The organism is Amycolatopsis sp. NPDC089917, assembly GCF_040684635.1.
Classification (GTDB): Bacteria; Actinomycetota; Actinomycetes; order Mycobacteriales; family Pseudonocardiaceae; genus Amycolatopsis.
Genome location: NZ_JBFBGL010000014.1, coordinates 1 through 57,671, shown reverse-complemented (window position 1 = coordinate 57,671; position 57,671 = coordinate 1). Strand labels below are relative to the sequence as shown.

The 57,671-nt window shown below is 70.7% G+C and carries 47 protein-coding genes (1 of these 47 running past the window's edge); 24 read left to right on the top strand and 23 right to left on the bottom strand.

Annotated elements, in window-relative coordinates:
• Positions 1-848, top strand: the 3' portion of a protein-coding gene (locus tag AB0N89_RS13005; protein ID WP_364203998.1) for a methyltransferase. The gene continues 166 nt to the left of window position 1, outside the view; the window shows 848 of its 1,014 coding nt (coding positions 167-1,014); the start codon falls outside the window, past its left edge; it ends in the stop codon at positions 846-848.
• A 200-nt stretch (positions 849-1,048) separates the two neighbouring features.
• Here AB0N89_RS13005 and AB0N89_RS13000 read toward each other — a convergent pair whose 3' ends face one another.
• Both AB0N89_RS13000 and AB0N89_RS12995 read right to left on the bottom strand, forming a co-directional pair.
• The gene (locus AB0N89_RS13000; RefSeq protein WP_364203996.1) at positions 1,049-1,846 is read right to left on the bottom strand and encodes an SDR family oxidoreductase; all 798 of its coding nucleotides are present in this window, start codon (positions 1,844-1,846) and stop codon (positions 1,049-1,051) included.
• Between the two features lie 14 nt (positions 1,847-1,860).
• Positions 1,861-2,580: an SDR family oxidoreductase gene (locus AB0N89_RS12995; protein WP_364203995.1), complete on the bottom strand. Its 720-nt coding sequence runs from the start codon at positions 2,578-2,580 to the stop codon at positions 1,861-1,863.
• Positions 2,581-2,702: 122 nt separating this feature from the next.
• On the opposite strand from AB0N89_RS12995, the gene AB0N89_RS12990 reads away from it, so the two are divergent.
• From AB0N89_RS12990 to AB0N89_RS12975, 4 genes are all read left to right on the top strand, one after another.
• A complete protein-coding gene (locus AB0N89_RS12990) occupies positions 2,703-4,568 on the top strand; it encodes a primary-amine oxidase (RefSeq protein ID WP_364203993.1) in 1,866 nt (621 codons plus the stop codon).
• Between the two features lie 185 nt (positions 4,569-4,753).
• Positions 4,754-5,545 carry a molybdenum cofactor biosynthesis F family protein gene (locus AB0N89_RS12985; RefSeq protein ID WP_364203991.1) on the top strand — a complete coding sequence of 264 codons (792 nt, stop codon included), beginning with the start codon at positions 4,754-4,756 and terminating at the stop codon, positions 5,543-5,545.
• Positions 5,546-5,548: 3 nt separating this feature from the next.
• A complete protein-coding gene (locus AB0N89_RS12980; RefSeq protein ID WP_364203989.1) occupies positions 5,549-7,183 on the top strand; it encodes an amidohydrolase in 1,635 nt (544 codons plus the stop codon).
• A gap of 41 nt (positions 7,184-7,224) precedes the next feature.
• The gene (locus AB0N89_RS12975) at positions 7,225-7,812 is read left to right on the top strand and encodes a TetR/AcrR family transcriptional regulator (RefSeq protein WP_364203987.1); all 588 of its coding nucleotides are present in this window, start codon (positions 7,225-7,227) and stop codon (positions 7,810-7,812) included.
• Between the two features lie 292 nt (positions 7,813-8,104).
• On the opposite strand, the gene AB0N89_RS12970 is transcribed toward AB0N89_RS12975, so the two are convergent.
• Both AB0N89_RS12970 and AB0N89_RS12965 read right to left on the bottom strand, forming a co-directional pair.
• Positions 8,105-9,034 (bottom strand): alpha/beta hydrolase, encoded by a 930-nt coding sequence (locus AB0N89_RS12970; protein WP_364203986.1) that lies wholly within the window; start codon positions 9,032-9,034, stop codon positions 8,105-8,107.
• A 2-nt stretch (positions 9,035-9,036) separates the two neighbouring features.
• The gene (locus AB0N89_RS12965; protein WP_364203984.1) at positions 9,037-10,023 is read right to left on the bottom strand and encodes a methyltransferase dimerization domain-containing protein; all 987 of its coding nucleotides are present in this window, start codon (positions 10,021-10,023) and stop codon (positions 9,037-9,039) included.
• A 234-nt stretch (positions 10,024-10,257) separates the two neighbouring features.
• Between AB0N89_RS12965 and AB0N89_RS12960 the strand changes: the two genes are divergently transcribed.
• Genes AB0N89_RS12960 through AB0N89_RS12940 form a run of 5 tightly spaced genes read left to right on the top strand, consistent with a single transcriptional unit; the run spans position 10,258 to position 16,185 of the window.
• Positions 10,258-12,018 carry an ABC transporter ATP-binding protein gene (locus AB0N89_RS12960; protein WP_364203983.1) on the top strand — a complete coding sequence of 587 codons (1,761 nt, stop codon included), beginning with the start codon at positions 10,258-10,260 and terminating at the stop codon, positions 12,016-12,018.
• A complete protein-coding gene (locus AB0N89_RS12955) occupies positions 12,015-13,598 on the top strand; it encodes an ABC transporter substrate-binding protein (RefSeq protein WP_364203982.1) in 1,584 nt (527 codons plus the stop codon). The genes AB0N89_RS12960 and AB0N89_RS12955 overlap by 4 nt, the downstream gene beginning before the upstream one ends.
• Positions 13,595-14,539, top strand: coding sequence for an ABC transporter permease (locus AB0N89_RS12950; RefSeq protein WP_020636398.1), 945 nt, complete (start codon positions 13,595-13,597; stop codon positions 14,537-14,539). The genes AB0N89_RS12955 and AB0N89_RS12950 overlap by 4 nt, the downstream gene beginning before the upstream one ends.
• Positions 14,536-15,456 carry an ABC transporter permease gene (locus AB0N89_RS12945; RefSeq protein WP_364203980.1) on the top strand — a complete coding sequence of 307 codons (921 nt, stop codon included), beginning with the start codon at positions 14,536-14,538 and terminating at the stop codon, positions 15,454-15,456. Before AB0N89_RS12950 ends, AB0N89_RS12945 begins: the two co-directional genes overlap by 4 nt.
• A gap of 30 nt (positions 15,457-15,486) precedes the next feature.
• Positions 15,487-16,185 (top strand): alpha/beta fold hydrolase, encoded by a 699-nt coding sequence (locus tag AB0N89_RS12940; RefSeq protein ID WP_364204137.1) that lies wholly within the window; start codon positions 15,487-15,489, stop codon positions 16,183-16,185.
• 338 nt (positions 16,186-16,523) lie between these two features.
• Here the strand turns inward: AB0N89_RS12940 and AB0N89_RS12935 are convergent, their stop codons facing one another.
• Complete coding sequence (locus AB0N89_RS12935; RefSeq protein WP_364203978.1) at positions 16,524-17,465, bottom strand: aldo/keto reductase; 942 nt, start codon at positions 17,463-17,465, stop codon at positions 16,524-16,526.
• Between the two features lie 69 nt (positions 17,466-17,534).
• Between AB0N89_RS12935 and AB0N89_RS12930 the strand changes: the two genes are divergently transcribed.
• Positions 17,535-18,251: an SDR family oxidoreductase gene (locus AB0N89_RS12930; RefSeq protein ID WP_364204135.1), complete on the top strand. Its 717-nt coding sequence runs from the start codon at positions 17,535-17,537 to the stop codon at positions 18,249-18,251.
• On the opposite strand, the gene AB0N89_RS12925 is transcribed toward AB0N89_RS12930, so the two are convergent.
• Positions 18,168-19,547, bottom strand: coding sequence for an amidohydrolase family protein (locus AB0N89_RS12925; RefSeq protein WP_364203976.1), 1,380 nt, complete (start codon positions 19,545-19,547; stop codon positions 18,168-18,170). The genes AB0N89_RS12930 and AB0N89_RS12925 overlap by 84 nt on opposite strands.
• Before the next feature lie 49 nt (positions 19,548-19,596).
• On the opposite strand from AB0N89_RS12925, the gene AB0N89_RS12920 reads away from it, so the two are divergent.
• Genes AB0N89_RS12920 through AB0N89_RS12910 form a run of 3 tightly spaced genes read left to right on the top strand, consistent with a single transcriptional unit; the run spans position 19,597 to position 22,590 of the window.
• Complete coding sequence (locus AB0N89_RS12920; protein WP_364203975.1) at positions 19,597-20,700, top strand: zinc-binding dehydrogenase; 1,104 nt, start codon at positions 19,597-19,599, stop codon at positions 20,698-20,700.
• 10 nt (positions 20,701-20,710) lie between these two features.
• The gene (locus AB0N89_RS12915) at positions 20,711-21,670 is read left to right on the top strand and encodes an aldo/keto reductase (protein ID WP_364203973.1); all 960 of its coding nucleotides are present in this window, start codon (positions 20,711-20,713) and stop codon (positions 21,668-21,670) included.
• The gene (locus tag AB0N89_RS12910) at positions 21,667-22,590 is read left to right on the top strand and encodes an alpha/beta hydrolase (protein WP_364203971.1); all 924 of its coding nucleotides are present in this window, start codon (positions 21,667-21,669) and stop codon (positions 22,588-22,590) included. The genes AB0N89_RS12915 and AB0N89_RS12910 overlap by 4 nt, the downstream gene beginning before the upstream one ends.
• On the opposite strand, the gene AB0N89_RS12905 is transcribed toward AB0N89_RS12910, so the two are convergent.
• Complete coding sequence (locus AB0N89_RS12905) at positions 22,574-24,019, bottom strand: GMC family oxidoreductase (protein WP_364203970.1); 1,446 nt, start codon at positions 24,017-24,019, stop codon at positions 22,574-22,576. The two genes, AB0N89_RS12910 and AB0N89_RS12905, sit on opposite strands and share 17 nt — an antisense overlap.
• A 138-nt stretch (positions 24,020-24,157) precedes the next feature.
• Here AB0N89_RS12905 and AB0N89_RS12900 point away from each other — a divergent pair, with 138 nt between their 5' ends.
• Positions 24,158-25,591, top strand: coding sequence for an aldehyde dehydrogenase family protein (locus tag AB0N89_RS12900; protein ID WP_364203968.1), 1,434 nt, complete (start codon positions 24,158-24,160; stop codon positions 25,589-25,591).
• Positions 25,588-26,259, top strand: a complete 672-nt coding sequence (locus AB0N89_RS12895; protein ID WP_364203966.1) for a GntR family transcriptional regulator — start codon at positions 25,588-25,590, stop codon at positions 26,257-26,259. The genes AB0N89_RS12900 and AB0N89_RS12895 overlap by 4 nt, the downstream gene beginning before the upstream one ends.
• On the opposite strand, the gene AB0N89_RS12890 is transcribed toward AB0N89_RS12895, so the two are convergent.
• The gene (locus AB0N89_RS12890; protein WP_364203965.1) at positions 26,256-27,149 is read right to left on the bottom strand and encodes a helix-turn-helix domain-containing protein; all 894 of its coding nucleotides are present in this window, start codon (positions 27,147-27,149) and stop codon (positions 26,256-26,258) included. The genes AB0N89_RS12895 and AB0N89_RS12890 overlap by 4 nt on opposite strands.
• Positions 27,150-27,342: 193 nt before the next feature.
• Here AB0N89_RS12890 and AB0N89_RS12885 point away from each other — a divergent pair, with 193 nt between their 5' ends.
• Positions 27,343-28,230, top strand: coding sequence for a DUF2268 domain-containing putative Zn-dependent protease (locus AB0N89_RS12885; protein WP_364203963.1), 888 nt, complete (start codon positions 27,343-27,345; stop codon positions 28,228-28,230).
• On the opposite strand, the gene AB0N89_RS12880 is transcribed toward AB0N89_RS12885, so the two are convergent.
• The gene (locus tag AB0N89_RS12880; RefSeq protein WP_364203961.1) at positions 28,227-29,792 is read right to left on the bottom strand and encodes a choice-of-anchor A family protein; all 1,566 of its coding nucleotides are present in this window, start codon (positions 29,790-29,792) and stop codon (positions 28,227-28,229) included. The two genes, AB0N89_RS12885 and AB0N89_RS12880, sit on opposite strands and share 4 nt — an antisense overlap.
• 71 nt (positions 29,793-29,863) lie before the next feature.
• Positions 29,864-30,280 (bottom strand): hypothetical protein, encoded by a 417-nt coding sequence (locus AB0N89_RS12875; RefSeq protein ID WP_364203959.1) that lies wholly within the window; start codon positions 30,278-30,280, stop codon positions 29,864-29,866.
• A gap of 306 nt (positions 30,281-30,586) precedes the next feature.
• Here AB0N89_RS12875 and AB0N89_RS12870 point away from each other — a divergent pair, with 306 nt between their 5' ends.
• The 7 genes from AB0N89_RS12870 to AB0N89_RS12840 all read left to right on the top strand — a co-directional run bounded on the left by AB0N89_RS12870 (position 30,587) and on the right by AB0N89_RS12840 (position 35,688).
• Positions 30,587-30,979: a hypothetical protein gene (locus AB0N89_RS12870; protein ID WP_364203957.1), complete on the top strand. Its 393-nt coding sequence runs from the start codon at positions 30,587-30,589 to the stop codon at positions 30,977-30,979.
• 24 nt (positions 30,980-31,003) lie between these two features.
• Positions 31,004-32,107 carry an ATP-binding protein gene (locus AB0N89_RS12865; RefSeq protein WP_364203956.1) on the top strand — a complete coding sequence of 368 codons (1,104 nt, stop codon included), beginning with the start codon at positions 31,004-31,006 and terminating at the stop codon, positions 32,105-32,107.
• Complete coding sequence (locus AB0N89_RS12860) at positions 32,100-33,170, top strand: histidine kinase (protein WP_364203954.1); 1,071 nt, start codon at positions 32,100-32,102, stop codon at positions 33,168-33,170. The genes AB0N89_RS12865 and AB0N89_RS12860 overlap by 8 nt, the downstream gene beginning before the upstream one ends.
• Entirely contained in the window at positions 33,149-33,805 is a 657-nt protein-coding gene (locus tag AB0N89_RS12855) for a response regulator transcription factor (protein WP_364203952.1), read from the top strand. The genes AB0N89_RS12860 and AB0N89_RS12855 overlap by 22 nt, the downstream gene beginning before the upstream one ends.
• Positions 33,806-33,905: 100 nt before the next feature.
• Positions 33,906-34,436: a hypothetical protein gene (locus AB0N89_RS12850; RefSeq protein ID WP_364203950.1), complete on the top strand. Its 531-nt coding sequence runs from the start codon at positions 33,906-33,908 to the stop codon at positions 34,434-34,436.
• A 136-nt stretch (positions 34,437-34,572) separates the two neighbouring features.
• Positions 34,573-35,193: a hypothetical protein gene (locus AB0N89_RS12845; protein WP_364203948.1), complete on the top strand. Its 621-nt coding sequence runs from the start codon at positions 34,573-34,575 to the stop codon at positions 35,191-35,193.
• Between the two features lie 63 nt (positions 35,194-35,256).
• Positions 35,257-35,688: an SRPBCC family protein gene (locus AB0N89_RS12840; protein WP_364203947.1), complete on the top strand. Its 432-nt coding sequence runs from the start codon at positions 35,257-35,259 to the stop codon at positions 35,686-35,688.
• Between the two features lie 35 nt (positions 35,689-35,723).
• Here AB0N89_RS12840 and AB0N89_RS12835 read toward each other — a convergent pair whose 3' ends face one another.
• The 13 genes from AB0N89_RS12835 to dhbA all read right to left on the bottom strand — a co-directional run bounded on the left by AB0N89_RS12835 (position 35,724) and on the right by dhbA (position 57,442).
• Positions 35,724-36,767 carry a 3-deoxy-7-phosphoheptulonate synthase gene (locus tag AB0N89_RS12835; RefSeq protein ID WP_364203945.1) on the bottom strand — a complete coding sequence of 348 codons (1,044 nt, stop codon included), beginning with the start codon at positions 36,765-36,767 and terminating at the stop codon, positions 35,724-35,726.
• On the bottom strand, positions 36,760-38,166 hold the full coding sequence (locus tag AB0N89_RS12830; protein WP_364203943.1) for a DHA2 family efflux MFS transporter permease subunit: 1,407 nt from the start codon (positions 38,164-38,166) through the stop codon (positions 36,760-36,762). Before AB0N89_RS12830 ends, AB0N89_RS12835 begins: the two co-directional genes overlap by 8 nt.
• Positions 38,163-48,158, bottom strand: a complete 9,996-nt coding sequence (locus tag AB0N89_RS12825) for an amino acid adenylation domain-containing protein (RefSeq protein WP_364203941.1) — start codon at positions 48,156-48,158, stop codon at positions 38,163-38,165. Before AB0N89_RS12825 ends, AB0N89_RS12830 begins: the two co-directional genes overlap by 4 nt.
• Positions 48,152-48,928, bottom strand: coding sequence for an ABC transporter ATP-binding protein (locus AB0N89_RS12820; protein WP_364203939.1), 777 nt, complete (start codon positions 48,926-48,928; stop codon positions 48,152-48,154). The genes AB0N89_RS12825 and AB0N89_RS12820 overlap by 7 nt, the downstream gene beginning before the upstream one ends.
• Positions 48,925-49,947: an iron chelate uptake ABC transporter family permease subunit gene (locus AB0N89_RS12815; protein WP_364203937.1), complete on the bottom strand. Its 1,023-nt coding sequence runs from the start codon at positions 49,945-49,947 to the stop codon at positions 48,925-48,927. Before AB0N89_RS12815 ends, AB0N89_RS12820 begins: the two co-directional genes overlap by 4 nt.
• Entirely contained in the window at positions 49,944-50,927 is a 984-nt protein-coding gene (locus AB0N89_RS12810) for an iron ABC transporter permease (protein WP_364203935.1), read from the bottom strand. Before AB0N89_RS12810 ends, AB0N89_RS12815 begins: the two co-directional genes overlap by 4 nt.
• Complete coding sequence (locus AB0N89_RS12805) at positions 50,924-51,928, bottom strand: ABC transporter substrate-binding protein (RefSeq protein ID WP_364203933.1); 1,005 nt, start codon at positions 51,926-51,928, stop codon at positions 50,924-50,926. The genes AB0N89_RS12810 and AB0N89_RS12805 overlap by 4 nt, the downstream gene beginning before the upstream one ends.
• A 31-nt stretch (positions 51,929-51,959) precedes the next feature.
• A complete protein-coding gene (locus AB0N89_RS12800) occupies positions 51,960-52,814 on the bottom strand; it encodes a siderophore-interacting protein (RefSeq protein ID WP_364203931.1) in 855 nt (284 codons plus the stop codon).
• Positions 52,811-53,044, bottom strand: coding sequence for a phosphopantetheine-binding protein (locus AB0N89_RS12795; protein ID WP_364203929.1), 234 nt, complete (start codon positions 53,042-53,044; stop codon positions 52,811-52,813). Before AB0N89_RS12795 ends, AB0N89_RS12800 begins: the two co-directional genes overlap by 4 nt.
• Positions 53,045-53,713 carry an isochorismatase family protein gene (locus AB0N89_RS12790; protein WP_364203927.1) on the bottom strand — a complete coding sequence of 223 codons (669 nt, stop codon included), beginning with the start codon at positions 53,711-53,713 and terminating at the stop codon, positions 53,045-53,047. It lies immediately after the preceding gene.
• A complete protein-coding gene (locus AB0N89_RS12785) occupies positions 53,710-55,332 on the bottom strand; it encodes an AMP-binding protein (protein WP_364203925.1) in 1,623 nt (540 codons plus the stop codon). Before AB0N89_RS12785 ends, AB0N89_RS12790 begins: the two co-directional genes overlap by 4 nt.
• Positions 55,329-56,525: an isochorismate synthase gene (locus AB0N89_RS12780; protein WP_364203923.1), complete on the bottom strand. Its 1,197-nt coding sequence runs from the start codon at positions 56,523-56,525 to the stop codon at positions 55,329-55,331. The genes AB0N89_RS12785 and AB0N89_RS12780 overlap by 4 nt, the downstream gene beginning before the upstream one ends.
• 167 nt (positions 56,526-56,692) lie before the next feature.
• Complete coding sequence (dhbA, locus tag AB0N89_RS12775) at positions 56,693-57,442, bottom strand: 2,3-dihydro-2,3-dihydroxybenzoate dehydrogenase (RefSeq protein ID WP_364203921.1); 750 nt, start codon at positions 57,440-57,442, stop codon at positions 56,693-56,695.
• Positions 57,443-57,671: the final 229 nt, after the last annotated feature.

Sequence of the window (57,671 nt, the reverse complement as noted above, 5' to 3'; positions counted from 1 at the left end):
TGGACCGCCTGCTGCTGCACCTGGTCACCGTCGGTCTGTTCACCAGGGACCACACGGGCGCCTACGCGGTGACCGAATTCGGCGAGCAGCTCCGTGACGGTCACCCGCGCAGCAAGCGGAAGTGGCTGGACATGAACGGCGCCATCGGCAAGGGGGACTTGAGTTTCGTCGACCTCGCCCACGCGGTGACGACCGGCGAGGAGTCCTATTCGGTACGCCACGGCGTCCCGTTCTGGGACGACCTCAGCGGCGACGCGGAACTCTCGGCGTCCTTCGACGCGCTGATGGGCCACCACATCGCGCTGGACAACGCGGGCATCGTCGACGCCTACGACTGGGCGGACCTCGGACACGTGGTCGACGTCGCGGGCGGCAGCGGCGCGCTCCTGGAAGCGTTGCTCACCAAGCATTCCGGCTTGCGGGGCACGCTCGTCGACCTGCCGGGACCGGCGGCGAACGCGCGTGACCGGTTCGCCGGGAAAGGACTGGCCGAACGGGTCGACGTCGTTCCGGGGAGCTTCTTCGACCCGCTGCCCGCCGGCGCGGACGCGTACGTGCTGTCGGCGATCATCCACGACTGGGACGACGGGCCGTCCGTCCAGATCCTGAAGCGCTGCGCGGAGGCGGCCGGGGACGACGGCGTCGTGCTGCTCGTCGAGGCGATCGGGTCCGACGGCGAGACCCCGAACACCGGCATGGACCTGCGCATGCTCATCTACAACGGCGGCAAGGAACGCGGTCTCTCCGAACTGGCCGAGCTCGCGCGCATGGCCGGGCTCAAGGTGCGCGGGACGCACCGGGTGGGCCGGAAGTCTTATATGTCCATTGTGGAATTGGTCAAGGCTTAGCGCGTTCCGTGAAGGCCTCCTTGAGGGACCCAGAGTCCCTCAAGGAGGCCTTCACGGACTGTCGCTGTTCCCGAACACGTCGCGAAAGTGGCTTTCGCGACGTGTGGCCCCCGGTACCGGGCTGGGTCACTTCCGAAGTACATGATGGCCCCCTTCCTTGCGGTAGGCGCAAGGAAGGGGGCCATCATGTACTCGACTCGCTAAGAACCCATGCCCGCGCGTTCGAAGGCGAGGGTCGGCAGGTCGACGGCGTGCGCGCCACCATCGGCCACGATCACCGCGCCGGTGATGTACGACGACTCCGAAGAACCCAGGAACCGCACGATCGACGCGATCTCCTCGGGTTCCGCGGGACGGCGTAGCGGAACCTCGGCGGTGACGCGGCGGTAGCCCTCGTCGTGACCGCCGTCGAAGCCCGCGGCCTCGGCGAACTGGTCCATCTCACCGTCCGCCATCGGGGTGCGCACCCAGCCGGGGCAAACGGCGTTCGCGCGGACACCCTTCGGACCGTAGTCGCGGGCGATCGAGCGGGTGAGCCCGATCAGCGCGTGCTTCGCGACGGTGTAACCGGCGACGTTCGGCCCGGCGAAAAGCCCGGCCAGCGACGACACGATGACGACCTGACCACCGGTTTCGACCAGCGTGGGCAGCGTGGCCCGGCAGAACACGAAGGCGCTGGACAGGTTCGACCGCAGCGCCAGTTCCCATTCCTCGTCACCGGTGTCGACCACCGAGGACAGCCCGTGCCCGCCGGCGTTGGCCACGACGACGTCGATCCTGCCGAACTTGCCGACGATCTCCGCGGCCGCGCCCTCGGCGGCTGCGCGATCGCTGGCGTCGCACGCGATGACGTGCGCGCCGGTTTCGGCGGCCACCTTCTCCAGCGGTTCGACCCGTCGTCCGAGCACCACCACCTGGGCGCCCTCGTCGGCGTACCGGCGGGCGACCGCGGCACCGATACCGGTACCGCCACCCGTGATCGCGACAACCTTCTTCACTAGCGGAGTCCTTTCTAAGCGGGAAAACCGGAGCGGGCCGAGACGCCGAAGTCGGCGAGCACGGCCTGGCCGTTGACCGCACGCGAACGCGCGGACGCGAGATGGAGCACCTGCCAGGCGACTTCTTCGGGAGCCTGCACCGGGAACGCGGGATCGTCGAGCGCCTCGCCGAGATCGCCGCGCGCCATCGGGGTGTCGACCACCGACGGGCAGACGCAGTTCACCCGGATGCCGGGGAGATCGACCGCGAGCGCCCTGGTCATCGCGACCACGGCGCCTTTCGAGGCGCAGTAGGGCACCATGCCGGGCGCGCTGGTGAACGCGGAGTCGCTGGCCAGCAGCACGACCGAGCCGTTCGACGCGGTGAGCCACGGCGCGGCGTGTTTGACCAGCAGGAACTGACCGGTGACGTTGACCGCCATCAGCGCGGCGAAGTCCTCCGCCGCGGTTTCGGTGACCGGCGTCCCGACCGGACCGGAGATCCCGGCACAGCCGACCACGACGTCGAGCCCGCCGAACCGGCCGGCCACGGCGTCGACGGCGGCGGCCATGGACGGCTCGTCGGTCACGTCGGCGTGGACCGCCAGGAGACCGTCCGCGAGGGTGGGCACCGGTACCCGGTCGAGGGCGCCGACCCGCGCGCCTTCGGCCAGGAACGCCTGGACGCAGGCAAGGCCGATCCCGGATGCCGCGCCGGTCACCAGCACGGCCTTGCCCGCGAGCTCCAGTCCCATGGCGACATCCTGCGGTCAGGACCTTTCACGGGGGTTGGCCGTCAGTGCATCCTTCTTGTCGGCAGCCGCATGACGGCGGCGCGGTCTTTTCACCCGGGGGCGGACCGGCAAGACTGCGAAGCATGACCAGGCCGCATCCGCTCGACCCGTTGACCGCCGACGAACTCACCGCCGGCCGTGCGATCCTGGCCGACGAGGGCCAGCTGACCCCGACCACGCGATTCCCGGCGGTGCTGCCGGTGGAGCCGGACAAGGGCGACGCCGCCCCCGACCGCCGCGTCCGGTACACGCTGCTGGACACGGCTACCGGGCACGCCCGCGACGTGGTCGTTTCGCTGGCGAAACGCGAAGTGGTCTCCACCGAGGACTGCGGTGAAGGCCAGCCCGCGTACCTGTTCGAGGAGTACGACCTCGCCGCGTCGATCACCAAGGCGTCTCCGGAATGGCGGGCCGCGATGGAGCGGCGCGGGCTGTCGGACCGGATCGAGCACGCCTTCTGCGCTCCCCTGGCTCCCGGGTTCTTCGGCAGGCCCGACGAAACCGGCCGCGTCATCCGCTCGCTGACGTTCCTGCGCGACGACGAGTCCGACAGCCCGTGGGCGCATCCGGTCGAGGGACTGATCGTGCACATCGACCTGACCGAGCAGCGGGTGCTGCGCGTCCAGGACGAGGGCGACGTACCCGTCCCGCCGGAACACGGCCGCTACGGCGACGTGCCGGCCCGGACCACTCTCAAGCCGATCGAGATCACTCAGCCCGAGGGGCCGAGTTTCACCGTCGACGGCAACGAGGTCACCTGGGAAGGCTGGAACCTCCGCGTCGGCTTCAACGCCCGCGAAGGTCTGACGCTGCACCAGATCAGCTTCCAGAACCGGTCGGTGCTGCACCGTGCGTCGGTACCGGAGATGGTGGTGCCGTACGGGGACACCGCGCCCGGCCGGTTCTGGATCAGCTATTTCGACGCGGGTGAGTACCTGCTCGGCAAGAACGGCAACGACCTGCGGCTGGGCTGCGACTGTCTCGGCGTCATCCACTACTTCCCCGCGTACGTCGCCGACGACCACGGTCATCCGGTCGAGATCCCGCGCGCGATCTGCATGCACGAGGAGGACTACGGGATCCTGTGGAAGCACACGGATCTCGACGGCCGCGCCGAGGTGCGCCGGTCGCGGCGGCTGGTGATCTCGTCGATCTCCACCATCGGCAACTACGACTACGGGTTCTTCTGGTACCTCTACCTCGACGGCACCGTGGAGCTGGAGGCGAAGGCCACCGGCATCGTGTTCGCCGGAGCCGCGCATCCGGGCACGAAACACCCGCACGCCAACGAGATCGCGCCCGGTCTGTTCGCCCCGGTGCACCAGCACCTGTTCTGCGCGCGCCTGGACGTCGCGATCGACGGCGAACGCAACTCGCTCGTCGAGGTCGACGTCGAACGCGTGCCGATGGGCGAGCGGAACCCGTACGGGAACGCTTTCACCTGGAAGGAAACCCCGCTGCGGACCGAACTGGAGGCCCGGCGGCACGCCGATCCGGCCAAGGCACGGGTGTGGGAGATCCGCAGCTCGGAGCGGACCAACCGGCTCGGCACGCCCACGGCGTACCAGCTCGTCCCCCGGCCGTCCGCGACCCTGATGGCGCAGCCCGAATCGACCGTCCACCAGCGGGCGACGTTCGCCACCCGGCACCTGTGGGCGACGCCGTACCGCGCCGACGAGCGCTACCCGGCGGGCGAACGGCCGAACGCCCATCCGGGTGGCGCGGGACTGCCCGCGTGGACCGCCGCCGACCGGGACCTCACCGACACCGACCTCGTGCTGTGGCACGTGTTCGGCCCGACCCACATCCCGCGCCCGGAGGACTGGCCGGTCATGCCGGTCGACTACTCCGGTTTCTCCCTGCGCCCCTATGGCTTCCTGGACCGAAACCCGGCCCTCGACCTGCCCTCCGGCGCTGCCGACGATCACTGTTCCGCCCACGATCACTAGGAGCACGTAGGCGGAGCTGAAGTTGTAGACCGAAAGCAACCAACGCGTGAACCCGCCCGGCCGAAGGCCCCGCTATCGCGGTGGCAGGGCGCCCGACCCGTCAACTCGAGATGAACGTCAGACCCGCGCCCTGCCGACGCCGATCGCGGACGTGGGTTCACCACCCAGACACTAGGACTCCTGCGATGCCCGAACTGACCCTGTCCGACACGTCCACCTGGCTGCCGTTGGACGGCCTCGCCCCCGGTTTCGACGCGAACAAGGCCCCCACGGTCGGCGACCTGCACGGCCGCACCTTCGAACTCGCCTGCGAAGACGGCACCACGTTCACCGCGGGCTTCTCCGGTACCCGGATCGAATGGACCTACCACGGCACCGGCACCGACCGCTGCGAGACGTTCCTGGTCGACGACGACCTGTACTACGTCCAGTTCCACCCGGAGGCACGGCAGGAAGAGGCGTTCACCCTCCTGCTCGATCTGCGCCGCGGGCGCGCGCTGCTCGTGCTGAGCAAGATCGGCGACACCTCGCCCCGGGTCACACAGACCTTCCTGGCCGCCACCATCGGCGGCATCGAGCCCAGCGGGGAGTCGCTCGCCCCGACGACGTCGCTGGTCGGACGCCGGGTGCTGTGGGTGTACAGCACCGAGCACGCCTACGAGCACGTGTACCTCAGCCCGCACTGGTACACGTGGCAGTGCCTGGCCGGACCGGAGAGGGGGCTCGCCGACACCGACGAGAACTCGGTCTACGAGCTGCGGCCGGGGATCTACGTCTTCGCCTGGCGGGAGAAGGTGATCCCGTGCGCCTCGGTGACCGTGGCCGATCACCGTGACGCGAAACGGCTGCGCTCGCACGGTGTCCTTTTCGGACTGGACGCCGCCGGGAGCACTCCGACCCACTTCACCTTCGGCGCGCACGGCAAGCTGCTGAGCACCACCGTGCACCCCGAGGCTTACGACCCCGCCGGGAGCTGAGCCTTGACCGCCGATCTCATTCTCACCAACGCCACGGTGTACACAGTGGACGGTGCCCGGCCCTGGGCGTCGTCGCTGGCGGTCAAGGACGGCCGGGTGCTGTCCCTGGAGGACATCGAACGCGGGCCGAACACCGAGGTCGTCGACCTCGACGGCGCGTTCGTGATGCCCGGCCTGGTCGACGTGCACAACCACCACGCCCTCGCCGGTCGCGCCGCCTTGTTCGAACTCACCTTCGGCCTCGACGCGGGCCTGGACGACATCCTCGCGGCGGTCCGCTCGCGGGCCGCGAACCTCGGACCGGACGAATGGGTGGTCGGGGGCGCCTGGGCGTCCACGCTGGTCAGCACCCTTTCGCGGACCTCGGCCCGGCACGCGCTGGACGAGGCCGCCGGCGGACGTCCGGTCATGCTCTCGGACGACAGCAGGCACAACCGCTGGGTGAGCAGCCGGGCCCTGGAGCTGGCGGGCGTCACCGCCTCGACGCCGGATCCGGCGGGCGGGGAGATCGTCCGTGACCCGTCGACCGGCGAGCCCGTCGGCGTCCTGCTCGAGGCGGCGGGTGTCGCCGTCGAGCGGGCGCTCAGCGAGACCCGGACGCTCACCGCCGATCAGCACGTGGCGGCGTCGCGGCACGGTATCGGCACGCTGCATTCGTACGGGGTCACCGCGTTCCAGGACGCGGGTGTCTCCGCGGACATCCTGGGCGCGCTCAAGGCGCTCGACGACGCGGGCGAGCTGCACGCGTGGGTCGTGACGTCGCTGCTGATCAACGACCCGATCTTCGGCTTCGACCCGATCGGCGCGCCGTTGCTGGAGGTCGCCGGGCAGTACCGCTGCGAGCACCACCGGCCCGACTTCGTGAAGATCTTCCTCGACGGCGTCCCGCCGACCCGCACCGCCGCCTTCCTGGAGCCGTACCTGCCGGACGCCGCGCACGGCGCCTGTCACCACGGCGCCACCACGATGCCGGGCGACGAGCTCACGGGCTGGCTGCGCACCGCGGCCGCGGCGGGGCTCTCGGCCAAGGTGCACTGCACCGGGGACGCGTCGGTGCGCGCGACGCTGGACGCGGTCGAGAAGATCCGCTCCGAGGGGTTCACCGAGGCGCGGTTCCAGGTCGCGCACGGCCAGTTCGTCCACCCCGACGATCTCCCGCGCTTCGCCTCGCTGGGGGTCGCCGCGGACATCTCGCCGTTCCTGTGGGTCCCCGGCGTCATCCCGGCGGCCATCGCCGAGGTCCTTCCCGACGAGCGAGCGGGGCGGATGCAGCCGAACCGAGCGCTGCTGGACGAGGGCGCGCTGGTCGCGGGCGGTTCCGACTGGCCGGTCAGCGAGTCCCCGAACGCGTGGGAAGGCATCCACGGCCTGGTCACCCGGCAGGACCCGACGGGCACGTTCCCAGGGGCGCTCTGGCCGGAGCAGGCGATCACCCTGGCCGAGGCCGTCGAGGTGTTCACCCTCGCCGCCGCGCGCGCGATGGGACTGGGCGACGTCACCGGTTCACTGGTCCCCGGGAAGTCGGCCGATTTCGTCGTCCTGGACCGCGATCCGTTCAAAACCGATCCGTCCGCGCTCGTCAAGACAAAGGTGACGCAAACGTGGTTCGCCGGGCACCGCGTGTATCAGCGCGACTGATCTCCTACACTGGTAGAAGAACCAGTGCGGGAGGTCTGCCGATGCCGAAGATCATCGACCACGACGAGCGGCGCAGCCACATCGTCGACGTCACCTGGGATTTGATCACCCAGGGCGGGATCGAGGCCGCCACCATGCGCGAGATCGCGGCGGCCGCCGGCTTCGCGAACGGCGCGCTCAAGCTGTACTTCCCGAGCAAGGAAGACATCATCCAGGCCACCTACGAACGCGCCCTCGGCATGATGCGCGAGTACGTGGAACTGGACGAGTTACGCGGGCTGACCGCGCTCCGCGAGCTGTGCGTCTCGTCGATGCCGATCGACGAGGACCGCATCGCCGCGGGGCGCGTCCTGCTCACCTTCTGGCAGCTTTCGCTGACCAACCCGAAGCTGCAGGACAAGTACCTCGAACACATCCGTTCATGGCGGGGCCTGCTGCACCGGTTCCTCACCGAGGGCCGGGAGGACGGCGACATCGTCACCGAGACCCCGGACGAGCAGCTGGTCGACGAGGTCGTGCTGATCAACGCCGGGGCGAACGTGATGAGCCTGGTCGCCGGGGAGTTCTCGACGATCGCCCTGCAGCAGCAGCACTTGGAGTCGTTCTTCGCGCGCCTCACCCGCCCCTGAGACTGGGGACTCAAGGCGTCACTCGCGTGATCACAGACCGCACACGTGTGTTCAGAGGCGGATCTCTCGTGCTTGGAGCCGCATACGCGAGATCCGCCTCTGGTCACGCGAGCGCGGTCTGTGATCACGCGTGATCGGCGTGCGTGCGCCGCCGTGGTGCCGCGGAAGTCGTGACACACCACCACGCACCCCGGCTGAGGGCGTCGTGAAAGCCACTTTCGCAACCTTGAGTGTTGCGAAAGTGGCTTTCACAACGTGACGACGCCGGCCAACTGCGAGCGCGTTCAGAGGACTAAACGCTCCGGCCGAAGACCCGCGCCAGGAAGCTCGCGACGTGCTTGTGCGAGCGCGGCGAGGCGGGCAGGTCCGTGTACAGACCGTAGAACCCGTGGATCTGCCCCGAGTACCGCGTCATCTCGACGCGCGCCCCCGCGTCGGTCAGGCGCCGCGCGAACTCCTCCCCCTCGTCCCGCAGGACGTCGTACTCGGCCGTCAGCACCAGCGCCGGCGGGAGGCCGGTCAGGTCGTCGGCACGCAAGGGCAGCAGGTACGGATCGTTCAGCTGCGCCGGGTCCGACACGTACTGCTCGAAGAAGAACCGCATCGCCCCGGCCGTCATGCCGTAGCCCTCGGCGTAGTCCACATAGGACCGGAAGCCGTCGTCCGGGTGGCCGTAGACCGGGCAGATCAGCACCTGTGCGGCCAGCGGCGGGCCGTTCCGGTCGCGGGACATCATCGAGACCACCGTCGACAGGTTGCCGCCGGCGCTCTCCCCGCCGATCGCGATCCGGCCCGCGTCGACGGCTTCCCCGGCACCGCCCGCGGCGAGCCATTCGACGACGGTGTAGCAGTCGACCGGGGCCGCCGGGTACGGATGTTCGGGCGCGAGCCGGTAGTCCACCGCGACGACGGCGACCTGAGCCGCGTTGCACACCGCCCGCGACGCGACCTCGTTCTCGTCGATCGAGCCGATCGTCCAGCCGCCACCGTGGATCCACACGAACGCCGGCACCGGAGCGGTGACCTCGGGCAGGTAGATCCGCACGCGCACGCCGGAGGGCAGCACGTGGTCGGTGACCGAGGCGACCTCTTCGACCGAATCGGGACGTCGCCACGACGCGGCGAAAGCGGCACGCAGCTCAGGAGCCGTCAGAGGCCCGGCAGGGGCCTCCGACGGAGCGCTGCGGGCCAGGAGTTCCTTGACCGCGGGATCGAGGGTCACGGTCACACCGCTTCCGCGACGAGCACCCGCGGGCTGCCCGGCAGCGCGAGCCGGTCGGTGACCCGCCAGCCCGCCTCGGTCAGCCATTCGCGGGCCTCGGCCTCCGGATACACGACCGTCCCGTCGATCACCAGGTACTCCCCCGCGTGCAGCGCGTCGATCGGCCGCTGGACCGCGTCGTCGTCGAGGAAGAAGTCGAGCAGCAGCAGGGTCGCCCCGGGCGCCGCGGCCGCGCGGGCGTTGCGCAGGATCTCCGCGTTCTGCTTCGCGTCGAAGCGATGGACGACGTGGTTGACCATCACCAGGTCGAACTCGCCTTCCGGACGCGCGGTGGGCGTCTCCGCCCCGACGACGGTCGCCCGGTCGGCGAGACCCGCCAGGGCGGCCGCGGTGGTGACCGACTCGGTGAAGCCCGGATCGAAGACGAACGTCGTGTTCAGTTCTTCGTTGGCCTTCATGGCTTCGACCGCGAACGCGCTCGAAAGCCCGCCGAGGTCGAGAAGCTTTCGATGGGAGCCGAAATCGAACGCGCCGGCCAGCATCTTGGCGTGCAGGGCGTTGTAGGTCATCACGCCGGACATGAAAGTGCCCCAGCGCGCGTCGTCCATCTCCAGTTTGCCGGGTTCGCCGGTGTCGGCCGTGTGACCGAACTGCAACCAATGCGGGTAGCTGATCGAGTCCAGGAAGGTCAAGAACGGCGCCAGGTCCAGCTCCCCGCCGCCGAGGTACTCCGCCGCGTCCGCGGCCAGCTCGTACCGTCCGTCCACACGGGACAGCAGGCCGAGCGATGACATGGCGTCACCGAGGATCCTGGTGATCTTCTCCGGTTTCCCGGTCTTCCCCGCCAGCTCACCGGCCGTCAGCGGCCCGTCGGCGAGGGCGGTGAACAGGCCGATCCGGCTCGCCGCGAACAGTTGCTTGGCCGCCATGTAGCCCACGGCGATGTCCACGATCCGCTCGGGACCGGCAGTCTTGGTCGACCCGCTCAAGGGTGTCCTCCTTAGCTCGTTTCGGCCGAGAGTCTACAGACGTAGACAAAAGAATCCAGTGCAAGTTTTCGCCCACCACCAGGAAAAACCTGCCGGATATCAACTTCCTACATTCGTAGAATATACCCATTGACAGCACCCCCGCCCAGTGTCAACATGCGTAGAACTACCCCCGCCGGAGGCCCGTTCCCCGGCAGTGCGGTCCGCTTCGGGCGGGCACGGGAAAGGGGATTCATGACCCTGCTCGAATTACGAGAACTGACCGTCGGCGTCATCGCCGACGAAACCGAACGCGAACTGGTGCGCGAACTTTCGTTCGACCTCGAACAAGGCCGGACACTCTGCGTGGTCGGCGAATCCGGCAGCGGTAAAACGGTGACGGCTTTGTCGATCATCCGGTTACTGGAGTTCGTCGCGCCGGTGTTCACCCGCGGTGAGATCACCGTCGACGACGTCGATCTCACGCGCCTCTCCGCCGACGAGATGCGCGCGTACCGCGGCCCGCGGATCGGGATGATCTTCCAGGAGGCACTGGATTCGCTCAATCCGAGTCAGCGCGTCGGCAAGCAGCTGATCGAGGCCTATCGCAAGCCCGGTTCCCTGCCGCGCCAGGCGGCGCGCAAGGGCACGCCGTTGCACCGCGAGGCCGAGGCGAAGGCCCGCGGCCTGCTGAAGGAGGTCGGCCTCACCGACACCGACCGGGTGCTTTCCCTGTACCCGCACCAGATGTCGGGCGGGATGCAGCAGCGCGTGATGATCGCGCTGGCGCTGATGGCCGATCCGAGCCTGCTGATCGCCGACGAGCCGACCACGGCGCTGGACGTGACCACGCAGGCGGAGATCCTCACCCTGTTCGACCGCGTCCGCCGCGACCACGGCACCGCTTGCGTCTTCATCACGCACGACATGGGCGTGGCCGCGCAGGTGGCCGACCGGATCGCGGTGATGTACCGGGGCGAGCTGGTCGAACTCGGGTCCAAAGAGGACATTCTGCACAAGCCGAAGCATCCCTACACCAAGGCGTTGCTCGACTGTGTCCCGAAACTCGGGGTGAGCAGACGCGACGGGTTCCCCACCATCTCCGAAGCGCTGCTCGAAGCCGCGATGAAGGGCGACTCGGCGATCGCGACCGAGACGAGGACCCTCGACCGCGCCACGACGGAGAACGCCGGCGAGGGCACCGCGCTCGTCATCGATTCGGTGTCCAAAGTGTACGGACGCCGGGGCCGGTTCTCGCTGAACCGCGAACCCGAGGTGCACGCGGTCAAGGACGTCTCGCTGGAGATCGCACCGGGCGAGTTCTTCGGCCTGGTCGGGGAATCCGGCTCGGGCAAGACCACGCTCGGCCGTCTGGTGAGCGCGCTGGAGCCGCCGACTTCGGGCACCATCGCCTTCGGTGAGCACCGCTGCACGTCCACCGGGCTCGACGGGGACGAGCGCGCCTTCCGCCGCCGCGCGCAGCTCATCTTTCAGGATCCGCAGAGTTCGCTCGATCCCCGGCACAGCGCCGCCCGGATCATCGCCGAACCGCTGCGGGAGCTCACCGGCCTCCGCGGCGCCGAGCTGGACCGCCGGGTCACCGAGCTGATCGACGAGGTCGGTCTCCCCTCGGACACGGCGAAGAAGCTGCCGTCGCAGCTGTCCGGCGGGCAGCGCCAGCGCGTCTCGATCGCCCGCGCGATCGCCGCGGAACCCGACCTCATCGTCGCCGACGAGCCCACCTCGGCGCTCGACGTCTCGGTGCAGGGCCAGGTGATGAACCTGCTGCTCGAACTGCGGCGCACCCGCGCGCTCAGTTTCCTGTTCATCACGCACAACCTCAGCCTCGTGCTCTCGGTCGCCGACCGCGTCGGCGTGATGTACCGGGGCGAACTGATCGAAATCGGCGAGCCGGACGAGATCCGGCTCCGCGCCCGGCACGACTACACCCGCCGCCTCCTCGCGGCGAACCCCGAACTGCCCGCCCACCCCCACACTGGAGTGCGGAACCCATGAGACGAACCCTGACCTCGGCCGCCCTCGGCCTGGCGACCGTCCTGCTGCTCAGCTCGTGCATGGGAGGGCAGGCAGGCGGCGGCGCGGCCGCGGACGGGCCGCCGAAGCCCGGCGGCAACCTCAACGTCGCCGTCCCCACCGACCCGCAGTCGCTCGACATGGTCGCGAACCCCGGCCAGGTGACCGCGCACATCGGCAACATGATGTACGAGAAGCTGTTCGAGGTGGACCGGAGCTTCACCTCCCGGCCCATGCTGGTCGACGACTACACCACCAGCCCGGACAGGCTCACCTACACCTTCAAGCTGCGCCAGGGCGTCACCTTCCACGACGGCAACCCGCTGACGTCCGAGGACGTCGTGGCGAGCCTGAAGCGCTGGCAGCAGGTCCACCGCACCGGCCAGCTGGTCACCCCGGACATCGAGGCGATCACGCCGACCGACCCGGCGACGGTGACCATCAAGCTCAAGCAGCCGCGGTACCCGCTGATCAACGAGCTCGCCGGCGCGGGCACCGAGATCTACGAGGCGAAGAACCTCGCCGGGGCCGCGCCGACCGGGTTCGCCCAGGACAAGGCGATCGGCACCGGGCCGTACAAGCTGAAGAGCTGGGACATCGGCCGTGAGCTGGTGCTGGAGAAGTATTCCGGTTACAAGTCCCGCTCCGAGGAGGACTGGGGCGGTCAGGCGGGCGCCAAGCACGCGTACCTGGACACCGTGACCTACAAGGTGGTCTCCGACCAGGACGCGCTGATCAACGGCCTGCAGACAGGGCAGTGGGACCACATCATGCCCACCAACGACCAGTACGAGACGCTGCGCAACAACCCGGCCGTGGTCGTGCACAACCTGCCCGGCGGCAACGACAACGTCGTGATCCCGAACTTCAACACCGGTTCGAAGTTCGCCGACCCCCGGGCCCGCGAAGCGCTGAACCTGCTGCTCGACAAGCCCGCGATCAACGCGGCCACCGGCGGCAGCAAGGACCTCACCCTCGAGACCGGTGCCTTCGCCTCGCCGGACAACAAGCAGTTCTATTCCACCGCGGGCGAAGACGTCTACAAGAAGCACGACCCGGAGAAGGCGAAGCAGCTGCTGGCCGAGGCCGGGATCACCGCCGGCGCGACGATCCGCATCGTCACCACGAACTCGTACCCGGAGTTCGGCAAGTGGGCCGTGCTGATCCAGGACAGCCTGTCGAAGATCGGCATCAACACCAAGATCGACACCTTCGACTTCGCCACCATGCTCGGCACGCTGACCAAGGAACCGGGCGGCTGGGACATCACCACGCTGTTCTTCGACTCGGCGCTGACCTCGCCCGCACAGATGCCCGCGCTCACCCTGGGCACGCTGAACGGTTCGGCCTCGCCCGAGCTCGACGGGCTGATGGCGGAGTACAACGCCTCGACGACGCCTGAGCAGGCGAAGGCGGTCGTGGACAAGCTGCAGGCGTTCACCTGGAAGCAGCTGTCGGTGATCACCCTGAGCCAGTCCAGGCTGTACGCGGCCTACTCCCCCAAGCTCAAGGGCTACGGCGACTTCTACCGCGTCCTCTGGAACACCTGGCTGGCGTCATGACCGGTCTGCTGCTGCGCAGGCTGCGCGATCTGGTGATCATCCTGGTGATCGTCGGGACGATGATGTTCTTCGTCATCCGGCTGATCCCCGGCGATCCGGCGCAGGCGATCCTCGGCCCGACCGCGCGACCGTCCGATGTGGACGCACTGCGGGAGAGCATGGGGCTGAACGGCCCGTTGTGGGAGCAGTACCTCAGCTGGGCCGGGAACGTGCTGCACGGCGACTTCGGCACGTCGATCACCTATCACGCGCCGGTGCTGGGTGTGGTCGCCGACCACATCCTGCCGACGCTGACCCTGGCCGTGCTGTCCACGGTGATCAGCTTCTTCCTCTCGGTCGCGATCACCTCCTGGCAGGCCGTGTCGCCGCGCAACCCCGTGGCCCGGGCGCTGGACCGGCTTTCCGCGCTCGGCATGGCGATGCCGGACTTCTGGATCTCACTGATGCTCGTGCTGGTGTTCTCGGTGACGCTGCGCTGGTTCCCGTCCAGCGGCTACGAAAACCTGTTCACCGATCCGGCGACGGCGGTGCCCGCGCTGGTGCTGCCGCTGACCGTGCTGGTCATCGGGCAGACCGCGTTGTTCGTGCTCACCCTGCGCGAAAGCCTGCTCGGTGAGCTGCCGCTGGCGTATCTGCGCACCGCGCGGGTCAAGGGGCTGTCCGAGCGGCAGGTCATGACCAAGCACGTGCTGCCGAACGCGCTCATGCCGCTGATCACCCAGCTGGGCAGCAACTTCGCCATGCTGGTCGGCGGGATCGTGATCATCGAATCCATCTTCGTGGTGCCCGGGCTGGGCCATCTGCTGATGGGCGCGGTGTCCACTCGCGACTTCCCGCTGATCCAGGGTGTGACGCTGTTCGTCGCGGTGCTGTTCGTGCTGGTCAACCTGCTGGTCGACCTGTCGTACGCGCTGCTCGACCCGAAGGTGCGTGTCTCGTGAGCGTGGCACTGATCGAAAAGACGTCGCCGGTGCGGGAGAAGCCCCCGGCCGGTCGCGCGGCCAAGGTGTTCCGGCGCAACCGGATGCTGGTGATCACCAGCGCGGTGCTGGCGCTGATCGTCCTGACCGTGATCGTCCTGCCGTTCTTCCTGCCCAGCGTCAGCGCGACCGATCCGGTGAACCGGCTGCTGCCGCCGTCCGGCGAGCATCTCCTCGGCACGGACTCGTTCGGCCGTGACGTGCTGGCCCGGCTGGTCTCGGGCGGACGGGCGTCGCTCGGGCTGTCCGCCCTGATCACCCTGTGCGCGGCCTTCACCGGCCTGGTGATCGGGCTGATCAGCGGGTTCTTCCGCGCGGCCGACGCGGTGCTGATGCGGGTGATGGACGCCTGGATGTCGTTCCCGGCGATCATCCTCGCGATGGCGCTGGCGATCTCGCTCGGCGCGAGCATCTGGACCGAGCTGATCGCGCTGACGGTGATCTTCACCCCGTTCACCGCCCGCGTCATCCGCAGCCGCGTGCTCGGCATCGCCGGCCGGGCCTACATCGGCGCGGCCCGGGTGTCGGGGATGAGCAAGTGGAAGATCCTCGTCGTGCACGTGTTCCCGAACGTGCTGCCGCTGGCGCTGGTGCAGGTCGTGATCCTGTCCGCGGCGGCGATGCTGGTCGACGGTGCGATGAGCTTCCTCGGTCTCGGCATCGCTCCCCCGACCCCGACCTGGGGCAACATGATCGCCGAAGGCCGGTCGTACCTGGTGCAGGCGCCCTGGCTGGTGATCGCGCCCGGCGTGACGATCATGGTCTGCGTGTTCCTGCTGAACCTCATCGGATCGTCGCTGCGGATCGCCGTCGACGCCCGCGCGCGGACGCTGAGCGAGATGCAGCGCCTGCGCACCCGCCGTCCCTCCGCCAGCTGAGAAAGGATTCCGTTGTCTGCCACTACTTCCTTGGCCGTGCGCCGATTCGCCCCCGAAACCGTTTCGGGACCGCCTGTCCTTCTGGTGCACGGATTCGCCTCCGACGGGCACACCGACTGGATCACCACAGGGTGGCCCGCCGCGCTCACCGCCGCGGGTCGTGAGGTGCTCGTACCCGATCTGCCGGCGCACGGCTCCAGCCCGGCACCGTCGGGTTCGCTGGGAGCCGCCGCGATCACGGCCGAGCTGTCGCGGCTCGTCATCGGTCTGTCCGAAGTGGACGTCGTCGGATATTCGCTCGGCGCCCGGCTGTCCTGGGAACTGCCCGCGCAGGCCCCGGTCCGGCGGCTCGTGCTCGCGGGGCTGAGCCCGTTCGAGCCGTTCGGCGCCGTCGACGTCGCGGCGGCGCTGGCGTTCGCCGAAGGCGGCAAGGCGCCCTCGGATCCGCTGACGGGGATGATCGCGCACATGATCACCACGCCGGGGCGGAATCCCGCCGCGCTCGCCCGGTGCGTCGAGGATCTGCGCGAGGAGCCTTTCGCGCCTGTCGCCGGTGCCGTCTCCGTTCCGACCCGGTTCGTGGCGGGCGTGGACGACCCGGTGAGCCAGGGCATCGAGACCCTCGTCGAACTGGTGCCGGAGGCTTCGCTGGTGCGAGTGCCCGGGGACCACGGCGGGGCGCTGCGGAGTGCGGAATTCAAGGCGGCCGTGCTGGAGTTCCTGGCCTGAGACTTGCCCCGACGCGCGCTATGAACGGTCCTTTCCTTGCGAATTTTGCAAGGAAAGGACCGTTCATAGCGTTACCGCTGGTTCGGCGCGCGTCCGGCTGTCATACCTGCGCCGGATGTCATGAAAGGGTCGTTCAGGACGGAAAACGTCCTGAACGACCCTTTCATGACATTTCCCTGGTTCAAGGCGGGGTCACCACCAGGTGCTCACGAACGTTCAAGGGCACTGTCGCTCCCCAGGCCGCGCGACCATTGCCCGGCGCACGTCCGCCGACCCGCCCTGCGGGCCTCGGCACGGCGGCCACCGACGGCCCGGCCGATACCCCGCCCGGAAGGGGGTCAGAAGGTGCCATCGGCGGCGACAGAGCGGTCCAGCCAGAGATCCTCCAGAGCCGCCCGGATCTCCGCACCGTGAGAAGCGGCCAGTTCGACGGCGCCCAGATTGTCCTCCAGCTGGGCCATCCGGCTCACCCCGAAAAGCACGTTCGCCACCGGCGCGTAAGCGAGGCAGAACGCCAGAGACAGCTGCGACGAGCTCACCCCGAAGTCCCCCGCCACCGACGCGACCCGCGCGGCCGCATCGCGGATCGCCTCCCGGATCCCGCCCATGTCCGCGCCGATCTTCCGTTCCGGGGTCTTGCCGAGCAGCACGCCACCCTCGAAAATGTCCGACGCCTGCAAAGTCAGCCGTCCGGCCTCGAAATGCGCGCCGTAGAAAGGACCTTCCGCCATGGAACGCCGCGCGACGCTGTACTTCAGCTGAGCGAAGGCCGGCGCCGGAAGTCCTTCGGCGGCGGCGAACTCCAGCGCGCGATCGAGATCGGCGGCCTGCCAGTTGTTGACACCCCAGACGTCGAACTTTCCGAGGCGGATCTGTTCGGCCACCTCGGTGACGATCCGCGGGATGTCCGGCCGTTCGAAGTAATCGCCGACGACGACGGCTTCCGCGCGATCGACACCGACGCGGTCGAAGGAGGTCGTGAGCTGCTCGGCGAATCCGGTGTTCGGGTAGTCCCAGAGCCAGAGTTTCCCGCACAGCTGGTATTCGTCGCGCTTGATCCCGGCCGCGCGGATGGCCTCGCCGAACAGGAGATCCGTGCGCGACTGCTCGGAATGCGGCCCCATGTTGTAGTGGGCCACGTCGAACAGCGTGACCCCGGCGTCGATCGCGCGCCGGATCAGGCGCACCGCGTCGTCGAACTCCATGCGGTCCCAGGTGTTCCAGGATCCCAGGCTCAGCGCCGAAGTGGCGAAGCCCAGTCCGTTCTGCTTCTCGTGCACGAGTTTTCCTTTCTCTGGCAACGGAAACCAGTTTTAGTCTACGATCGTAGAATGAACAAGAGACTCGTAGTGGTGACCGGCGGCGCCAGTGGCATCGGCCGCGGAGTCGCCGAAGCCTTCCAGTCCGCGGGCGACCGCGTGGTCATCGCCGACGTCGACGCGCGCGCGGCCCACGAACTGGCCGCGGAGCTCGGCGCTGAGCACGTGGAACTCGACATCTCCGACCCCGGCTCGGTCGACGCGGCGCTCAAGCTGATCACCGGACGGTTCGGCGCGGTGGACGTCCTGGTCAACAACGCCGGCCTCGCCGGAGGCGGCGGACCGTTGGTGGGATTGGACATCGGTGTCTTCGACCTGTGCATGCGGGTGAATTTCCGCGGCACCTTCCTGATGACGCGCGCGGTCGGCGCGCACATGCTGGAAGCCGGGACCCGGGGTGCCATCGTCAACATCACCTCCATCGGCGCCCGGCAGCCGACCCCCGGGCTCGGTCATTACGAGGCCACCAAGGCCGCGGTCGAGGCGCTCACCCGCTCGGCCGCGCTCGAACTGGCCCCGCACGGCATCCGGGTCAACGCCGTCGCCCCCGGTCCGGTGCTGACCCCGATGACCGCCGGTTTCGCTTCGGACACCGCCGCCCGCGCGGCTTGGGAAGCGAGGATTCCGTTGGGAACCATCGCTTCCGTCGCCGACGTGGTGCCGTCAGTCCTGTTCCTCGCCTCCGCCGACGCCGGCCATCTCACCGGGGTGAGCCTCCAGGTCGACGGCGGGCAACTGCTCACCTGAGTACACGACGCGGCCGCCGGACACGGTGAGTTCGACACCGACGTCCGGCAGGTCCGCGAACGCGACTTCGAGCGGATTCGCCGCCAGCACGCAGAAGTCGGCGACCCGGCCCACGGTCAGCGAGCCCTTCCACTCCGCCGCGCCGTCCTGCTCGGCGGCCGCGACCGTGTAGCAACGCAGCAACCGTTCCATCAGCCCGGCGTCCATTTCGGACGCTTCCAGCATCCCGGCGGCCGCGGCGACATGCACCCGCCAGTCCGGGGTGACCACCGGCGCGTCACTGCTCAACGTCAGCGGGACACCCGAGTCCAGCATCTGCGCCAGCGGCCAGGCGCGGGCGCCGACCTCGGCACCGAGAGCGTCCGTCAGCATTCCCCGCATCGCCACCGCGATCGCGGGCTGAGTGGTCAGGCCGACTCCCGCCGAAGCCATCCGCGCCAGCTGCTCCTCCGTCACCAGATCCCCGTGCACCAGGTGATCTCCCCGGCGAAGCGAGCCGAGCGCGGCCTCGATGCTGCGATCGCCCGTGGCGTGCACGGCGACCACCATTCCCGCGTCATGGGCTAGCCGGATCATCTCGGCGAGGTTGCCCGCGCGATCCGGATCGTCGGCGCCGTCGACGAGCAACGCGCCGTGCGAACCGTCGGCGTAGCAGTGATGCGTCCACGCGGACCGCATCGGCGGGATGCCGTCGGCGAAGATCTTCACACCGGGCACGGTGAGCCACAACGGATCCGCGTCCGGTGACGGTGTGGCCAGACCGGCCTGGAAGTCCGCCAGCGAGCTGGCTCCGTCGAGCAGGCCGAACAGCCGCAGTGCGGTCACCCTCGCGCGCAGGAGTCCTTCCGCGGCCAGCGCCGCGTACTCCTCCAGGACCTCGGCGCCGAAGCATCCCGTCTCCCCCGGTCCCAGGCCGGGCTCGGTGTAGCTCGTGATGCCGAGTGACGCGCACAGGTCACCCGCCCGCAGGATCGCGGCCCGCCGTTCGGCGGCGGTCCGCACCGTTTTCTCTTCTCCCCCGGCGAATCCGGAGGCACCGATGAGCGTGTTCGGCCACCGGGCACCGAGCCAGGTCGCGTGGAGATGGGCGTCGTTGACGCCGGGAAGAACGGTCCTCCCCGCCAAGTCGATCACCTCGGTCTCCGGGCCGATGTGATCCAAGGCGACGTCGCCGACGGCGACGATCCGGTCGTCGCGCACGGCCATCGCCTGCACGACGGTGCCCGCCGGGTCGAAGGTGAGCACGGGACCGCCGCGAACCACGAGTGAAGCGGGGCGAATACGTTGCGACGGCATGGTTCCTCCAGGATCTGGACTTTTTCTCCTACGACTGTAGACTAAAAAGATGGTCAACAGAACCGAAGCGGCGGTGCTCACCGAACACGGCTCCGCGCTCACCTTGCGGGAACTACCGCTGCCGGAGGAGCCCGAACCAGGCGCCGCGCTGGTCCGGATCACCTGCACCACCTTGTGCGGCACCGACGTGCACATCTGGTCCGGCCAGATGACCTTCCCCGGCATGCTCCCGATGGTGCTGGGCCACGAAATGGTCGGCGAGGTGGTGGCCGTCGGACCGGGCACCACCGACACCCTCGGCCGGGAGATCGCCGAGGGCGACCGCATCGGCTGGTCCGAGTCGACGTGCGGAAAGTGTTACGGCTGCACGATCTTGCGCGAACCGGTCGCCTGCGAGAAGCGCGGCTACGGCTTCCTCCAGCGTTCCGACGTCTTCCCGTACGCCACCGGCGGTCTCGTCCGGTACTGCTACGTGACTCCCGGCGCGGCCAAGCTCCTCCTGCCGGACGACGTCAAGGACACCTGGGCCTCGATGTCCGGCTGCGCGGGAAAGACCGTGCTGCGGGCCGTTTCCCGGTCCGGCGGGATCCGTCCCGGTGCGACGGTCGTGGTCCAGGGCGCCGGCGCGCTGGGCGTGTTCGCCACCGCCGTCGCGCGGATCTCCGGCGCGGGTGACGTGATCACCATCGGCGGCCCCGCCGACCGCCTGGAGACCGCCGAGCGTTTCGGCGCGACTGCGACGATCCCGGTCGACGGCACCGTCGAAGACCGCGTCGAGCGGGTCAAGGAACTCACCGGTGGCCGCGGCGCCGACCATGTCTTCGACTTCGCCGGTGGGCCGACCATCGGCGAAGAGGCCGTGTCCTTCGCCGCCCAGCGCGGCACGATCGCCATCGTCGGTTCCACCGGCCCCATGCCCTCCCCCGTGGCACTGGGCACCGTGATGGGCAAGGAACTCACGGTCGTCGGGTCGCTCAACGGCGACATCGCCGACTACCACCGCTCGGTGGACTTCTTCCGCACGTTCGCTGATCGCCTGCCCTGGGACGACCTGTTCAGCGCGCCCGTCGGGCTTTCCGAAGCGTCCGAGAGCGTCGAGTCGATGTCGCGGCTCGGCGAACTCAAAGCCGTCATCGATCCCCGCCTTCCCTAGGAGAGATCTCATGCCCGTCATCCCCCAGCGCCGGATCGGCCGCGACGGACCGCTCACCGGCGTGCTCTCGCTCGGCTCCTGGCACACCTACGACCGGATGGACTTCCGTGAGGCCGTGAACCTGGTCCGCACGGCGGTCGATTCCGGGATCACGCTCTTCGACGTCGGCGTCTACGGATTCCCCGGCGCCACCCCGGTCTACACCGACGTGCTGTTCTCCGCGATGGTCCGCGCGGCGGGGCTCCGCCGGGAGGACTACCTGCTTTCGGCCAAGCTCTGGCTGGAGGGCTACCCGGAGCACAACCTCCGCGACCAGCTGGACAACGCGCTGTTCCGCGCGGGCGTCGAGCACGCCGATCTGGTGGTGCTGGGCGATCTCCGGCGCGACGACACGGATCTGCACCGGCTGGTGCTGGATCTGAACGAACTCCGCGAGGCCGGGCTCATCCGGCAGTGGGGCGTGAACAACTGGTCGGCCACCACGATCCAGGCCCTGCACGACTTCGCCGCGGCGGAAAACGTACCCGGTCCCGCGATCGCGCAGCTGAAGTACAGCGTCGCCCGCCGGTCCATTCCGGACGGTGAGCCCTTCAAGAAGGTCTTCGGCGAACTCGGGGTGACGCTGCAGTCTTCGGACATCTTCGAAGGCGGTGTCCTGCTGGGCAAGAACAGCGGCGCGCGCCAGGTCGGCCGCGACCCCGGCGACATCCGCGAGCGCATCGCCGCGTCCGCCCCCTATCTGGCGAAGATCGCGACCGAACTGAAGGCGACGCCGGCCCAGCTGTGCCTGGCTTTCACCCTCACCCACCCGGCCAACACGACCACGCTCTTCGGCGCCACGAGCACCGAGCAACTGAAGGACAACCTGGGCGCGGTCGACCTCGTCGAGCGCGTGGGCGCCGAAGAACTCCGCGCCCTCGTCGAGCCGCACTGGGCGGACCAGGACATCGTCGACCCGGAGGGACCGTGACGGCCTTCGACCCCGAGCTCGCCGAAGCGCTCAAGGATCTGCCCTCCGGACCGCCGTTGAGCGCGGAATCACTGGCTGTCATGCGGCGGGTCATGGCCGAGACGAACCTGAGCTGTGCCGAGGCGATCGGCGAACGGGATCTCGTCTGGGAAGACCGGCGGGTGCCCGGGACCGACGTCGTCGTCACCGTCGTCAAGCCCCGGGACGCCCGGGACGCGCCGGGGTTCTACAACATCCACGGCGGCGGCATGGTGCTGGACAACCGGTTCGCCGATCTGCCGCGGATGGTCGCGCTGGTCGAGGAGTTCGGCTTCGTCGCGGTGACCGTGGACTACCGGCTCGCCCCCGAGCATCCGCATCCGGCCCCGCTGGAGGACTGCTACGCGGGCCTGACGTGGATGGTCGAGAACGCCGCCGAACTCGGTTTCGATCCGGAGCGGCTGATCGTCGGCGGCGGCAGCGCGGGTGGCGGGCTCAGCGCGGGAATCGCCCTGCTGGCCAGGGATCGCGGTGGTCCGGCGCTGGCCGGTCAGCTGCTGCTGTGCCCGATGATCGACAGCCGCAACGACTCGGCGTCCACCCTGGAGTTCGCGGAACGCGGCGTGTGGGGACGCGAAGCCAACGAGTTCGGCTGGCGATCCCTCCTGAACGGGCAGACCTCGCCGTACGCGGTCCCGGCGACCGCGGACGACCTCACCGGGCTCCCGCCCGCTTTCATCGAGGTCGGCGCGGCCGAGATCTTCCGCGACGAGGACGTCGACTACGCGCGACGTCTCTGGCAGGCGGGCGTGCCCACCGAACTGCACGTCTGGGCGGGCGCGTACCACGGTTTCGACCGGTTCGCCCCGGACAGCGAGGTGGCCCGGGCCGCACGCGCCGCCCGGGCCTCCTGGCTGCGCCGCACTATCGGCCGAGCATGAACCGAGCGGCCTGCTCGCCGACCAGCACCGCCGGCGCGTTGGTGTTGCCCGTGGTCACCCGGGGCAGCACCGACGCGTCGGCGACGCGGAGCCCGCTCAGCCCGTGCACGGCGAGCTCCAGGTCGACCACGGAGTCCGCGTCGGTGCCCATCCGGCAGGTCCCGACCTGGTGGTGGTAGGTGATCGCGGTCCGCCGGACGTACTCACGGACGTCGGCTCCCGGTCCCGGGTACAGCTCGCGGGCACCCCAATCCTCCGCCAGCGCGGGCGCCCTGCCGATCTCCCGGCACTGCTCCACCGAAGCGACCAGGCTTTCGAAGTCGGCCGGATCCTCCAGCGCGGCGAGGTCGATCAGCGGCTCGTCGAGCGGGCTCGGCCCCGAAAGCCGGAGACTGCCCCTGCTGCGCGGCGTGACCATGCCCGCCATCAGCGAGAACCCGGTCTCCGGGCCGGTCATCCACTCCTTGTACATCGGCACGCTGAAGTGGATCGGCTGGGTGTCGGGCACCTCCAGCCCGGGACGGCTGCGCCAGAACAGATGCGTCTGCGTGACCGAACGGCCGGGCGCCGGCGGGTCGACCCGGCGGCGGTCGGTCGCGAAGATGACCGGCGAGAGCAGATGGTCGTGCAGGTTCTTCCCGACTCCCGGCAGCTCGGCGACGACGTCGATGCCGTGCACTTCCAGTTCGTCGATCGGGCCGACGCCGCTGCGCAGCAGGATCGCCGGTGAGGCCAGCGCGCCGGCGGCGAGCACGACCTCGTCGGCGAAGACCTTCCGCAGTTCGCCGTCGACCTCGGCCAGCACACCGGTCACCTTGTCGCCCTCGATGAGCAACCGGTGCACGAGCGCTCCCGTGTGGACGGTCATCCGGTCCGCGGCGGGCCGCCCGTACGCGAGCCAGGTGTTGAGCCGTTTGCCGCCCCGTGTGGTGACGCGCTGCACCGAGACGCCGTCGAGCTCGTCGCCTTTGTAGTCCGGGTTGAACGGCAGGCCGATCTGCACCGCGGCGTCCACAATGGACTGCTGGATCGGGTGCAGGGGCTCGTTCGGCACGACGTCGAGCAGATCCTTCTCGATCCGTTCGAACACCGGGCGGACGTCGTCCCACCGCCAGCCGGGCAGATCCCAGCCGTCGTAGTCGGCGGGGGCGCCGCGCACCCAGATCATCGCGTTGAGCGCGTGCGATCCGCCGAGCACCTTGCCACGCGGCAGATGCAACCGCCGGTTGGCCGCGTGCGGCTGCGGCATGGTGTAGTAGTCCCAATCCTCCGGGCCGTGCCACAGCTCCCCGGCCCGCGAAGGGTCGTGGATGGCCGGGTTGGTGTCCGGCCCGCCCGCTTCGAGCAGGGTGACCCAAGCTCCCGAGTCGGCCAGTCTCCTGGCGACCACCGAACCGGCCGAACCCGCTCCCACCACGATGACGTCCATGTCCCCCACCCTCGCAAGGCGCGACGAGGTCCGGCGGATTCGGTTCGCTGGCCGACAATCGGCGTGCCCTGGCGGGCAAGACCGGGGACGTCGTGTCGCCCGATACTCGATCACACACCGGTCGAGGAGGAGCTAGCCATGGCCACACGCCTGTTCATCGACGGACAGTGGACCACCGCCGGAGGCGGTTCGCTGCCGACGTACGATCCGGCCACGGGCCAGGTGATCGAGGAAGTCGGGACCGCGTCGGCCGCCGACGTGGACGCCGCCGTCGGCGCCGCCCGGAAGGCCCTGAACGATCCCGCCTGGGCGGGACTGCTGCCGGTCCAGCGGGCCGCGCTGCTGTTCAAGCTCGCGGCGCTGGTCGACGAGCACCACGAGGAGCTCGCCGCGCTCGAAACGAAGGACCAGGGCCAGCCGATCGGCATCTCGCGCCAGGTCAGCGTCACCGGCGCGGCCGAGCACCTGCGGTACTTCGCGGGCTGGGTGACCAAGATCCAGGGCACCACCAACCCGGTGTCCTTCCCGGACACGCTGCACTACACCCGCCGCGAGCCGGTCGGGGTGAACGCGCTGATCACGCCGTGGAACTTCCCGCTGATGATCCTGGTGTGGAAGCTCGCGCCCGCACTGGCCACCGGCAACACCGTGGTGATCAAGCCCAGCGAGGTCACGCCGCTGACCAGCATCCGGCTGGTCGAGCTGGTGGAAGCGGCCGGGTTCCCGCCGGGGGTGGTCAACCTGGTCACCGGCGACGGTTCGGTGGGCGCGCTGCTGAGCGGGCACGGCGACGTCGACCACCTGTCCTACACCGGCTCGACCGCGGTCGGGAAGCTGATCACGGCGGCCAGCGCGGAGTCGAACCTCAAACGCCTCACCCTCGAACTGGGCGGCAAGGCGCCCAGCATCATCGCTGGGGACGCCGACATCGACGCCGCCGTCGCGGGCAACCTCGCGGGCGCCACGCTCAACAGCGGGCAGGTCTGTGCCGCATACACCCGGTTCTTCGTGGACCGCAAGCGCGAACAGGAGTTCGTCGCGAAGCTGGCCACCGGGCTGGAAGGCCTCAAGCTCGGACCGGGCCTGGACGAGTCGACCCAGCTCGGGCCCCTCGTGTCGGCGAAGCACCGCGAGCACGTGGACTTCCTCGTCTCGACCGGTCGCGAACAGGGCGCGGACCTCGTCACCGGAGGGCAGACCCTCGACCGCGACGGCTACTTCTACAAGCCGACGCTGTTCGCCGGCGTCGCCGACGACATGACGATCATGCGCGAGGAGATCTTCGGCCCGGTCCTCGCCGTCACCGCCTACGACGATCAGGACGAACTGCTGGCCCGCGCCAACGACACCGAATACGGGCTCGCGGCCACCGTGTGGACCCGCGACATCGGCGTCGCGCAGCGGTTCGCCAACGGTATCCGGGCGGGCGCGGTGTTCGTCAACATGCCGCCGATCCCGGACATGGCCGCGCCGTGGGGCGGGTACAAGGCGTCGGGCTGGGGCCGCGAGATGGGACCGTGGGCCATCGACGCGTACACCGAGATCAAATCAGTCTGGCTGAACTACTCGTGACCGCTGGCGACGCGGTGAACTCGACCGCGAAGAGCAAGTCGCAGATCGCCTATCACTGGATCAAGGCGAGAATCGACGACGGCACCTTCTCCCCCGGCTACCGGCTGGTGTTCGGGCAGATCGCGCTGGAACTGGGGGTCAGCACGGTGCCCGTCCGGGAGGCGGTCCGGCGGCTGGAGGCCGAGGGGCTGGTGACCTACGAGCACAACATCGGTGCTCAGGTCGCGATGGTCGACGAGAGCGACTATCAGCACACCATGCAGACGCTCGCGCTGGTCGAGGGCTACGCCGCCGCTCTGGCGGCGCCGTCCTTGCCCGGCGAGGTGCTGGACCAGGCCAAAGGGCTCAACGCGGAACTGACCGCGTGCCTGGACAACTTCGAACCGTCGCGGTTCACCGCGCTGAACCGCGACTTCCACCGCGTCCTGTTCGGCACCTGCCCGAATCCGCAGGTACTCGATCTGGTCAATCGCGGCTGGAACCGGCTGGCCGGGCTGCGCACGTCGACGTTCAGCTTCGTCCCCGGTCGCGCGCACGAATCCGTGCAGGAGCACCAGAAGATCCTCGACCTGTTCGACCGGAACGCGCCCGCCGGGGAGATCGAACTGGCCGTGCGCGAACACCGGCTGACCACCTTGGAGACGTTCCTGGCCTGGCGGCACCCTTAGGACGGCACGGTCTCCGGCGGCGGGAACGCGTAGAAACGCACCGAGAGCTCCTTCTCGTCCGCCGCCGGACGCCGACGGCGTTGGCAGTACCGCGTGATCAGCTCGCGGTACTCCGCGTCCAGTTCGCGGAGTTCCTCCTCGGTCAGCCGGGTCGAAGTGCGCTGGGCCGTCGACCACGGACCGAACTCGTCGCGATGCTGCGCCGCCCAGGACAGCAGGGCGAGCTCGTTCGCGTATTTCGCGTCGAGGAACGCGGCGACCCGCTCGCGGTCCGCGCCGTCGTAGTCGTCCGGCCTCGGCTCACGCAGGTCCTGCTGGATCGAGATCCAGGTCCCTTTCCGGTCCCTACGCACGAATCCGTTGTCCTGCAGGGTTTCCAGGCATTCGGCAACTTCGGCCCGCGCCAGGCCCGTCCTGCCCGCGATCTCGTCGGCGTCCGCCGGAAGCTCCTTCGCCACGCGCTGGTATCGCGGGTCCTCGCGGATCGCGATGTCGCGCAAGGTCACCGATCGTTTCGGCATCGCGCTGCTCAGCAGTCTCCGCGCGGCGAGCGCCAGCAGCACCGCGACCGGGATCTCGACGAACACGGCGAGCGCGACACTCGCCCACCGCTCGGCCGACGTCCAGCCGAGCATGACGTCGAACCACGCGTCGCAGCACAACATCGCGGCCGTCGCGGACAACAGCGGCACGGCCGCCCGGCGGCGTCGCAACCCCAGCCACGCTCCTGCCGCGAAACACAGCAGAAGCGCGACGTCGAATCCGACCCAGGCCGCGCGCCACTGCCCGGTGTCGTACCGGTCGGGCAGCGTGTGCGCGAGGTAGACCGTCCAGGGCACGAGCAAGACCGCCGCGCCGGCGAGCAGCGTCAGCAGTATCCGTCGGATCATGATCACGACGTTAGAAGCGGGCGGCGCTCGGGACATCCGGGGTTTTCCCCGGTCCCGCCTCAGGGTCGCTTCATGAACACGGTGAACGTCGCCTGATCACGCGAGTTCGCCGTCTGATCACGCATGATCGCCTTTCGCACCCGACCATCTTACCCTTGAGTCTCCACCCGCTGGAGGCTTTACCGTCACTTCCATGACGATCAAGGTCCTCGACACCTACCCCGCGATGCGCGGGATCCTGCGCGCGCCACGAGCGGACCGCGTCGCGCTGTTCAAGGCGATGGCCGAACCCGCCGCGGGCATGTACCGCCACTTCCCCGGCGAGGTCGATCTCGCCGCGATGCACGCGATGAGTTCCGGCTTCCCGCTCGACCGCGACGAGGAGCGCTGTCTCGAAGCGCTGGAAGCCCTGCACCAGGCCGACGCCTGGAACCGCATCCAGCAGGCGCTCGACGACGCCGTCAGCGTGCAGCTCGCGGCGACGCCCGGGCTCGCGGTACCGGACATCACCGTCCTCACCGTGCTGGGTGATCCCGGCGACCGGCACTTCATGGGCCCGAACCTGGGGATGACGGCGAACGGCAGCGTGTCCGGCTACATCCACCTCAACTTCTGGCCGTATCCGGAGAATCTCGCGCGGCTGGAGGCCACGGCGGTCCACGAGCTGAACCACAACCTCCGCTACAGCCCCGGTGGCGTGATCTGGGATCCGGCGACGGTCACCGTCGGCGAGCAGATCGTGTCCGAGGGGCTGGCCGACGCGTTCGCCCGCCAGCTGTACGGCGACGACCTCGGGTACGCCCGGATCGGCGTGCCGCATCTGCACGACGACGCGGTCTTCGCGAAGGTCGTCTCCGGGCTGGAGATCACCGGAATGCGGAACTTCGCGGCCTGGGTGCACGGTGACGAGACCGCCGCCCGCTACGGCGGCACTCCCGTCGGCCTGCCGACCGGCGCCGGATACGCAGCCGGCAACCGCCTCGTCGACGCCTACCTGGCCGCGACGGGCCGCACAGCCGCAGAAGCGCTGCTGGCGGACCGCCGCGACGTCATCGAGACCGCGCTCGCCCGGCTCTCCTAGGACTCGCGGCGCCTGGACCGGATCGTGAGGGCCACCAGCGCGCCACCGAGAAGCAGCAGGAACCCGCCGGACACCAGCAGACCGCGGATGTCGCTACCGGTCGAGGCCAGCGGACCGCTGTCGGTCGGCCCGCCGCCCGGAGTGGTCGCTCCCGGCTGGCCGGGCGTCGTGTACGTGGTCACGCCGGGACCCGGTGTCGTGCTCGACGAGCTGCTGGTGGTCGGCGAAGTGCTGCTGGACGACGCGCTGCTCGAACTGGTCGGGCTCGACGACGTGGTGGCGCTGCTGCTCGACGGAGCACTCGACGGGCCACTCGACGACGGGGCACTCGACGACGTTGCGCTGGACGAGGAGCTGCTCGTCTCGCTCGACGAAGTGGTCGACGTCGGCGAGCTGGAAGTCGGTGACGTCGAGGTCGGTGACGTCGAACTGCTGCTCGTCGTGGTCGGGCTCGTGGAGCTGGACGACGAGGAGGACGACGACGTCGAGCTGCTCGGCGTCGCGCTCGGCGAGGTCCCGCATTCGGGCAGGTCGCCGTTGAACGGGTAGGCGTGGAACTCCTGCCCGCCGCCACCGGTGGCCTCGGAGCTGTGCACCAGCGAGCCCGTGGTGAAGAAGCGGCCGTTCATCCCGGAGGCGGTGACGGTCGCGGTGCTGCCCGGCTCGCCGATCAGGACGCTCCCCTGGAACTGGGCGCCGCCGGCGATCTTCACCTTGGTGGCGTCCGGGAAGTTCCACAGGAGCCGGTCCCGCAGCTTGTTCAGCGGGTCCTGGTCGTTCAGGTCACCCGTGTAGGTGTTGATCGTCCGGGCGGCCCCCACCATGTTGACCAGGATCGTCGCGCCCGCCGGGATGCCTTCGAACTCGATCCCCTGCATGCCGCCGGTGGCCCCGGTCAGATCGAAGTCGACGTTGAACACCTGCAACGCGGATTTCCCGTCCCCGGTGAACAGGGTGCGGTATCCCTCGTTGCGTGCCGTGCCCGTGGCCGGACGCGGCGTGGTGCCTTCCCGGGCGTAGCACTTGCTCGCCACCTGAAGATCCTCGCGCAGGCCCAGATAGGGTTTCGCCGCGTCGGGGTCTTTTTCGAGCGTGCCGGTCACCGTCCCGGTGACGGTTCCCGCGTGCCGGACGACGCCGCCGTCGGCGAGCAGCCGCTGGTCGGCGGCCACACTGACGTTGCCTCCGGTGGTCAGGAAGTCGCCGCCGTCCGGCGGCGGGACCCGTGATCCGACACCGGCGATGCCGACGTTGTAGATGGCGGACGCGCCCGCGCGTTTCGCCATGTCGAAATTGCCGAGGACGACGACTCGGCCTTCGGCTTCCGCCGCCGCTTCCCGTACCTGGAATTCGCCGCCGACATAAACGTTGATCCCATTGTCCCGGCCCGCGTAATCCCCGTTGTTCACGGGCGGGTATTTGCCGGGGCAGGCGGAACCGACACACGGTCCCAGGCCGCCCGGCAACGGGGCGGCGACCGCGCCGTCGGTCACCACGAGAGCCGCCACGCACACCGCGGCGGCGGCACCGGCAGAAATGGAGGCGAATCGCCTTGCACGCATGGGGGCGATTCTCATGCCCATCGACCGGATGAACACAATCGGAATCCGGAAATACCCCCGACCGGGTGGTTTCAGGCCCAGCTCCACCGAATTCCGTATTGCCCGGGAAGTGGGTCGAGAGTGATGAACTGGAAAGTGCGGGTCTTCTGGTCGAAGGTGCCTTCTCCGCGTTCTTCGGGCGGCGAGGCGCAGCGCGGCCGGAAGAACGCGACGCAGCGCCGGGGCAGGCAGCCGGGGTCGAACTCGATACTCAGCGCCAGATCTCGCGCGGGCCGGAAGATGGCCATCTGAGTGTTCGAAGGCGCAGGTGGACGACGGGACATCCGCGCGGAACCGCGACGACGGCAGCCCTCGGTGAACAGCACCACCGGTTCCCGGGAGAGACTGGAGCAGCGGATCACGAACAGGAACCGGGAAGTGCCGCCGTGGTCGGCGCGGATCAGCCGCCGGACCCGCATCGACTCCTCGTGGCCGCCAACCGTCGACACGGAACGACACGTATCGCGAGAGCCGATGCGGAGTGTCGAGTTCCTCCGGGTTCACCTTGCCGCGTGGCCGCCGCGGGCCCAGCAGGCCGGTGAACGTTTCGGGTCGCTGGCCGAGAATGACCTCCAGCGCGGTGACGGCGGCGAGCGAACTGGCCCGTTCGGGCCGGTTCTCCCCGTTCTGCCAGTAACCGAGCTCACTGATGCTGACCGGCGTCTCCCCCGCGCGCAGACGGCGGCTGATCTCGTTGAGACTCAGCGCGCTGCGCTCGATCGCGGCGCGCAGAGCGGACGCCGTCGCGGGTCCGGGTGTCGCCGTCCGGGCGGCTGGTGGGCTGGACGGTCTTCCGCGCCGGGGACTCCTATCTGAGCGGGGCCGGCACGTTCTACGCCACCGCCAGATCGGCGGGCGGCACCTGGCTGGTGCGGGGCGACCTCCGGAGCCGGACACTGACCACGCTGCGGCGCAACGTCGAATGCCCGTCGCTCGCTCCGGACGGCACCCGCGTCGCCTACGAGTTCCGGGACGGCGACCGCTGGCGGCTGGCCGACCCGGCGCATCTCGACGACCAGCCACAGTGGCTGGACGACCGGACCGTCGCCTACGGCCGCGACGAGGCGATCTACACGGTCCCCGCCGACGGGACCGGCGTGCCCGTCCTCGTCCGCCCGGCCGCCTCCTCCCCCGCGGTGGTGCGGTGACCCTTTGCCTGCTTGACTGCTGCCGTGCCCGCCGATCGTGAGACCTCCGTCGAAGCGGAGTTCTTGACGGTCGTCGGCCGGTTCGCCGGTCCGGCGCGGGGTGCCGGACTGCTGGTGATCAGCGTTTTCGGGGTACTCGCGACGCCGTCGGGCGCGCTCCCGCTCGCGTTCGGCCTGCTCGCGCTGGCGCTCCTCACCGCCGTGGCCGAGCACCTGGCTGGGAAGACCGGCAGGGGCAGGCCGGTGGCGTTCGCGCTGACGCTGATCCGCGCCGCGGCCATCTGCGGCACACAGTTCCTGACCGCGCCCGAAGCGGGCGAGCTGAATCAGTGGGCGCTGAACGTCCTCACCATCACCGCGATCACCCTCCAGTGGGAATGGCGGCCGAGGATCACCCTGCCCGCCGTCGCCGGTCTGCTGGCGATCGAGGTGGTGCCGCTCGGTTTCGAGGACGGCTTCTCGGTGGTGCTGCGGGTGCTGCTCGAAGCCGCGCTCGCCCGGGGCGCGTTCCTCCTGCTGTCGCACATCACGCGCAGGATCGACCGGCTCCGCGAGCGCCGGGCCCGGCTCGCGCGGGAGGAATCCCTTGCCGTGGAACGACGACGGCAGGAGCGGGAGTACCTGGCGGTCCTGCACGACACGGCGGCCGCCACCCTCCTCACGGTGGCCCAGCGCGGGGAAACGGCGGATCCGGCGTCGGTGGCAGGCTACGCCCGCCGGGATCTCGCGATCCTCACCGGCGAATCCGGTCCGGGCAGCGTGGTCGACCTCGAGACCTCGTTGCGCGGCGTCCTCGCGCAGAGCCCGGTGAGGGTCGAGACGCGATGGTCGCCGGTCCCGCCGATCCCGGCGTCGGCGGCCCTCGCGCTCGTCCGGGCCGTACGCGAAGCGCTTACCAACGTCGACAGGCACTCCGGCGTCGGCGAAGCCCGGCTGATCGTGAAGGACGGTGTCCGCGTGACCGTCCGGGACGAAGGGCGCGGGTTCGACCCGGCGTCGACCCCGGCGCAGCGGCGGGGTGTCCGGGGTTCGCTCGTCGAGCGCATGGCCGCGGCGGGCGGGCGGGCCGAGGTGACCTCCGCGCCCGGTGCGGGGACCACGGTGGATCTGGTGTGGCCCCATGAATGAGACCGCGGACCGGGTACTCGGTGGCTGCCGGATCGCGGTCCTGCTGGCGACGGCGGTGGTCCAGGTCGGGCTCAGCCTGGTCCGGCTGGAGGGCACCGCGAGCCGGATCGCGTTCGCCGCGCTCGCCGCGGTGCTCGTCGTGGCGGCGTGGTGGGTGCTGCGCTGGAAGCCGGTCCCCTGGCCGGTCGCGCTCCCCGGAGCGGCGGTCGTCCTCGGCGCGGCCGCGACCGCGACCTGGGCGATGCCGCCGGATCAGCTGTTCGGCGACGGGGACTGGGCGTCCGGCCTCGCCGGCTGGCATCTGCTGGTGCTGCTGCTGGACCGTCCCGTGCTCGCGATGGCCGCGCTCGTCTTCCACATGACGCTCACCTTCCTCCGGCAGGTCGGTTCGGCGCCCACCGATCGCGGCGAGATCGGCAGCGCGGTGATCGTCGGGCTCAGCGTGCTCGCCTTCCAGGCCGCGACGCTGACGCTGATCAGGGTCGTCAACCGGAGGTCGGGCGAAGCCGCGGAAGCGTCGGCCGAACGGGACCGGCAGGCGCACAGCAAGGCGCTCGCCGAACAGCGGGAGGCCGATCAGCGGAGCCGGTTCGCCGGTCAGCTCGGCGCCACCCTGCCGCTGCTCGCCGGACTGGCCGACCACACCCTCGACCCGAGAGACGAAGCCGTCCGGCAACGCTGCGCGCTTGCCGCGACTCAGCTGCGGCGGCTGTTCGCGGAGAACGACGACGTCCCGGATCCGTTGGTGCACGAGGTTTCGGCGTGCGTCGACCTCGCCGAGCGACGGGGCCTGACGGTGATGCTGGCCGTCAGCGGCGAACCGGCGCCCGTGCCGACGGACATCCGCCGCGCGCTGACCGGCCCGCTGATGACCGCGCTCGTCGCCGCCCGGACCCGGGCCCGGGTCAGCGTCCTGCGGACCGGCGACGAGATCCGGGTCGCGGCGATCACCGACGGTGAACCCAGCTCGCGGGCGAACGGATCCGGCGCCGTCGACGTCGAATGGCACGCGTTGGGAGAACGATCGTGGATGGAGGCGAAATGGCGTTCGCGACCGAACTGACCGCGGTGGTCGTCGACGATCATCCGGCCGTACGGGCCGGGGTCGTGCACTGGCTGTCCTGCGGCACCCCGCCGGTCACCGTCGTGGCCGAGGGCGAGGACGTGCGGGCCGCTTGGATCGGCGAAGGCGCGCGGGCCGACGTCGTCATCCTCGACCTGCACCTGAACAGCACCACCCCGGCGATGGGCGACCTGCGCCGGCTCACCGAAGCCGGTCGCCGTGTCGTGGTCTACTCGATGCGGGCCGACGACGAGACCGTCCTGCAGTGCCTCGAACTCGGCGCGCTCAGCTACCTCACGAAGGCCGAGGGCGCGGAACACCTCCTCGAAGCCGTGCGCGCGGCGGCGGCCGACCGGTCGTACACCCCGCCGTCGCTGGCGGGCGCGCTGGCCGGAGACCGCTCGGAGCGGCGTCCCGCCCTCTCCGCGCGGGAGACCGAGGTGCTCATCGAGTGGTTCCAGTCCGAGTCGAAGGACTTCGTCGCGCACCGGCTGGGGATCTCGCCGAACACGGTCAACTCACACCTCGAACGGATCCGGGTCAAGTACGCCCAGATCGGCCGGGAGGCACCCACCAAGGCGGCGCTCGTCGCGCGGGCGATCCAGGACGGGCTGATCGGCGTGAGCGATTTGTGATCGTTTGTGGTGCGAACGGCCCACAGCCCCGGGCCTCCTGGGTGATTACCCTGCGTAGCGCACGCCGGGAGCCGATCCGGCGGGGAGTCCGAGGAGATCGATGAAGTCCGCCCGTACCGCCCTGATCGTCACCGGCTGCGCCGCCGCGCTGCTGCTCTCCGCGTGCGGAGGGGAGGGCGGGAAGACCGTCAACTCCGATGGCACCATGGCGCCCGGCAGTGAACTCAAGGTCGGCGAACGCGCCGTCGTCCCGTTCGAGTCCGGCACCATCGCGATCACCGTCAAGTCGATCGACATCGGGCCGAAGGAAGACCTCGCCAAGTTCAAGGACAAGGGCGAAGGCACGCTTCCGGTGTACGTCCGGATGGTGATCGAGAACGTCGGCGGCACGGATCTCTCGGGCGCCGACGTGTCCCTGCGCGCGGTGGACGCGAACGGCAAGGGCACCAAGGTGATCATGGCAGGCGGCACCCCGGCCTGCAAAGGCGAGTGGCCGGAGACCTTCGCGACCAAGGGCGCGACCTTCGAGACCTGTGACATCCAGGGTGTCAAGGACGGTGGCGAGGTCGGCGGCGTGACCTTCACCGAGGGCGCCGGGTACAAGGACAAGCCGCTCACCTGGAAGAAGTGACGCCGGCTGGGCCGATCAGCGCAACCGATTCGTGACCGTTTGTGGTGCGAATGGGCCACACCACCGTACTCCCTCGTCGATTACGGTGCGTGGCGAGCACGCCGGAGCCGATTCGGCGAGGAGTCCGAGGAGATCCATGAAGTTCCACCGCATCGCCCTGTCCGCCACCGGCTGCGCCGCCGTGCTGCTGCTCTCCGCGTGTGGTGGCAAGGAGGAGGCGGGCAGCCCGGCTCCCGCGCCCGCTCCGACGTCATCGGCTCCCGCTTCCTCGCCCGCGACCAGCGGAACCGTCCCGGTCTCGAACGCCGACGCCACCGCGCCGGGCAGCGAACTGAAGGTCGGCGACCGCGCCGTCGTCCCGTTCAAGTACGGCAACGACAAGGCCGGCACCATCGCGATCACGGTCAAGGCGATCGAGCTGGGCGCGAAGGAGGACCTCGCCGCCTACGGTGACAAGGCCAAGGGCATGACGCCGGTGTACATCCGGCTGTCGGTGGAGAACGTCGGCGGCACGGACCTCACCTACAGCTCGGTGCGGCTGCGCGCGGTGGGCCCGGACGGCAAGGGCACCGGCGTGATCATCACCGGCGAGACCCCGAAGTGCCAGTCCGAATCGGCGAAGCGGGACTTCAAGACCGTCGGCGCGACCTTCGAGACCTGCGCGCTCCAGGCCGTCAAGGACGGCGACGAGGTCGGCGGCGCGACCTACGGCGACGGTGACGGCTACAAGGACAAGCCGGTCATCTGGAAGAAGTAAGCCTTCACGCGCCGGTCTCCTGCCGCGCTGCGGGTTGCGGGACCGGTGCGTACCGTTGACCGGGTGGTTCACGTGCACCGGACGATCACCGTCCGCACCCCCGCCCAGACCGTCGTCGACTACTTGAAGGACTTCGCGCACGCGGAGGCGTGGGACCCCGGCACCGTGTCCTGCACCCGGGCCGACACCGGTCCGATCGTCGTCGGGGCCCAGTGGCACAACGTGTCCGAGTTCCGCGGCAAGAAGACCGAACTCACCTATCGGCTCGACCGGCTGGAACCGGGGCGCGTCGTCTTCGTCGGCAGCAACAAGACCGCGACGTCCACCGACGATCTGACGGTGTCCGAAGAGGACGGCACGACGACCGTCAGCTATCACGCCACGATCGAGTTCCACGGGCTGGCGAAACTCGCGGACCCCTTCCTGAAGGGTCAGTTCGAGAAGATGGGCGACGAGCTGGTGCCGACGATGAAATCGGTGCTGGAAGCTCTCTGATCGTTCGGTGCGCGGGACGTGACGCAATCAGCCGGCTAAGCGCGGGCCGCTCCAGCGCGCCGCGGGGTGCTCAGCCGCCGTACCGCGTTCGCGCACGCGAGGGACTCCAGCAGCGGCACGGTCCGTTCCCAGCCCAGGCAGGCGTCCGTGATGCTCAGGTCGGGCCGGGGCCGCGTGGACCCGACGTCCTGCCTGCCGTCGGCGAGGTACGACTCGATCATCACCCCGGCCAGGGCGTCGTTGCCCGCCGAGATCTGATCGGCCAGATCCGCGACGACGACGGGCTGCCGGTTGTGGTCCTTGCCGCTGTTGCCGTGCGAGGCGTCGACGACGAGCCGGTGCGGCAGGACCGCCGTGGTCAGCGCGTCGAGGGCGTCCGCGACGGCGTGGGCGTGATGGTTCGGTTTCGGGCCGCCGCGCAGGACGAGGTGGGCGTCCGGATTCCCGGTGCTGCGCTGGATCCGCGGTCGCCCGTCCGCCGCGGCGCCGGGGAACACGTGCGGCAGCGCGGCCGCCCGGACCGCGGCGACGGCCGTGTCCAGCCGTCCGGAGACGCAGTTCTTCATGCCGATCGGCATCGGCAGCCACGACGCCAGGTGCCGGTGCGGCTGGCTCGCCACGGTCCGCGCGCCGATCGCGCCCCAGCTGACGGTGTCGGCGAAGTAGGGTGCCAGGAACGGGTCGACGAACTCGTACGCCAGCGGCAGCCCGGTCGCGGCGGCGTCGGCGAGGAACCGCCGTCCGATCCGGATCCCGGACCCGAGGTCGCCCTTGCCGTCGAGGGTGGGGTCGGGCACCAGGCCGGTCCAGCCCGCGATCGTCCGCGGTTTCTCCAGGTAGGCGCGCAGGACGACGACGAGATCGTCGGCGAAGCGCCCGGACACTTCAGCGAGCCGGTGCGCGTATTCGAGCGCCCCGTCGGTGTCGTGCACCGAACACGGGCCCACGACGACGAGCAGCCGGGAGTCGCGCCGGGCGAGTACGTTCGCGACGGTTTCGCGGTGCCGGGTGATCTCGTCCGGCACGACGTCGCTCGTGGCCACCTCGGCCGGGCTGGGCAGGGTGTCCTGATCAGGCATCCGCGTGACCTTTCTTCTTGTCGGGGGCGGCCGCCCCGGCCCGGGGCAGCCGCGTCGCACCGGCGACCGCCACGACGGCGAGGCCGAGAACACACCAGAAAGCGTCGGCGAAGGCCTCGGCGACGTCCGGGCCGCGCGCGGCCAGCCGGGCCTGCAGCACCACGGCCAGCACCGCGGTGCCGATCGAGCCGCCGAGCGTGTTGAGCAGGTTCAGCGCCCCGGCCGCGCGGGGCAGCCGGGCGGGTTCGACCCGGCGATAGACGATCGTCATCACCGGCGCGCCGATCAGCGCCGCGCCGAAACCGCGCAGCAGCAGGGAAACCGCGATCGCCCAGTCCGGGAGACCAGCGCCGAGCTGGGTGAAGGGCGCGGTGCCGAGGGCGACCAGCCCGATCCCGCTCAGCACCAGGGCGCGCGGCGAGATCCGGTCGACGAGCCGGTTCACCAGGATCGACCCGGCCGCCGCGCCGATGCCCTGGGGCACCAGCAGCAGCCCGGTGTCCCAGGTGGACAGTCCGGCGCCGCGCTGGAGATAGAGCGGGAGCAGGAACATCGTGCCGAACACGGACGCGCCGAGCAGCACCAGCGCGAGCGCGGCGACGCCGAACGGCGGCTGGGTGAACAGCCTCGGATCGAGCAATGGCGCTTCGGCTCGCAGACCATGCCGGACGAACGCCGCGAGCATCACGGCGCCCACCGCGACCGCGAGCCCGGCGACCACCGGGTTCCCCTGTTCGAACCAGGTCAGTCCGAACACCAGCACCGCGAGCCCGGGTGACAGCAGCAGCGCGCCCCGGATGTCGAACCGGTCGCCCCGGCCGCCCGGTTCGCCGGCCGGGACCCAGCGCCGGGCCAGGATCACCGCCACCACGCCGACCGGGAGGTTGACGTAGAACAGCCACGGCCAGTCGGCGACGGCGAGGATCGTGCCGCTCGCCAGCGGGCCGAGTACCGGCGACAACAGCGGCACGAGACCGACGACGCTGATCACGCGGCCGATGCGGTCCGGACCGGCGGCCCGTGCCAGCAATGCCTGACCGGTCGGCGGCAGCAGTCCGCCCGCGAGCCCTTGCAGGACACGGAAGGCGATGAGCGCGGGCAAAGTCGGCGCCAGCGCGCACAACAGGGACGCGAGCAGGAACACCGCGACGGCGGTGAGCCAGACGCGGCGGCCGCCGAACCGGTCCGCGAGCCAGCCGGACGCCGGCACCGCGGTGACCACGGCCAGCAGGTACGCCGTCGTCACCCACTGGACGCCGGTGACCGGCGCGCCGAACTCCTCGGCGAGCGTGTCGACGCCGACCGAGACGATCGTGCTGTCCAGGGTCGCCATGAAGGTGCCGAGCACCAGCACGGCCGCCGTGCGCCACAGCGCGGCGTCGATCGGGCGCGCGGTCACCGCTCCCCCACGAACCCGGCCGCGTCGCCGTCCAGCCAGGACGGCAGTTCCCGGAGGGACCGGACCAGGTCGTCGGCCAGCGACCGAGCGTCGGTGTACCGCGCGTACAGGACGCCCTCCCAGCCGTGCTCGCCCGGGACGACGGTGACGCTCACCGGGTGGTGCGTCCGTTCGCGGAACCTCGTCCCGGTGACGGTCAGGCCGGGCGCGGGTTCGCGCAGCTTCGCCGGATCCACCGGGTAGTTCTCGAACACCAGCAGGCTGTCGAACAGGCGCTCGCGTCCGGCGAGCGACGCGAGTTCGGGCAGACCCATCCGGTGGTGCCCGGTCATCGCCTGCTGCCGTGCTTGCAGATCGGCCAGCGACTCGGCGACCGTCCCGGTGAACCGGGCGCGGACCGGGACGCTGTTCGCCAGCAGCCCGATGATCTCCTCGACACCGTCCACCTCGGACGTCCGGTTCGAGGTCATCACGCCGAAGCTGACGTCCGCGCGTCCCGCGTGCCTCGCGAGTACGGCCGCCCAAGCGCCCTGCAGCAGGGTGTTGGCGGTGAGCCCGCGTTCCGCGCCCAGCCGGGTCAGCTCCCCGGCCAGCCGACTGTCCACAGTGAACAGTGCGGGCGCGTCGGAGCCGCCGTTGCGCGGCAGGTGCTCGCCTTCGGGCAGGCCGTCGAGTTCCGCCCGCCAGGCCCGGACGTCGCCGGAGTGATCGGCCGCGGCGAGCAGGCGGGTGTAGCGGGCCGGTGGCACCGGCTCCGGCAACGGCTTCCCCGCGTACAGCGCGAACAACTCGCCGAGGATCCGCGGCGCGGACCAGCCGTCGGACAGCAGATGGTGGCTGGTCAGCACGAGCGTCTGACGGCCGATTCCTTGCCGCAGCACGGTGACGCGCCACAGCGGCCCGTTCGCCAGGTCGAACGGCTCCGCTAGCTCCTCGTCCAGCGCGGCGTCCACTTCGGACACTTCACGGACACGGAACCCGGCTTGCGGTTCCGCGGGAATGACCTGGACCTCGTGCGACGGCGGGAACACGGCAGCCAGGTTCGGCTGTCGTCGCACCAGAGCGGTCGCCGCCGCCCGCAGCGCCTCGACGTCGAGATCACCAGACAGCGTGAACGCGGCCTGCACCGGGTACGGATCTTCGTCCGCGGTCCGGGACTCGCGCAGGATCACCTCCTGCAACGGCGTCAGCGGCAGGACCTCGCCGGGCCCCGGCACGTCGGCCGCGAGTTCGTCCAGGGCGCGGCCGAAGTGCTCGCCCAGCACGAGGATCTCGTCCTCGGCGAACAGCGCGGACGGCCAGGTGAAGCGGACACCGAGCGTGCCGCCGTCGGAGACCATCGCGTTCACCGTCAGCGCGTACGGCAGCGGCATCTCGACGCCGCCCCCGGAACCGAGCGGATCGGCGTCCGGTGGCCGCTGCCACGGGGTTTCCGTGACCGGGGCCGCCGGGAAGCGGCCGAGGTAGTTCCAGGCGATCTCGGGCCGTGGCCCTTCGACGTCGAGAATCCCGTGGCCGAGGCCGTCGCCCGCCGCGCGCAGGTGATCGCGGACGATGCGCAGCGCGTCCGGCAGCGGCCCGGCGGGCGGGGCGATCCGCGCCGGATGCACGGCGGTGAACCAGCCGGCGGTCTGCGCCAGGTCGACGGTGCCCGCGAAGTCCGGGGTGTGTCCCGGCCGCCCGTGGCTCTCGACGGCGACGAGCAGATCGGCCTCGGTCCCGCGCCAGGCGGCGACCGCGCGGGCGAGCGCGGTCAGCAGCACGGTGTCCGGACCGGTGCGATAAGCCGAAGGCAGGGCGGTGAGCACGGCGTTCGTGGTGTCCGCGCCCACGTCGATCCGGTGATGCCGCGCGGTCGCCACGGTGTCGCGCGCCGGGTCGAGCCGGGTACGGCCGAGGGTGGCCACCGGCGCGGCGGCGACCCCCTGCCAATGAGGCATTTCGTCCTCTCGATGCGGGGCTGCCTCTCGCAGGGATCGGGCCCAGCCCAGGAACGACTGCCCGCGCCGGGGCAGGGTGTTGCCGTGGAAGGCCTGCTCGACGTCGTCCAGCAGCACGCGCCAGGTCACCGCGTCGGCCACCAGGTGGTGGGCCACCAGCAGCAACCGACCGGGCCGCTCCTCTCCCGCGTCCACCAGCACCGCCCGCAGCAAGGGGCCCGTGCGCGGGTCCATGCTCGCCACGATCTGCTCGACCTGCGCGTCCAGCACCGCGCGCGGATCATCGGTCACCCGGACGGCGGTGAGCACGTCGGCGCTGGTCACGGCGCCGACGTCGGGGACGCGCAGCACGTCTTCGACCAGATGCGCGCGCAGGACGTCGTGGCGGGCGAGGACGGCGTCGAGCACCAAGCGCCACCGCGTCACGTCGCCGGCCGAAGGCACGCAGACCTCGACCCATTGACAGAACCCGTCCGCCGCCTTTCCCGCGCGCCGCAGCAGATCGCGCATGATCGGCGTGAGCGGGGCGTCCCCGACGGCGTGGGCTTCCTCGGACCGTTCGGGTTCGCCACACCGCGCGGCGATCCCGGCGACCGTGCCGCCTTCGAAGACGTCACGCGCGGTCAGGTGCAGCCCTTCGCGGCGGGCACGGGACACCACGCGCAGCGACGCGATGCTGTCCCCGCCCGCGTCCAGGAAACCGTCGTCCAGGCCGACATCCGGACCGAGCAGGTCGCGGACCACCCGCAACAGCACGGCTTCCGCCGGGGTGGCGGGCTCACGGCCGCCGTAGGAGCGGGCCTCCGGCGCGGGCAGCGCGGCCCGGTCCAGTTTGCCGCTCGGACCGAGCGGCAGCCGGTCCAGCGGCACGAACGCGGTCGGCACCATGTACGCGGGCAGTTCGGCGGCGAGGTACTCGCGCAGCTCAGCCGGGTCAGGTTCGGCGCCGTCCACGGGAACGACGTACGCGACCAGCCGGTCTTCGCGGACGATCACCGCGGAGGCGCGTACGTCGTCGTGCGCGGTCAGCGCGGTCTCGATCTCGCCGAGTTCGATCCGGAAGCCACGCAGTTTCACCTGGTGGTCGGCGCGGCCGAGGAAGACGATCTGCCCGTCCGGGCGCCAGCGGACCAGGTCGCCGGTGCGGTACATCCGCTCCCCCGGCGGCCCGAACGGGTCGGCGACGAACCGTTCGGCGGTCAGTGCCGCCCGGCCGACATAGCCCTGGGCGAGCTTCGGCCCGGCCAGGTAGAGCTCACCGGTGACGTTCGTCCCGACCGGGAGCAGGCCTCCGTCGAGCACGTACGCGCGGACCTCCGGATCCGGGCGGCCGATCGGCAGCGGTCCGGGGTCGGCCGGGTCGTAGTGCCAGGTGACCGAGTTGATGGTGACCTCGGTCGGGCCGTAGGCGTTGAACAAGGCCCGCCGGTTGCCCCAGCGTCGCGCGAGCTCCGGGTCGAGCCGTTCGGCGCCGACGACGAAGAACACGTCCGGGTCGACGGTCGCGTCGTCGGGCATCGCGGACAGGAACGACGGCAGCAGGTTGAGCCCGGTGACCCGGTGTTCGGCGGCGTAGGCGAGCAGGTCGTCGCCGGAGACGCGCACCTCCTCCGGCGCGATCACCGAGGTCCCGCCGGACAGCAGCGGCAGCATGAACTGCCAGAAGGCGACGTCGAAACTCGTCGAGGCGAAGTGCAGGTACCGCTCGGCGGTCCCGATCCCGACGATGTCCTCCTGCAACGCGATCAGGCTCGGGACGCCGCGATGCGGCACCGCCACGCCCTTGGGTTTGCCGGTGGTCCCGGAGGTGTAGATGACATAGGCGAGCGCGTCGTCGCCTAGCCGGACGGCCGGATCGGAGTCCTCAGTGGACAGTGCGTCCGGGTTCACCACGGGAAGACCGTCGACGTCCGAAGTGGACACCACAGCGGCCGGCTTGATGTCGCCGAGCATGTACGCCAGGCGGTCGGCCGGGTAGTCCGGGTCCATCGGGACGTGCACCGCGCCCGCCTTGATGACGCCGAACAGCGCGACGACGAGGTCGACGTCGCGGCGCAGCAGGACCGCGACCGGGTCCTGGGGCTTCACGCCCGCCTCGATCAGGGTGTTCGCGAGCCGGTTGGCACGACGGTCCAGTTCGGCGTACGTGAGACTCCGTTCGCGGCACACGACGGCCTCGGCATCCGGCGTCTCGTGGACCCAGCGGCCGAACTCCTCCAGCATTCCGCCGCGTTCACGACGGGGTTCCGGTCCTTCGCCTAGGCGCAGCATGGCGCGTTCTTCGTCGGCGTCGAGCGACCGCAGCCGGGAGACCGGTCGCGCGGGATCGGTGAGGATCTCGTGCAGCACGGCCCGCAGCCAGCGGCCGAAGGACTCGGCCTCGTCGCGGGTGAAGGCCTGCGGCTGGTAGCCGAGGCCGACGGTGAACTCGTCGCCCGGCAGCACGATCACCGTGAGCGGGTAGTGCGTGGCGTCGGTGATGTCGACCCCGACGAGGTCGAGCCCGGGCGCCAAGGTCGTGCGGGCGCGGCTGGAGAGCGGGAAGTTCTCCATCACCAGCATCGTGTCGAACAGGTCGCCGACGCCGGCCGCGCGCTGGATGTCCGGCAGCCCGGTGTGATGGTGATCGGTGAGCCGGACGCTTTCGGTGTGCACCCGCTCCAGCACGGTGAGCGCGGTGTCGGCGGCGTCGAACCGCACGCGCACCGGGATCGTGCTGCCGAGCTGGCCGACCATGCGCTCGACGCCGGGGACGTCGGCCGGGCGTCCGGAGACCGGGCAGCCGAAGACGACGTCACGGCGGCCGGTGAGCCTGGCGAGCAGGACGCCCCAGGCGGTCTGGAACACCGTCGTCGGGGTGATGCCGCGTTCACGGGCGAAGACCCACAGCCGCTCGCTGAACTCCCCGCCCAGTTCCACCGTGACGCGTTCGGGACGCTCCACAGTGGACTCCAGGCTCGCCGGAGCGAGCCTCGTTCCTTCGTCGAGTCCGGCCAGTGCCTCGCGCCACGCCTCCAGTGCCGCGTCGGGATCGCGTTCGCCGAGTACCCGGTGGTACTCCGAAAGCGGCGGCGCGACCGGGGCGGCCGGTCCACCGCCGAGTTCGGCGTAGGTCGCCAACAGCGTGCGGCCGACCAGCGGCATCGACCAGCCGTCCAGCAGCGCGTGATGGTTGGTGAGCACCAGGCGGTGCTCGCCCGGGCCCAGCGTCAGCAGCAGGAACCGGATCAGCGGCGGGGCCGCCGGGTCGAAGGGGCGGGCCAGTTCGGCGCGGCATTCGTCCGCGACCTGGTCCGGCGACACGCTCGCGAATCGCCAGTCCAGCGTGACGTCGGCGGGCACGACCTGGACGACCTCGCCCGCGTCGGTGGTGTGCAGGTGGACGCGCAGCGCGGGATGCCGCCGCAGCACTTCCGCCGCGGCCTCCCGCATGCGGCCGGCGTCGAGCGCGCCGCTGAGCAGGGTGACGGCCTGCACCACGTACACGTCGGTGTCTTCGGTGCCGCGCGCCAGGGTGTGGAACGAGAGCCCGGTCTGCAGCGGGGTCGCGGGCAGGACGTCCTCGACGCGGCCCAGGCGTTCGAGCGCGTCGATGTCGGCCTGGTCGAGGCCGACCAGCGGCAGGTCCGACGGGGTGAGCCCACCGCCGTCCGGTCCGATCCGGGCGGCGTGCGCGGCCAGGGCCTCCAGCGCACGGGACCATGCTTCCTGGAGTGCTTCGACGCTTTCGGCGTCGAGCACTTCACTGGCCGCCGTCCATTCGACGGCGAGCCGAGGACGGCCGTCCTCGCGGACGAAGCAGTTCAGCGCCAGTACCTGTTCCAGCGACTTCGCGTCCGGTTCGGTGACCGCGAACGGGTCCTCCTCCGGCAGCCGCCAGCCTGTGCCGGGCAGTGCCGCGAACCGGCCGAGGTAGTTCAGGACGACGTCCGGCGGTGGGACGGCGGCTAGTTCGTCCCGGGTGAGCGGGTCGAGGTAACGCAGGACGCCGAAGCCGACGCCGTTGTCCGGCACCGCGCGTTTGGCCTCTTTGGCGGCCCGCAGCAGTTTGCCGGCCGCGTCTCCGCCCGCGAGCGCGCCGTCGAAGTCCGCGGTCGCGGCGACCGCGGAGGCGGGCACCCGGAGCGGATGTTCGGCGGTGAACCAGCCGACGGTGCGTGACAGGTCCAGGCCGTCCTGATCCCGGCCGTGCCCTTCGAGAGACACGGTTTCGGCCTCGACCGGAGCGCCGCGCCACGATCGGAGAGCGAGCACGAGCGCGGCGAGCAGGACGTCGTCCGGTCCGGCGCGGTAAGCCGCGGGCAGGCCGGTGAGCACCGCATCGGTCTGTTCCGGTGAGGCGATCGTCGTCGAACGCCGCGCGGTCGCGACGGTGTCGATGGCCCGGTCGAGCGCCCGGTGACCGAGACGCGGACCGCCGAGCGCGCCGCGCCAATGGTCGAGCTCGCCTCGGCGGGCACCGGAATTCCCTTGCTCGGCAAGGAGAAGCGCGTGACGCCGCCACGACGTCCCGGTGTGTTCGAGCGGCTCTCCGGCGCAAGCGGCACGCAGGTCCGGCAGGAGGATCCGCCAGGAGACGCCGTCGATCGCCAGATGGTGGATCACGATGACGAGGTGGTCCGGCAGCAGCGCGACCCTGAGCACCCCGGTCCGGAGATCGAGGGACGCCGCGAGTCGCGCCGCGACCTCGGCCGGGTCACCGGTCGTCTCGATGACGACGTCGGACGCCTTCACCGCCCCGCGCTCGCGGACCCGCATTTCGTCCTCTACATGCAGACGGAGGACGTCGTGGTGGTCCAGCAGCGTTTGGACGCCCTCGATCAGCAGGTGAGGCGGAAGGTCCTCGTCGAGCCGGATCGCGGTCCATTGCGTGTAGCCGGCGATCACCGTGACGTCCGGATGCGGGTCGAGCAGGGCGCGGACGATCGGCGGGGCGGGCACTTCACCGACGGGTTCGTCCGGCTGTTCCGCCGGGCCGCCGATCTCCGCGCTCGCGGCCGCCAGCGCCTCGAAACTGCGGCGGGCCAGCAGATCACGCGGCCGCAGGTCGAGGCCGTGCGCGCGCAGCCTGCTGCTGACGCTGATCGCGGTGATGCTGTCGCCGCCGAGGGCGAAGAAGTCGTCGTCGACCGCGACCTCGTCGACGCCGATCACCTCGGCGATGGTCGCGCACAGCAGCCGTTCGCGTTCGGTGGCCGCGGTCCGCCCGGCCGCCGCGCGCGGGGCGGGCAGCGCGACGCGGTCGATCTTCCCGTTGGAGGTCAGCGGAAGCGCGTCGAGGACGACCACGGCGGCGGGCACGAGATGCTCCGGCACCCGCTCGGCGAGTTCGGCGCGGACGTCGTCCGGGACGACCTCGCCGACGACGTACCCGACGAGCCGCGGTCCCCGCACCGCGGCGGCGGCCGCACGCACGCCGGGCACTGCGGCCAGCGCGGCCTCGACCTCGCCGAGTTCGACGCGGTGGCCGCGCACCTTCACCTGACCGTCGCGGCGGCCCAGGTATTCCAGCCCTCGGCCGGGCACCCAGCGCGCGAGGTCCCCGGTGCGGTACATCCGGTCGCCGGGAGCGCCGAACGGATCGGCGACGAACCGCTCGGTGGTGGCGCCGGGACGTCCGAGGTAGCCGCGCGCCAGATGCGGTCCGGCGAGGTAGAGCTCGCCCGGCGAGCCCGCGGGCGCCGGCCGCAGCGCGGCGTCGAGCACCCGGACCGAAGTCCCCGGTACGGCGGTCCCGATGGTCGGTTCCCCGTCGTCCAGCCAGGATCCGGCACCGTCCACAGTGGTCTCGGTCGGGCCGTACATGTTGCGGGCACGGACACCAGACGCCGCGACCTCGCGCCACAGCGCGGGCGGGGTCGCCTCGCCGCCGAGGACGAGCAGCGCGGGCCGGTCCGCGCCGTCGAGCAGTCCGGCCTCGATCAGGGGCGCGGCCATCGACGGCGTGGTGTCGACGACGTCGATCCGGTCGCGGGCGAACGCGGCGAGCAGTGCGTCGGCGTCGCGGGCGACGTCGGTGCCGTAGACGTGGAGTTCGTGCCCGAACAGCAGCCACATCAGCTGATCGAGCGCGGAATCGAAGGCGAACGAGTAGGTGTGCGCGACGCGCAGCCGCCTGCCCGTGGCCCGTTCGGTCTCGGCGACCGTGGTCGCGCGGTGATGACGCAGCAGCGTGGTCAGCCCGCCGACCCGGCCGAGCACGCCCTTGGGGCGGCCGGTCGAACCGGACGTGAAGATGACGTACGCGAGATCTTCCGGATGGCGCGGGATCTCCAGCGGCGAAGAGTCCAGAGTGGACAGATCGGTTCCGCCGAGCAGAAGCTGCGGCCCCGGCACGATTTCCGGATCGTGGGCCACGGTGAGCACGGCACCGGCTTCGGCGGCGAGTTCCCGCAACCGCTCGACGGGATGGGCGAGATCGAGCGGCAGGAACGCGGCCCCGGCGTCGAGCACCGCCAGCAGGGCGACCACGAGATCCGCGGACCGCGGCAGGGCCAGCGCGACGACGTCATCGGCTCCGACACCTCGAGCCCGCAACGCCCGCGCGAGCCGGTGCACACGCGCGACGAGTTCTCCGGCGGTCAGCCGTTCGTCACCGGACACCAAGGCAGTCTGGTCAGGGTCGAGCTCGGCCAAGAGTTCAGGTACATCACCAAGGTCCGAGGAAGGCGCGGGCGTGGACCACGCTTCCAGGAGCGTGTCCCGCTCCCCCGCCGGCACGAGATCCGCGCCGCCGACGATCGGGCCGTCCGGTTCGGTCAGCGCGGTGATCAGGCAGCGCAGCGCGGTCAGCTTGGCGTCGACCGCGGCCTGGTCGTGGGTCCGCGCGTCGACCTCGAAGCCGAGCAGCAGCCCGCCGCCGGACGTCGGGAGCACGGACAGGCCCATGTCCTCGGGCGGCCCGCCCGCGACGTTGCGCATCGTGCCCTGCGAGCCCGCGAAGTCGAGCTTCAGGTCGAACGCCTTGAGGTTGATGCCGCGGCCGTGCAGCAGCGCCCCTGCCCCGGGCACCGCGAGATCCTGCGGCAGATCCTCGCCGCGATAACGCTGATGCGCGCGCATCTCCTTCAGCGCCCCCGCGACCCGCGCGGTCAGCTCGGTCCCCGAGTCCTCCGGGCGCACCGTGACCCGCAGCGGCAGCACGTTGACCGCCATCGCCGGGGTCCGCAGCGCGCCCCCTTCGCGGCACATCAGCGGCATCGCGAACACGACGTCGGTCCAGCCGAGGACGCGGTGCAGGAACGCGGCGTAGCAGGCGATCAGCGCGTCGCCCCAGGTCGTCCCGGACCGTTTGCCCAGCTCACGCAGGCGCGCCAGCTCCGAAGCGGGCAGGACCGACCGCGCGGTCACCGTGTTCTCGGGCGGCCCGGACGCGCTGCCGCCGTCGTCGAGGTCCGGCAGCGGCGTGAACCGCTCCCGCCAGTACTCGCGATCCTGCTCGAACCGTTCGCTCTCGCGGTATTCGCGATCGGCTTCGACCAGATCGGCGAACCGGGCGAACGTCGAAGGCGGGACGTCCTCGCCCTGGACCGAAGCGGTGTAGCGGGCCGCCGTCCGGCGCGCGAGCATCGCGGCGGTGTAGCGGGCCGCCGTCCGGCGCGCGAGCATCGCGGCGGTGTAGCCGTCGAACACCAGGTGATGCCCGAGCTGGGTGAACCACACCCGCGACTCCGAGACCCGCAGCACGAGATGGGCGAACAACGGCCGGTCCACCATCCCGCGGCACGCCTCGGCGACCCGGCGCCGTTCGGCCGCCACCCGCGCGTGCGCAGCGGTCTCCGGATCGGCCTCACCGCGCAGATCCACGACCTCCGGCGACGGCACCGGTTCCGTGGACACCGCCTGGCGCGGGCCGTCCGGGGTCTCGAAGACGCGTAACCGCAGGCTGTCGGCTTCTTCGGCGGTCGCCCGGATCGCTTCGGCGAGTGCGTCGAGATCGACTGCCTGATCGCCGTCGATCTCGACGACGTCACCGACGACGTAATAGGGCGAGTCGGGCTCCAGGCGCTGCGCGGTCCAGATTCCGAGCTGGGCTCCGGTGAGGGTCAGCATGAGGGCACCACCATCGGGGTTCCGGTCACCGGGTCGGGCACGACGACACTGGGGAGATCGAAGACCTCTTTCATCAGCTCCGCGTCGACGATGTCGGCGGGCGCGCCTTCGGCGACGATCCGGCCGTCCCGCAACGCGACGAGATGGTCGGCGTAGCGGCAGGCCTGGTTGATGTCGTGCAGGACGGCGATCACCGTGCGGCCCTCGTCGCGCAGCCGCGCCAGCAGGTTCAGCAGCTGGTACTGGTGCGCGATGTCGAGGAACGACGTCGGCTCGTCGAGCAGCAGGTACGGCGTCTTCTGCGCCAGCACCAGCGCCACCCACACGCGCTGCCGCTGTCCGCCCGAGAGTTCCTGCACCGGCCGTTCGGCCAGCCCCGCCACCCCGGCCGCGGTCATCGCGTCGAGCACCGCGCGTTCGTCCTCTTCGGACCACGACGCGAACAGCGACTGGTGCGGGAACCGGCCGCGCGCGACCAGCTGCCGGACGCGGACGTCCTCCGGCGCGACCGGATCCTGCGGCAGGAAACCGAGTTCCCGCGCCAGCCCCTTGCCGGGGAAGGATCCGACGCTCTTGCCGTCGAGCAGGACCTCGCCGCTCGACGGCTGCAGCAGCCGGACGAAAGCGCGCAGCAAGGTGGACTTGCCGCAGGCGTTCGGCCCGACGACGGCGGTGAACGCGCGGTCGGGCACGTCGAGGCTCAGCCGGGTCGACACGATCCGGTCGCCGTAGCGCAGGGTCAGCTCCCGCGCGGTCAAGCGGGCACTCATGTGCGCCGCACCTCCTTGGTGAGCAGCCAGATCAGGTAGCCGCCGCCGATCACGGTGCTGACCACACCGACCGGCAGCGATTCCGGGGCGAGCAACATCTGGGCGGCCAGGTCGGCGCCGGTCAGCAGCACGGCGCCGGTGAGCGCGGCGGGCAGCAGGCCGATGCCGGGCGTGCGGGCCAGCCGCCGCCCGATCTGCGGCGCCGCCAGCGCGATGAACGCGATGGGCCCGGCGACGGCGGTGACCGTGGCCGTGCAGCCGACCCCGATCAGCACCAGGACCAGCCGCAGCCGGTCCCAGCGGACGCCGGTGGTGACCGCCAGCGCGCCGCCGAGCGCGGCCTGGTGCAGCGCCGGCGCCCGGGTGAACAGGACGACGAACAGCACCGCGAGCACCCCGAACGGGATGGCGACGTCGTCCCAGCCGACCCCGTTGAGGGAACCGGCGTTCCAGCCGACCGCCGCGATCGCGATCTCGAGATCGGCGCGCAGCACGATCCACGAGTTGAGCGCGGTCAGCATCGCGTTGATCGCGATGCCGATGACGATCAGCCGCAGCCCGGACAGTCCGCCGCCGAGCGACAGCGCGTACACGACGGCCGCCGTGATCACCCCGCCCAGCACCGAACCGATCGTCAGCTGGGTGGACGTCCCCGAAAGCACGGTGATCGCGAACAGCGCGCCGGTGTAGGCACCGGCGTCGAGGCCGATCACGTCCGGGCTGCCGAGCGGGTTGCGCGTGATGTTCTGGAAGATCGCGCCGGCCAGGCCGAGGGCGGCACCGAAGACGAGGCCCGCCAGCACGCGCGGCAGGCGCCATTCCCGGATGACCACGCCGGGGCCGCCGCCGGAACCGGTGAGCGCGGCGAACACGCGGGCGGGAGTCGCCCACGCCGCGCCGTAACAGAGCCCGAGCAGCGTCAGCCCGGCGATGACCACGAGCATCGCCACGACGAACCAGAGGGTGCGGCGTTCGATCCGGGCGGAGAACCGCCCGCGCCGCAAGATCACAGTGTTCACAGCGGCGCCGCCCCGTACTTGCGGACGGCCCAGATCAGCACCGGGCCGCCGAGGAACGCGGTCACGATCGCGACTGGGACCTCACCGGTCGGCAGCAGGACCCGGGATCCGACGTCCGCGGCCAGCATGAGGACCGGGCCGAGCAGCGCGGCGAACGCGATCAGCCACGGGATCGACGCGCCGGCCACCCGCCGCGCCAGATGCGGAACGATCAGCCCGACGAACAGGATCGGCCCGGCCAGCGCGGTCGCCGCGCCCGCCATCAGCGTGATCAGCAGCAGGGTGATCGTCCGGACGCGGGCGACGTTCGCGCCGAGGGTGTGCGCGACCGTCTCGCCGAGCGCGATGGCGTTGAGCTGACGGCTCACCGCGAACGCGCCCAGCAGGGACAGGCCGATGACGATCAGCGGGACCGTGGTCGGCGCCTGTTCGCGGCCGGCCAGTGAACCCACCGACCAGAACCGGTAGACGTCGAAGGTGTCCGGGAACAGCAGCCGCAGGCCGAGCGTGAGGCCCAGCAGTACGGCGCTCAGCGCGGTCCCGGCGAGCACCAGCCGCAACGGCGACCGGCTGCCGACCGCGTACACCAGCGCCGACGCGCCCACGGCGCCCACCACGGCCAGGCCCAGTTCGGCGGGCGCCGACGCGGCGAGGCCGAACGCCGAGCCCACCGCGATGGCGAACCCGGCCCCGGCGGTCACGCCGAGCACGCCGGGTTCGGCCAGCGCGTTGCGCGACAGGGCCTGCACGAGCACCCCGCCGACGGCGAGCGCCGCGCCGACCCCGATCGCGAGCACCGCCCTCGGCATCCGGATGTCCAGGACCACCGCCCGGTCACTCGGATTCCCCTCGCCCAGCAGGGCGCGCACGACCTCGCCGGGGGCGATGGCGTGCGCGCCGACGCCGACGCTCAGCACGGCGACCACGACGAGCCCGAGCAGTGCGGCGCCGAGCAGCGCGGACCGCCCGGTGGTGGTCACTTCTTGAGCAGCGGCGCGAGCGCCTGGTCGACGGCGTCCAAAGTGGACGTCGCGGCCCGGTAGGTGGCGGCCTCGGTGTAGCGGAACGGGTAGACCTTGCCCGCCTTCACCGCGGGGAGTTCCTTCCACAGCGGCGAGTCGAGGACGTACTTGACCGGCGCGGGCACGGAACCGTCCGCGCTGACCGAGTAGGTGATCGCCTCGGCCTCGGCGAAGGCCGTCGGCAACTCTTCGATCGACGGGTACTCGCTGACGTCCTTGGAGCCGCCGCCCTTGACCTTGACCTGGCCGTAGTAGGTGGCGCCGAGGTCCTGGGCGATGTTGGTGCCCCAGGAACCGTTGAACTCGCGCTGGAAGTTGCCCTTGGCGACCTCGCCGTAGGCACCGACGTGGCCCAGCTTCAGCTGCGGCAGCACGGCCTTGTACTTCTCGGCCAGGCCCTTGGCCTTGGTGTCGTACGCGGTCTTGATCGCGTCGAACCCGGCGGCCGCGCCGGCAGCGTCGGCCTGCTTGCGGGAGAGGTCACGCCACATCGACGGCACCGACGGGCCGATCGCCACGACCGGGGCGATCGCTTCCAGCCGCTTGATGTCGATGTCGGCGAGCACCGGCTTCGGCACGCCGATGACGATGAGGTCCGGGTCCGCCTGCGCGATCGCCTCGTAGTTCGTCTCCGACGCCGCCTCGCCCGCGACCTTCGCCAGCTCGTCGTACTTCTTGCGCTCCTGTTCGTTGAACAGCGGGATGCCGCGCTTCCAGCTGGACACCCCGACCAGCGGCGCGCCCGCTTCGAGCAGCGCGGGCACGGCGTAACCGGTGGCGATGACCCGCTTCGGCGAGACCGGGATGGTGATCTGGCCGTTGTCGGCCGCGAACACCCGGGTCTGGCCGCCTTCGGCCGTCTTGCCGTCGTCGCCGGAGCCACAGGCGGTGGCCGCGGTCGCGACCGTCAACGCGAGCGCGAGCGCTCCGGCGAAGCGGCGGGTTCTTGTGGTGCGCATGGGTTTTCCTCGTTTTTCCAATGGGTGGGGATCAGTGGTCGTGCTCGTCGTCGAAATCGGCGACCCCGCGCTTCCAGTAACCGGTCACGTCGTGGTCGTCCTTGCCGAGCCCGAGGTCGTTCTTGAGCCAGCGGCGCAGCGGTTTGATCTGTCCCGCCTCCCCCGCGACCCAGGCGTAGAGCCGTTCCCCGGCGGGGACCTCGATCGTCCGGACCGCGCGGGCCAGCACGTCGGAGGCGCCCGGCGCGACGTCGCCCCGGTGCAGCCAGTGCACTTCGACGTCCTCGGGCGCGGACAGTTCGATCTCCTCGCTCGCGTCGGTGACCTCGATGAACGCCCAGCCCGCGGCGGTGCGCGGCAGTTCTTCGAGCCAGCGCGCGATCGCGGGCAGCGCGGTGAGGTCACCGGCGAGCAGGTAGCGGTCGTAGGTGTGCGGCACGATCAGCCCGCCGGGCGGACCGGCGACGTGCACCGGCGTGCCGGGGGTGACCTTCTCGGCCCAGCCGGAACCGAGTCCGCCTTCGTGCAGCGCGACGTCGAGGTCGAGTTCCCCGGAAGCCGGGTCGTACCGGCGGACGGTGTACTCGCGCGACGTCGGCGACGGCTTCGGCCAGCGCAGCATGTCGCCGTCCTGCACCGGCAGCTTCGGTTCGGCGTCCAGTTCGGGGAACAGGAGCTTGACGTGTTCGTCGGGCGAATGCGCCTCGAAGCCCGCCGTTCCGGGACCGCCGAGGGTGACGCGGAGCAGGCCGGAGCCGATCATCTCGGTGCGCACGACTTCGGCCTGACGGACGCGGATCGGGTACGGGACCTTCTCCGCGTGCGCGCCCTCGCGGACTTCGGCGATGCGTTCGAGGTGCCGGTGGCGGTGGTCGGCGCGGCTCACGCGGCGCTCCCGGTGAGGACCCGCGTCCAGTGACCGAGGGTCGGCTGCTCGGCGAGGTCGGCGAACTCCAGGGTGTCCGCGCCTTCGGTGCGCCACTGCTCGACCAGGCCCATGATCCGCATCGAGTCGAGGCCGAGATCGGTGAGATCGGTGTCCGGCGTCAGCTCGGCCGGGTCGCAGCCGAGCAGTTCGGCGACGTCCGACTGGATCTTCGCTGGGGTGAGGCTCATTTACTGTGCTCCGGCGTGGATCGAGGCCAGCGCGGAGACCGCGGCGGCCGTGGTGGTCAGGGCGCCGCAGCGCTGGGCGACGTACTCGCAGGCCTGGTCGTGGCGTTCGCGGGAGAAGTCCGCGACCGCGTCGCCGACCAGGAACGGCTGGACGTCGCGCATGAACGCCTCGACGGCGGTGGCCTGGCAGCCGATGTGCGCGTAGACGCCGGTGATCAGCAGCTGGTCGCGGCTCGCTTCGGCGAGCTGTTCGGTGAACGTGCTGCGCTGGAACGCGCTGTAGCGCCACTTCGTCAGCACGGTGTCACCCGGTTTCGGGGCGAGTTCGCTCACGACGTCGGCGGCCGCCGGGTCGTCGTCGATGACCGCGCCGATGCCGTCGCCCCAGAATTCGGTGAGCAGGCCGCGGTCTTCGGCGGCCTGGCGGCCGGGCTGCGCGGTGTAGAACACCGGGACCCCCGCGGCGCGGGCGGCGTCGGCCAGCGCGGCGATGTTCGCGACCATCTCCGGGATCGGGGATCCCTCGTACGGCGCCAGGAAATAGCGCTGCGCGTCGTGCACCAGCAGGGCGGCGCGGGCGGGGTCGGGCTTCCAGCCGACCCGTCCGGCGGGCAGCTCGGCCTCCGTCGGCAGGGCGTACGGCTGGATCTTGGGCAGTGACACGTTCACTTCTCCTTCGCCAGGGCGGCCAGCGCCGCCCGCAGCTCGCGTTTGCTGGTCTTGCCGACACCGGTCACCGGGAACTCCGGCACCACCTGGACCAGATCGGGCACCTTGAACGCCGCCACGCCGCGCTCGCGGACGAACCGGCGCAGCTCCGCCGCGGCGGGCTCGGCACCGGCCGCGGGGACGACGTAGGCGCAGGTGCGCTCCCCCAGGTACGGGTCCGGCACCGCGACGACGGCGGCGTCGAGCACTCCGGGGTGCGCCATCAGATGGTTCTCGACCTCTTCCGCGGCCACCTTTTCGCCGCCGCGGTTGATCTGTTCCTTGGCCCGGCCGACCACTTCCAGATGTCCCGACGGATGCTGCCGCACGAGGTCCCCTGTGCGGTAGAAGCCGTCTTCGGTGAACGCGGTCTTGTTGTGCTCGGCAGCGCGGTAGTAACCGCGGATCGTGTACGGCCCGCGGGTCAGCAGCGCGCCGATCTCGCCCGGTGTGACGATGTCGTCCGAAGTGGACAGTGGATCGTCCGGGTTCACGACGCGGATCTCGTCATCCGGGGAGATCGGCCGCCCCTGGGTGGCCAGGACGTACTCGTCGGGGTCGTCGAGCCGCGTGTAGCAGACCAGGCCCTCGGCCATGCCGAACACCTGCTGCAGCCGGCAGTCCAGCGCGGGCCCGATCTTCTCGGCGAGTTCGCGGGCGCACTTGGCGCCACCGACCAGTAGCACGTCCAAAGTGGACAGATCGCGGGTGGTCCGCGCGGCCGCTTGCGCCCACGCGGCGGCCAGCGGCGGGACGAGCCCGGTGATCGTCACGCCTTCGGCCTCGATCAGCCGGAACGCGGTGTCGGCGTCCGGACGCGGCGCGAACACGGTGGCCGCGCCGGCGTGCAGGGCGCCGAGGAGACCGGGCGAGCTGAGGGGGAAGTTGTGCGCGGCGGGCAAGGCCGCCAGGTACACGCTCTCCGGGCGCAGGCCGCAGATCCGGGCGCTTTCCCGGACGCTGTAGAGATAGTCGTCGTGCGTGCGCGGGATCAGTTTGGGCAAGCCGGTGCTGCCGCCCGACAACTGGAGGAACGCGACACCGGCGGGATCCGGATCCGGCAGGGCACGCGGAGCGGCCGCTTCGAGAGCGGCGAATTCCTCCGTGCCGACGACGAAAACCTCGCGCACCGACGGGATTTCGGCCGCGACCGAGCGGGCCATGGCCGCGTGGTCGAACCGTTCGTGCTCGCCGACGGTCAGGATCGCCGCGGCTTCGCTCTGCTCGGCGAAGTGCCGCAGTTCGCTGGCCCGGTGCGCGGGCAGCGCGAACACCGGCAGCGCGCCGGCACGCCACAGTCCGAAGATGACGGACGCGAATTCGGGCACGTTCGGCAGTTGCACGACGACCCGGTCACCGGCCTGGATCCCGGCTCCGGCGAACCCGGCGGCGAGGCGATGCGCCCGCTCGTCGAGTTCGGCGAAGGTCCAGCGCCCGGTCTCCCCGATCACGGCGAGCCGTTCGGCGTAGGCCTCGGCGAGGCTGGTCAGCAACTTGCCGAAGGTCTGGCCGCGCCAATATCCCGAAGCCCGGTAGCGCGCGGCGGTTCCGGGCGGCCAGGGCGTGTGATCCGGGCTCACGCCACTCCCTCCAAACCCAGTGCCCGCAGCATGGTGCCGAACTTCGCGCCGGTCTCGGCGAGTTCGGCCGCCGGGTCGGAACCCGCCACCACACCGGCCCCGGCGAACAGCCGCACGGTCCGGTCGCGCACTTCGGCGCAGCGGATGGTGACGACCCATTCGCCGTCCCCGTCCTGGTCGGTCCAGCCGACGAGACCCGCGTAGTAGCCGCGATCCTCGGGTTCGAGGGCGGCGATGGTGTCGCGGGCGAGTCCGGTCGGCACGCCGCAGACGGCGGGTGTCGGATGCAGCGCTTCGGCGAGCGCGAGCGCGGAAGAACCGGCGTCGCCCGCGTCGGCGAGTCGTCCGCTGATGCGGGTCGAGAGGTGCCACATCGTGGGTGTGCCGATCACTTCGGGTTCGACGGGAACGTCGAGGTCGACGCAGAAGCGGCCCAGCACTCCGGCCACCTGCGCGGCGACGTGGGCGTGTTCGGCACGGTCCTTTTCGGACGCCAGCAGATCACTGACGCGCCGGGCGTTTTCGGCGTCGTCGGCCACCCGCGGCCGCGACCCGGCCAGCGGATTGGCCGTGACGACCCGGCCGCGGCGGGAGACCAGCAGTTCCGGGCTCGCGCCGATCAGGGCGCGCGGCGCGGGATCCCCGGGCGCGCTGACGTCGACCGCGAAGGCGTGCGCGGCCGGGTCGGCGTGGACGAGACGGGCCAGCAAGTGAGGCACGGCGACGGGATCGCCGCCGGTGACGTCGAGGCAGCGGGCCAGCACGATCTTGCGCAGGTCACCGTCGCGGATCTCGTCCAGCGCCTTGGCCACCGCGGTGGTGTAGACCTCCGGCGCGGGCCGCGGCGAGACCGACCAGGTCCCGCCCCCGAGCGGCGACACCGGACCGCTCGCTCGCGGCGGACCGGCCCGGCGCACCACGGCGGGCACCACCAGGCTGCTCGGGGCGTCGGGGCGGAACCCGATCGCCCCGGCCACCACGGGTTCGGACACGCCCGCCACCAGGGCGGCGTCGAGGACTTCGGCGGCGGCGCGGGCACGCTCGCCCGGCGCCGCGTGGACCGGCGAGTACACCCCGTCGGCGAGCAGCGATCCTCGAGCGGACGAGTAGTAGAACGATCCGGGCAGATACGCCGCCAGCAGATCGGCCGCCTGGTGGACCGGCCTTGGTCGAGCCGGTGCAGGTGAGGACACGACAGGATTCCCTTTCGCAAATACCACTGACCAGGTGGGCACTCTTGGTGCGCCACAGTGCCTTTTCGCCGGCGCGGAACGCGACCCCCCGGACGCGCCGGACACACCTTTTCGGTTAGCCTAACCTAATCATACGGACCCGAAAAGTCTTCGTTGCGTCATCGAGATCACCCGCGGAGCGTGGCACCACCGTCGACATAGAGGTTCTGCATCGTGATGTGCCGCGCGCGTTCGGAGGCGAGAAACAGGACGGCGTCGGCGATGTCGGCGGGCTCGGCCATCCGGCCCAGCGGAATGCCGACGCGGTACTGCTCCTGATTTCCCGCGATGACAAGGTCAGCGCCGTTCTCGTCCGTCCACAGTAGACGTTGCATGTCGGTGTCGGTCGAGCCGGGCGAGACGATGTTGCAGCGGATTCCGGACCCGGCGAGTTCGAGCCCGAGACAGCGGGTCAACATCGTCGCCGCCGCCTTCGACGCGGCGTACGCGGCCATCCCGGTACGCGGGACACCCGCCGCGTTCGACCCGACGGTCACCAGCACGCCGCTTCGACGGGACAGCATCCGGCGGGAGATCTCACGGAGCACGGTGAAGACGCCGGTCGAGTTGACCGCGAAAGTCGCGGCCCAGTCCTCGTCGCTCGTCTCGCAGACGGATCCCGGTTTCAGCACGCCCGCGACGGACACCCCGATGCCGATCGGCCCCAGTTCGCGTTCGACCCGCTCGACCACCCGCGCAACGGCCGCGGGATCCCCGACGTCCGCGACGAACGAGGTCACCCCGTCCCAGGCGGGCCCTTCCGTCAGGTCCACCGCCGCCACGATCGCGCCGGCCTTCGCCAGCGCGTCCACGACGGCCGCGCCGATCCCGCGCGCGCCTCCGGTTACGAGCGCGACCCTGCCCTCGATCCCTTCCACGCCAAACCACCCCACGTCCCGTTTGCTTAGCCTTGCCTAAGCTAGCTGGCGAATCCGGGCAAAGCGAGGGACCGACACCGGTGATTCGGGCCACTCCTGACCGGGCAGGGGTCGGGCAGCAGGTGGCAAGTCCGTGAAGGCCTCCTTGAGGGACCCTGGGTCCCTCAAGGAGGCCTTCACGGACTTCGGCCCAACACCTGCGCCGCTTTGCCTTACAGCCCCACCAACA

Coding starts and splice junctions, on each gene's coding strand:
- AB0N89_RS12995 (WP_364203995.1), bottom strand. CDS start 2,580: ATGGGACTGGAGCTCGCGGGCAAGGCCGTGCTGGTGACCGGCGCGGCA.
- AB0N89_RS12990 (WP_364203993.1), top strand. CDS start 2,703: ATGACCAGGCCGCATCCGCTCGACCCGTTGACCGCCGACGAACTCACC.
- AB0N89_RS12985 (WP_364203991.1), top strand. CDS start 4,754: ATGCCCGAACTGACCCTGTCCGACACGTCCACCTGGCTGCCGTTGGAC.
- AB0N89_RS12975 (WP_364203987.1), top strand. CDS start 7,225: ATGCCGAAGATCATCGACCACGACGAGCGGCGCAGCCACATCGTCGAC.
- AB0N89_RS12960 (WP_364203983.1), top strand. CDS start 10,258: ATGACCCTGCTCGAATTACGAGAACTGACCGTCGGCGTCATCGCCGAC.
- AB0N89_RS12955 (WP_364203982.1), top strand. CDS start 12,015: ATGAGACGAACCCTGACCTCGGCCGCCCTCGGCCTGGCGACCGTCCTG.
- AB0N89_RS12950 (WP_020636398.1), top strand. CDS start 13,595: ATGACCGGTCTGCTGCTGCGCAGGCTGCGCGATCTGGTGATCATCCTG.
- AB0N89_RS12925 (WP_364203976.1), bottom strand. CDS start 19,547: ATGCCGTCGCAACGTATTCGCCCCGCTTCACTCGTGGTTCGCGGCGGT.
- AB0N89_RS12920 (WP_364203975.1), top strand. CDS start 19,597: ATGGTCAACAGAACCGAAGCGGCGGTGCTCACCGAACACGGCTCCGCG.
- AB0N89_RS12915 (WP_364203973.1), top strand. CDS start 20,711: ATGCCCGTCATCCCCCAGCGCCGGATCGGCCGCGACGGACCGCTCACC.
- AB0N89_RS12905 (WP_364203970.1), bottom strand. CDS start 24,019: ATGGACGTCATCGTGGTGGGAGCGGGTTCGGCCGGTTCGGTGGTCGCC.
- AB0N89_RS12900 (WP_364203968.1), top strand. CDS start 24,158: ATGGCCACACGCCTGTTCATCGACGGACAGTGGACCACCGCCGGAGGC.
- AB0N89_RS12890 (WP_364203965.1), bottom strand. CDS start 27,149: ATGATCCGACGGATACTGCTGACGCTGCTCGCCGGCGCGGCGGTCTTG.
- AB0N89_RS12885 (WP_364203963.1), top strand. CDS start 27,343: ATGACGATCAAGGTCCTCGACACCTACCCCGCGATGCGCGGGATCCTG.
- AB0N89_RS12880 (WP_364203961.1), bottom strand. CDS start 29,792: ATGCGTGCAAGGCGATTCGCCTCCATTTCTGCCGGTGCCGCCGCCGCG.
- AB0N89_RS12860 (WP_364203954.1), top strand. CDS start 32,100: ATGAATGAGACCGCGGACCGGGTACTCGGTGGCTGCCGGATCGCGGTC.
- AB0N89_RS12855 (WP_364203952.1), top strand. CDS start 33,149: ATGGCGTTCGCGACCGAACTGACCGCGGTGGTCGTCGACGATCATCCG.
- AB0N89_RS12850 (WP_364203950.1), top strand. CDS start 33,906: ATGAAGTCCGCCCGTACCGCCCTGATCGTCACCGGCTGCGCCGCCGCG.
- AB0N89_RS12845 (WP_364203948.1), top strand. CDS start 34,573: ATGAAGTTCCACCGCATCGCCCTGTCCGCCACCGGCTGCGCCGCCGTG.
- AB0N89_RS12835 (WP_364203945.1), bottom strand. CDS start 36,767: ATGCCTGATCAGGACACCCTGCCCAGCCCGGCCGAGGTGGCCACGAGC.
- AB0N89_RS12825 (WP_364203941.1), bottom strand. CDS start 48,158: ATGCTGACCCTCACCGGAGCCCAGCTCGGAATCTGGACCGCGCAGCGC.
- AB0N89_RS12820 (WP_364203939.1), bottom strand. CDS start 48,928: ATGAGTGCCCGCTTGACCGCGCGGGAGCTGACCCTGCGCTACGGCGAC.
- AB0N89_RS12805 (WP_364203933.1), bottom strand. CDS start 51,928: ATGCGCACCACAAGAACCCGCCGCTTCGCCGGAGCGCTCGCGCTCGCG.
- AB0N89_RS12795 (WP_364203929.1), bottom strand. CDS start 53,044: ATGAGCCTCACCCCAGCGAAGATCCAGTCGGACGTCGCCGAACTGCTC.